The sequence below is a fragment of the Bradyrhizobium sp. 157 genome (assembly GCF_023073815.1).
Taxonomy (GTDB): domain Bacteria; phylum Pseudomonadota; class Alphaproteobacteria; order Rhizobiales; family Xanthobacteraceae; genus Bradyrhizobium.
Genome location: NZ_JADPKF010000105.1, coordinates 1 through 57,671 on the forward strand (window position 1 = coordinate 1; position 57,671 = coordinate 57,671).

44 protein-coding genes and 2 pseudogenes (1 of these 46 running past the window's edge) are annotated in these 57,671 nt (G+C 61.5%); 23 read left to right on the forward strand and 23 right to left on the reverse strand.

Annotated elements, in window-relative coordinates; translation table 11 throughout:
* Positions 1-616: 616 nt before the first annotated feature.
* Positions 617-1,399 carry an aldolase/citrate lyase family protein gene (locus IVA95_RS32790; protein ID WP_247514263.1) on the reverse strand — a complete coding sequence of 261 codons (783 nt, stop codon included), beginning with the start codon at positions 1,397-1,399 and terminating at the stop codon, positions 617-619.
* 169 nt (positions 1,400-1,568) lie between these two features.
* Positions 1,569-3,020, reverse strand: coding sequence for a methylamine utilization protein MauJ (gene mauJ / locus IVA95_RS32795; RefSeq protein WP_247514264.1), 1,452 nt, complete (start codon positions 3,018-3,020; stop codon positions 1,569-1,571).
* A gap of 204 nt (positions 3,021-3,224) precedes the next feature.
* Here mauJ and IVA95_RS32800 point away from each other — a divergent pair, with 204 nt between their 5' ends.
* Complete coding sequence (locus IVA95_RS32800) at positions 3,225-3,407, forward strand: hypothetical protein (protein WP_247514265.1); 183 nt, start codon at positions 3,225-3,227, stop codon at positions 3,405-3,407.
* Entirely contained in the window at positions 3,404-4,483 is a 1,080-nt protein-coding gene (locus IVA95_RS32805) for an MFS transporter (RefSeq protein WP_247514266.1), read from the forward strand. The genes IVA95_RS32800 and IVA95_RS32805 overlap by 4 nt, the downstream gene beginning before the upstream one ends.
* Before the next feature lie 692 nt (positions 4,484-5,175).
* Here the strand turns inward: IVA95_RS32805 and IVA95_RS32810 are convergent.
* The 5 genes and pseudogenes from IVA95_RS32810 to IVA95_RS32830 form a co-directional block, all read right to left on the reverse strand.
* Positions 5,176-6,639: an FAD-binding protein gene (locus IVA95_RS32810; protein ID WP_247514267.1), complete on the reverse strand. Its 1,464-nt coding sequence runs from the start codon at positions 6,637-6,639 to the stop codon at positions 5,176-5,178.
* A 155-nt stretch (positions 6,640-6,794) separates the two neighbouring features.
* On the reverse strand, positions 6,795-10,112 hold the full coding sequence (locus tag IVA95_RS32815; protein ID WP_247514268.1) for an adenylate/guanylate cyclase domain-containing protein: 3,318 nt from the start codon (positions 10,110-10,112) through the stop codon (positions 6,795-6,797).
* A gap of 1,024 nt (positions 10,113-11,136) precedes the next feature.
* Entirely contained in the window at positions 11,137-11,289 is a 153-nt protein-coding gene (locus IVA95_RS32820) for a hypothetical protein (RefSeq protein WP_247514269.1), read from the reverse strand.
* Positions 11,290-11,423: 134 nt separating this feature from the next.
* Positions 11,424-11,594: a hypothetical protein gene (locus tag IVA95_RS32825; protein WP_247514270.1), complete on the reverse strand. Its 171-nt coding sequence runs from the start codon at positions 11,592-11,594 to the stop codon at positions 11,424-11,426.
* A gap of 1,362 nt (positions 11,595-12,956) precedes the next feature.
* A pseudogene (locus tag IVA95_RS32830) lies at positions 12,957-13,397 on the reverse strand (helix-turn-helix domain-containing protein); the annotation flags it as partial.
* A 369-nt stretch (positions 13,398-13,766) separates the two neighbouring features.
* Between IVA95_RS32830 and IVA95_RS32835 the strand changes: the two are divergent.
* Genes IVA95_RS32835 through IVA95_RS32865 form a run of 7 tightly spaced genes read left to right on the forward strand, consistent with a single transcriptional unit; the run spans position 13,767 to position 20,425 of the window.
* On the forward strand, positions 13,767-15,026 hold the full coding sequence (locus IVA95_RS32835) for an aromatic ring-hydroxylating dioxygenase subunit alpha (protein ID WP_247514271.1): 1,260 nt from the start codon (positions 13,767-13,769) through the stop codon (positions 15,024-15,026).
* Positions 15,026-15,520 (forward strand): aromatic-ring-hydroxylating dioxygenase subunit beta, encoded by a 495-nt coding sequence (locus tag IVA95_RS32840; protein WP_247514272.1) that lies wholly within the window; start codon positions 15,026-15,028, stop codon positions 15,518-15,520. Before IVA95_RS32835 ends, IVA95_RS32840 begins: the two co-directional genes overlap by 1 nt.
* Before the next feature lie 18 nt (positions 15,521-15,538).
* Complete coding sequence (locus IVA95_RS32845) at positions 15,539-16,333, forward strand: enoyl-CoA hydratase-related protein (RefSeq protein ID WP_247514273.1); 795 nt, start codon at positions 15,539-15,541, stop codon at positions 16,331-16,333.
* Between the two features lie 3 nt (positions 16,334-16,336).
* Entirely contained in the window at positions 16,337-17,095 is a 759-nt protein-coding gene (locus IVA95_RS32850) for an SDR family oxidoreductase (protein ID WP_247514274.1), read from the forward strand.
* On the forward strand, positions 17,092-18,027 hold the full coding sequence (locus IVA95_RS32855) for an alpha/beta hydrolase (protein ID WP_247514275.1): 936 nt from the start codon (positions 17,092-17,094) through the stop codon (positions 18,025-18,027). Before IVA95_RS32850 ends, IVA95_RS32855 begins: the two co-directional genes overlap by 4 nt.
* Complete coding sequence (locus IVA95_RS32860) at positions 18,024-19,217, forward strand: acyl-CoA dehydrogenase family protein (protein ID WP_247514276.1); 1,194 nt, start codon at positions 18,024-18,026, stop codon at positions 19,215-19,217. Before IVA95_RS32855 ends, IVA95_RS32860 begins: the two co-directional genes overlap by 4 nt.
* 17 nt (positions 19,218-19,234) lie before the next feature.
* The gene (locus IVA95_RS32865; RefSeq protein ID WP_247514277.1) at positions 19,235-20,425 is read left to right on the forward strand and encodes an enoyl-CoA hydratase-related protein; all 1,191 of its coding nucleotides are present in this window, start codon (positions 19,235-19,237) and stop codon (positions 20,423-20,425) included.
* A gap of 51 nt (positions 20,426-20,476) precedes the next feature.
* Here IVA95_RS32865 and IVA95_RS32870 read toward each other — a convergent pair whose 3' ends face one another.
* From IVA95_RS32870 to IVA95_RS32900, 7 genes are read right to left on the reverse strand one after another with little or no spacing between them, the layout of a single operon-like run.
* Positions 20,477-21,634: an ABC transporter substrate-binding protein gene (locus tag IVA95_RS32870; protein WP_247514278.1), complete on the reverse strand. Its 1,158-nt coding sequence runs from the start codon at positions 21,632-21,634 to the stop codon at positions 20,477-20,479.
* Positions 21,635-21,662: 28 nt separating this feature from the next.
* Positions 21,663-22,709 carry a branched-chain amino acid ABC transporter permease gene (locus tag IVA95_RS32875; RefSeq protein ID WP_247514279.1) on the reverse strand — a complete coding sequence of 349 codons (1,047 nt, stop codon included), beginning with the start codon at positions 22,707-22,709 and terminating at the stop codon, positions 21,663-21,665.
* Positions 22,710-22,712: 3 nt separating this feature from the next.
* Positions 22,713-23,585 (reverse strand): branched-chain amino acid ABC transporter permease, encoded by an 873-nt coding sequence (locus IVA95_RS32880; RefSeq protein ID WP_247514280.1) that lies wholly within the window; start codon positions 23,583-23,585, stop codon positions 22,713-22,715.
* Positions 23,585-25,519: an AMP-binding protein gene (locus IVA95_RS32885; RefSeq protein WP_247514281.1), complete on the reverse strand. Its 1,935-nt coding sequence runs from the start codon at positions 25,517-25,519 to the stop codon at positions 23,585-23,587. Before IVA95_RS32885 ends, IVA95_RS32880 begins: the two co-directional genes overlap by 1 nt.
* Entirely contained in the window at positions 25,519-26,313 is a 795-nt protein-coding gene (locus IVA95_RS32890) for an ABC transporter ATP-binding protein (RefSeq protein WP_247514282.1), read from the reverse strand. The genes IVA95_RS32885 and IVA95_RS32890 overlap by 1 nt, the downstream gene beginning before the upstream one ends.
* Positions 26,310-27,158 (reverse strand): ABC transporter ATP-binding protein, encoded by an 849-nt coding sequence (locus IVA95_RS32895; protein WP_247514283.1) that lies wholly within the window; start codon positions 27,156-27,158, stop codon positions 26,310-26,312. The genes IVA95_RS32890 and IVA95_RS32895 overlap by 4 nt, the downstream gene beginning before the upstream one ends.
* A 10-nt stretch (positions 27,159-27,168) precedes the next feature.
* The gene (locus tag IVA95_RS32900) at positions 27,169-28,476 is read right to left on the reverse strand and encodes an FAD-dependent oxidoreductase (RefSeq protein ID WP_247514284.1); all 1,308 of its coding nucleotides are present in this window, start codon (positions 28,474-28,476) and stop codon (positions 27,169-27,171) included.
* Positions 28,477-28,725: 249 nt separating this feature from the next.
* Here IVA95_RS32900 and IVA95_RS32905 point away from each other — a divergent pair, with 249 nt between their 5' ends.
* The 9 genes and pseudogenes from IVA95_RS32905 to IVA95_RS32945 all read left to right on the forward strand — a co-directional run bounded on the left by IVA95_RS32905 (position 28,726) and on the right by IVA95_RS32945 (position 43,062).
* Positions 28,726-29,355, forward strand: coding sequence for a TetR/AcrR family transcriptional regulator (locus IVA95_RS32905; RefSeq protein WP_247514285.1), 630 nt, complete (start codon positions 28,726-28,728; stop codon positions 29,353-29,355).
* 675 nt (positions 29,356-30,030) lie between these two features.
* Positions 30,031-31,228 (forward strand): annotated as a pseudogene (locus IVA95_RS32910) (adenylate/guanylate cyclase domain-containing protein).
* 230 nt (positions 31,229-31,458) lie between these two features.
* Positions 31,459-32,706 carry a DNA polymerase IV gene (gene dinB, locus IVA95_RS32915; protein WP_247514286.1) on the forward strand — a complete coding sequence of 416 codons (1,248 nt, stop codon included), beginning with the start codon at positions 31,459-31,461 and terminating at the stop codon, positions 32,704-32,706.
* Positions 32,707-32,996: 290 nt separating this feature from the next.
* On the forward strand, positions 32,997-35,297 hold the full coding sequence (locus IVA95_RS32920; protein WP_247514287.1) for an MHYT domain-containing protein: 2,301 nt from the start codon (positions 32,997-32,999) through the stop codon (positions 35,295-35,297).
* Positions 35,298-35,874: 577 nt separating this feature from the next.
* Positions 35,875-36,483, forward strand: a complete 609-nt coding sequence (locus IVA95_RS32925) for a hypothetical protein (protein WP_213249316.1) — start codon at positions 35,875-35,877, stop codon at positions 36,481-36,483.
* Between the two features lie 27 nt (positions 36,484-36,510).
* Entirely contained in the window at positions 36,511-37,104 is a 594-nt protein-coding gene (locus IVA95_RS32930) for a hypothetical protein (RefSeq protein WP_247514288.1), read from the forward strand.
* Positions 37,105-37,244: 140 nt separating this feature from the next.
* A complete protein-coding gene (locus IVA95_RS32935) occupies positions 37,245-38,516 on the forward strand; it encodes a peroxidase (RefSeq protein ID WP_247514289.1) in 1,272 nt (423 codons plus the stop codon).
* Positions 38,517-38,818: 302 nt separating this feature from the next.
* Entirely contained in the window at positions 38,819-39,847 is a 1,029-nt protein-coding gene (locus IVA95_RS32940; protein WP_247514290.1) for a hypothetical protein, read from the forward strand.
* Between the two features lie 44 nt (positions 39,848-39,891).
* Positions 39,892-43,062: an adenylate/guanylate cyclase domain-containing protein gene (locus IVA95_RS32945; protein WP_247514353.1), complete on the forward strand. Its 3,171-nt coding sequence runs from the start codon at positions 39,892-39,894 to the stop codon at positions 43,060-43,062.
* Positions 43,063-43,100: 38 nt separating this feature from the next.
* Here the strand turns inward: IVA95_RS32945 and IVA95_RS32950 are convergent, their stop codons facing one another.
* The 3 genes from IVA95_RS32950 to IVA95_RS32960 are packed head-to-tail and all read right to left on the reverse strand — an operon-like array spanning position 43,101 to position 47,824.
* Positions 43,101-46,211 (reverse strand): efflux RND transporter permease subunit, encoded by a 3,111-nt coding sequence (locus tag IVA95_RS32950; protein WP_247514291.1) that lies wholly within the window; start codon positions 46,209-46,211, stop codon positions 43,101-43,103.
* Entirely contained in the window at positions 46,208-47,386 is a 1,179-nt protein-coding gene (locus IVA95_RS32955) for an efflux RND transporter periplasmic adaptor subunit (RefSeq protein ID WP_247514292.1), read from the reverse strand. Before IVA95_RS32955 ends, IVA95_RS32950 begins: the two co-directional genes overlap by 4 nt.
* A 27-nt stretch (positions 47,387-47,413) precedes the next feature.
* Positions 47,414-47,824 carry a hypothetical protein gene (locus tag IVA95_RS32960; protein ID WP_247514293.1) on the reverse strand — a complete coding sequence of 137 codons (411 nt, stop codon included), beginning with the start codon at positions 47,822-47,824 and terminating at the stop codon, positions 47,414-47,416.
* On the opposite strand from IVA95_RS32960, the gene IVA95_RS32965 reads away from it, so the two are divergent.
* Complete coding sequence (locus IVA95_RS32965) at positions 47,790-48,356, forward strand: hypothetical protein (RefSeq protein WP_247514294.1); 567 nt, start codon at positions 47,790-47,792, stop codon at positions 48,354-48,356. The genes IVA95_RS32960 and IVA95_RS32965 overlap by 35 nt on opposite strands.
* Here the strand turns inward: IVA95_RS32965 and IVA95_RS32970 are convergent.
* Together IVA95_RS32970 and IVA95_RS32975 are read right to left on the reverse strand one after the other, a co-directional pair.
* Positions 48,326-48,754 carry a hypothetical protein gene (locus tag IVA95_RS32970; RefSeq protein WP_247514358.1) on the reverse strand — a complete coding sequence of 143 codons (429 nt, stop codon included), beginning with the start codon at positions 48,752-48,754 and terminating at the stop codon, positions 48,326-48,328. The genes IVA95_RS32965 and IVA95_RS32970 overlap by 31 nt on opposite strands.
* 257 nt (positions 48,755-49,011) lie before the next feature.
* A complete protein-coding gene (locus tag IVA95_RS32975) occupies positions 49,012-49,239 on the reverse strand; it encodes a hypothetical protein (RefSeq protein ID WP_247514295.1) in 228 nt (75 codons plus the stop codon).
* A 428-nt stretch (positions 49,240-49,667) separates the two neighbouring features.
* Between IVA95_RS32975 and IVA95_RS32980 the strand changes: the two genes are divergently transcribed.
* A complete protein-coding gene (locus IVA95_RS32980) occupies positions 49,668-50,345 on the forward strand; it encodes a response regulator transcription factor (RefSeq protein ID WP_247514296.1) in 678 nt (225 codons plus the stop codon).
* 78 nt (positions 50,346-50,423) lie between these two features.
* The gene (locus IVA95_RS32985) at positions 50,424-51,788 is read left to right on the forward strand and encodes an ATP-binding protein (protein ID WP_247514297.1); all 1,365 of its coding nucleotides are present in this window, start codon (positions 50,424-50,426) and stop codon (positions 51,786-51,788) included.
* Positions 51,789-51,805: 17 nt separating this feature from the next.
* On the opposite strand, the gene IVA95_RS32990 is transcribed toward IVA95_RS32985, so the two are convergent.
* Positions 51,806-52,099: a hypothetical protein gene (locus tag IVA95_RS32990; protein WP_213249336.1), complete on the reverse strand. Its 294-nt coding sequence runs from the start codon at positions 52,097-52,099 to the stop codon at positions 51,806-51,808.
* A 430-nt stretch (positions 52,100-52,529) separates the two neighbouring features.
* Here IVA95_RS32990 and IVA95_RS32995 point away from each other — a divergent pair, with 430 nt between their 5' ends.
* The gene (locus IVA95_RS32995; RefSeq protein ID WP_346658086.1) at positions 52,530-53,435 is read left to right on the forward strand and encodes an RNA polymerase factor sigma-32; all 906 of its coding nucleotides are present in this window, start codon (positions 52,530-52,532) and stop codon (positions 53,433-53,435) included.
* A gap of 57 nt (positions 53,436-53,492) precedes the next feature.
* On the opposite strand, the gene IVA95_RS33000 is transcribed toward IVA95_RS32995, so the two are convergent.
* From IVA95_RS33000 to IVA95_RS33010, 3 genes are all read right to left on the reverse strand, one after another.
* Complete coding sequence (locus tag IVA95_RS33000; protein ID WP_247514298.1) at positions 53,493-54,728, reverse strand: Nramp family divalent metal transporter; 1,236 nt, start codon at positions 54,726-54,728, stop codon at positions 53,493-53,495.
* Between the two features lie 139 nt (positions 54,729-54,867).
* Complete coding sequence (locus IVA95_RS33005; RefSeq protein ID WP_247514299.1) at positions 54,868-56,064, reverse strand: acetyl-CoA C-acyltransferase; 1,197 nt, start codon at positions 56,062-56,064, stop codon at positions 54,868-54,870.
* A 479-nt stretch (positions 56,065-56,543) separates the two neighbouring features.
* A complete protein-coding gene (locus IVA95_RS33010) occupies positions 56,544-57,368 on the reverse strand; it encodes a response regulator transcription factor (protein WP_247514300.1) in 825 nt (274 codons plus the stop codon).
* A 221-nt stretch (positions 57,369-57,589) separates the two neighbouring features.
* On the opposite strand from IVA95_RS33010, the gene IVA95_RS33015 reads away from it, so the two are divergent.
* Positions 57,590-57,671: the 5' portion of a hypothetical protein gene (locus IVA95_RS33015; RefSeq protein WP_346658087.1), read on the forward strand. 638 nt of this gene lie beyond the right edge of the window; only the first 82 of its 720 coding nucleotides appear in the window; the start codon lies at positions 57,590-57,592; the stop codon falls past the right edge of the window.

Here is a 57,671-nt window from a genome sequence, read left to right on the forward strand (position 1 = left end):
CGCCGTCGGCCAGCGGTCGCTGAGCCTGCCACTCGTCGGATCCTGTTGCCAGGGAGCCGTGCACTAACACCACGGGCACGCCCGCCCCCCATGATTCTACGAACAGGTCGCTCATTGTTGGACTCCTCCTTTGGCCAGCCGGTGGTTGAACTCAGCTCGCTTCATGGCATCCGTTTACGATGGAACGCCCCACCGTTGTCCGCAATGGGGTCGGGTAGTGACCTTCTCTACGTCGAGAGCGGCTGTCAGGAGTTGGCACAAAGCGGACGTACCTGCGGCTGAGATCGATGTCTGCTTATGCAACGATTGTGTTGCAAAAGTCGAAAGTTGCAGGGCTCAAGATTTTTCGCGAAAACACTAAGCAGCGAGCGAGCGTTGATTCGTATGACCTCAATCGCGCTACGAAAGTCGCCTGTGAATTTTGCGCGAGGCCGTGAGGTCCCTCACATCTTGTACACGAAAGTCGCGCCCACGGCCCGCAGAATTTTGGTCATCGGCGAAAATCGACTTTTGCAACACAATCGCAACTGAAACGGACAACCTCGGCCTTCATTGCTAAGCAAATTCCATAACGCCTATTTTGCGAATCTGCCGGTTCTCTCACGCTCGCGTCGCCCTAATTCGTCACGGTCCCCTGCAATAGCTTGATGCCATGTGCGAGCGCGTTCTGCATCAACAGCGTGTCGACGCCGTAAGCGATCATGCGAAAACCCTTGGCGCGAAAACTGCGCGCCCACTGCTCGTTTCCGGCGAGAAAGCCAGGCGTTTTGCCGTGCTTCTTGCACGCCTCGACCAGGCTATCGACGGCCGCATGGAATTTTGGATTGTCGAACTCCCCGGGGATGCCGATGAAGTTCGTCAGATCGTAGTGACCAAGCCAGACCACGTCGACACCGTCGACCGCCGCAATCGCATCGACATTCGCGATGCCTTTTGCGGTTTCCACCAGCGCGATGACCATCGTGCGTGCGTTCGCTTGGGCGATCTTATCGGTCTCGCGCCCACTCGAATAGTCATCGTGGGCCGCTACATTGAAAGCCGCGCCGCGCCGCCCTGCCGGCGGATACCTGGTGCAGACGACGACCGCCTTTGCCTGCTCGGGTGTTTCGACCATCGGCACCATGATGCCCATCGCACCAATGTCGAGCGCACGCGCAATGTGGTGATAGTGATCCGACGGAACGCGCACGAGAGGCACTAGATCAAGTCCACGGCAGAATGCGAACTGGGCCTTCATCGTCTCGAAGCCGACGCCTGAGTGCTCCATATCGTAAAGGATGAACTCAGCGCCTGCTTCTCGGCAAATCGTCGGGTAGCCGGGCGTGAAGAATTCGAACGCCATCGTTCCGAACGCACAGCCGCCGGCCGCCAGGCGGGGTTTCAATGGATTTGGGCGCAACGCATTTTCTCCGAAGTGGTGATCACCGGAGTATGGCGAAGATGGTGACGAGCGTCTTTGAGGCAAACATACGTAGACCCCTAGTTTTGATCAATCCCGCTCTACAGGATGGAGAGGAACAGCGGACCGATGCCCGGAAGGCCGCAACTGACGATGTTCGGGAGTTTGTTCATTGGCATCGAGATATCGCCGATTCCGGCCCGACTGGAAGCTGATTTGATGCGCAAAGCCGCGAATTCGGGAGGCACTGTGGTGACGGACAGCCCTGGTGGCAGCGGAGCAGCGCGGCCAAAGCTTTTCCAGCCCCTGACAATCGAAACCTCACCCTGAAAACCGGCTTGTTGTGCTGCCGATGGTCCATTGTCGCTGCGGCCACCGGCCACACGTTACCACATAGGGCCAGGAACCGGCCTACATCGTCGTTCTGCTTTGATGCGTCGCGTAACACCTCGAAATTCGTGAGAAACCATTTACGTGCCGCTTCCTTGCCGTGGTTACGGATTTCGATGATCTTGTAGTAGTTCAGCACGGCATAGCTGATGAAGCCGTTCCGCTGGGCGTTACGCGCCTCGCGGTAGAGGGCGAGGGCGCGTCGTGCCTCCTCGGCCTCTGGTATCCTCCGGTCAAAGATGTATTCGTGGGCCGCGGTGAGCGCGAGGTCGCGCTTCGAGGCCGGAACCGGAACCGCGTTTCCCGACCAGCCATATTGCGCAATCGCAAAGTTATCGTCGCACCAGGCCATCACGCTCAGAAAGCGGTTGATGACCGTCATGGCGGTGCGTTCGTCGACGTGGTTCGCCACCAAGTCGATGTGGATCGACTGCACGTTATCTTTAGTCTTGGGCATGAGGACCAGCTGATACTGGTCGAACCGGACAAGCCGCTCCTCCTTCGGCCACGTAACCTGGTTGTCAACGCCAACATAGAGGAAGCGCGACCCGTTGCGTACGCCAAGCTTTTGGTAGCGCGCCCGCTCGGCATCCTCCGGATCGTATTCGGAACCATCTCCTTCGGGCGGCGTGGGGAAGCGCTCAGCGAGATCCCATTCCCGCGCCAGCCGCCGAAAGAATTCTCTGGTGAATGAGAGTTCGCGCAGCGTCGGCGCATCCATCCGGTCGCGGTCCGGATCGAAGCCGACGTCGCGCCCCGGGCAAAGCAACGAAACCGCCTCCTTCGGGACAAAAAAAGCGCGCCGCTTCTCTCCATCGCGCAGGAACACGACCTCTGCGCCGCCATGACTGTTGACGCCGGTTTCCCCGACGGTCAGAGTCATGCGAATGAAGCTCTTTCGGGCTTCTTCATTTGTTAGGAGCGTGGCGATGATGTGGCTGATCGTCTCGGCCTCGAAGAAAGACGCGCCGGGGCCTCCCACGGGCCGTAGCCCGTCGAGGACGATTGCCACATGTCCCGCCCAGGCGGGATGCGTCGGGACAAGCCCAAACACCGCAGCGGCAATATGGTCGTGAGTGAGCTTCTCCTCACGTCGCTCCCGTCCACGTGGGAGCTGGCCGCACCGACGCAGCGAATCGAAGCGTTGATCGAATTCCTGAGGCGTGCTGTGTGAGACATCGCTGTTCTGGCACAGTAGCCCAAGAATGCGACTAAGGTTCTTTGCGTACATCGCGTCTCTCTTTCCGCAACTCGTCCTCGTCTAGTCGTACGCCATTCGATAGTCCCGGAGCACAGGATTGGACCCAACCCGCGTAAGTCCCTCTCGGGAGATTGGTAAATCGAGCGCGGTCAGCAGATAGCAAAGCGATTCCATCGCCCGCGTTGATTTCGAGAAGGCGCGGAATTGGGCGTCGCTTTACGGATTGAAGTGACCATGGGCACTCTTGCCGCGAAAGTTGATTGCGCGCTTGAGATGCTCGACGGCCTCATCGGGCAAAATCCCTTTGCCGAACTTGCCTTCGACCGTGCCGACGAGGCGATTGAATTGCTGTTCGGCCGTTTCCGCCCTGATCCACGGACGGCGCCGGCGACCCGATCGCCAATCGTGGCGTCATGACCGAGCTCTTGCGCTTTTGCGGCCGCTGCGGAGGCGATGGCGTCGACATCTCCGGGAGAGAGGATCGGCTGCGCTTTCGCGATAGGGATGTCCTCAAGCCAGCGGCAGGCGTTCAGCAGCCGCTCCGAGGACACCATATTCTTCAGGCCGAAGCTTGTCGTCATCAGCGCGTTGGGGCGCCGCCAGACCGCGGCTCGGTTCATCCATGCTGCAAGGCATTCCCGGAACGAAGCGAGTTCCCCATCATCCCAGCATTGTTTGAGCTGCTCGCGATTGTCTCGGCCGGATGCGCTCTTATCATCTATCTTGTCGTCCCAGAGGTGCCGGCAGCTATGTCGGGCACGGGCGCACCAAGCTCTAATAGTCTAAGGACGGTTTATGCCGACCCACGCTTCTGGCGCCTGGCTCCACTTTCGGCCACCTGCATCGGAACGGCATGGGCGCTGCAGGGACTGTGGGCGGCGCCATGGCTCAGCGATGTCGAGGACCTCGACCGGCCGGGACTACTCTGGCATTTGCTCATCATGGCAATCGCATTGAGTTTGGGCGGGCTACTGTGGGGCGTTGCGGTCGATCGGGCGCGCCGACGTGGGATTGGACCGCGGCCGCTATTGGGCCTTGTCGCCACGATGTTCATCGCGGCTCAATTGGCATTGATCCTCCGATTGCCACTCCCGTCGTACGTGCCTTGGATCATCGTGGCGGCAGTCGGTGCCGGAACTGTCCTCAGTTACGCGATCCTGGCCGAGTATTTCCCAAAGGAACTGGCGGGTAGGGCCAATGCAGCGCTGAACGTCTTCCACATCGGTACCGCGTTTGTCGTGCAATATATGACGGGGTTAGTGGTTCAGGTCTGGGCTCCTATCGATGGGCACTACCCTGAAGTCGCTTACCAGACCGCGTTTGCTTTCAACGTAGGGCTTCAGATCGTGGCTGGGGTTTGGTTTGCGCTAACTTGGATTGTGACGCGACGAGGCGAGGGGAACGAACTTGGTGCATTCTCCCTCAAGCCGCTACACGCACTCGAAGTTGGGGGTAGGCGGCTTTTTCTGCAGGATCGCGAGAGCACGCGATAAGAGAACGGCGCCGCCGATCAGTCTGAGCCGCATAAACGTAGCGGTTGCCTATGACGTGCCAGGAACGACGGGAATGCTAGGACTGATGTGCTTCAGACATGGCGGGGACGTCCTGAGCATGTCCGTTCTTAAGAGGATTGTGTTGCAAAAGTCGATTTTCGCCGATGACCAAAATTCTGCGGGCCGTGGGCGCGACTTTCGTGTACAAGATGTGAGGGGACCTCACGGCCTCGCGCAAAATTCACAGGCGACTTTCGTAGCGCGATTGAGGTCATACGAATCAACGCTCGCTCGCTGCTTAGTGTTTTCGCGAAAAATCTTGAGCCCTGCAACTTTCGACTTTTGCAACACAATCAAGAGTAAAGCAGATTTCGCCTATTTGGCCGTCGATGTCGCCTTCTGACCGATTGTGTTGCAAAAGTCGTTTTGCCGAAGGTGTCAAAAATTCTGGGGGCCGCAGGCGCGATTTTCGTGTAGAGATCTGAGGGACCTCATCGCCTCATGCTAAACTAATAGGCGACTTCGGTAACGCGATTGAGGTTATCCGAATCGTCGATCGCCTCGCGTTTTAAGTTTTCAGCAAAAATTGGACTGATGCAACTTTCGACTTTTGCAACAGTATCGACCCGGAGCGGAAGTCGACGGCAAGAGCGGCGGACGCAAATGATGATTTGGCAAGCCCGAGCGTTCCTTCATTCCATGAATGAAAGAACTAAGACCCTTTTGGCACGATTGAACCGTGCGGCAGACGTGATCCTCTGCAGCGGTCTGATGTTCTGATTCACGCAGAAGAAATTCGTCGGGTCATCCTTGGCTTTCAAGGCAACAAGGCGATCATAGTTGTCGCCATAGGTAGCCCTGAGCCTGCTCTCGTCTCCATCGTCCATCATGAAATTCACATAGCCTCCGTCAGCCGAGTAAGGATGCACGGCCTCCCAATAGCCTTTGGTCCAGCGGGTGATTTCGCCCGCCTTTTGCGGATTGGGATCGATGCCGGCGATGACCATCGACCAGGTCGCGTCGCGCGTATTCCAGGCGGTGTCGCTCTTGCCGATGCGACGGACGGCGCCGTCGATCGGATAAAGATGCATGAGCGAGAGCGAGCTCGGCAGTTTCTGTGCTTGGGCGATATGGGCGTCAATCGCTTCGTCAGTCAGTTCTTTCACAAAATCGCCGCGCCAGTACCATTGCAGGCCTTTCGGGAAGAACGGATCGAACATGGACTGGAGGGCTGGATAGGGCATTTCGCCCATCCAGCTGAAGAGCGGCGGGGGTAGCGTTCCAAGCAACTTGGCCATGACCGCCTGGCCGTCTTCTGTCGGACCATTGTAGCAGGCGATGATGGCGCAGGCGCGCTTACCCTGATGCTCAGCCGGGAACGGGTCTACCGGCGGAACGGTCTTCAACCCGACAAAGGCCCCAAGCTCTTCAGGAGCACCAGGCAGGAAATCCCTGTACGTCTGCATGACAGTCCGGGCATCTTTGAGATCCCAGAAGATTGGACCGGCATAGACCATGTTCACCGGATGAGCCTGGAACAGGAAGCTCGTAACAATGCCGAAATTGCCGCCGCCTCCGCGCAGGCCCCAGTAGAGGTCAGCGTTCTCAGATTTATTGGCGGTGACAATGCGATCATCGGCGAGCACGACATCCGCCTCGAGCAGATTGTCGCTGGTGAGGCCATACTTGCGGGTGAGGTATCCGGTGCCGCCGCCGAGCGTGAGGCCGGCAATACCGGTCGTCGAAACGATGCCGGCCGGCACAGCGAGCCCATAGACATGCGTGGCGTGGTCTACATCGCCCTGCGTGCAGCCGGGACCAACGCGGACGGTGCGAGCGGTGGGATCGACCCGCACGCCTTTCATCAGCGACATGTCGATCATCAGCCCGTCGTCGACACTACCAAGGCCGGGCCCGTTGTGCCCGCCTCCGCGGATCGCCACCTGGAGATCGTTCTGCCTTGCAAAGTTGACCGCAGTGACAACGTCAGCGACGTCGGTGCATCGCGCAATCATCACGGGTCTCTTATCGATCATTCCGTTGTAGAGGCTGCGCACACCGTCATAATCGGCATCCGTTTGCCTGATGACCGGGCCGCGCATATTGCCGATAAAGGTTTCAGTGGCCATGGCTTGCATGATCTCCTCCTGTTCCACGCAATGATCGGCCAGTTGGGCCTGAGGTTACTCCCATTGTTGGGCTCCCGGCGGTTGCTCAGTAAAACGGCAGGGAGCCAGCGAACGTCATCGCAGAAATGGCGTCCCTTGATGCGGAGCGGATCTCCGCTAAAAAAACTCCGTCTACATTCACATCACGCTTCTTGCTGCCGAGGGGGGCTGGTGCGGTAGCGCAACTGCCCAAGCGCCGGACCGATGCCGAGACGCTCGGCCTCGGCCAACAGGTCGCCAAGCTTGCATGGCGTCTCTTGTCCAAGCCGGCACCGACCATATGCAGCAACGTCGCGGCCATAGCGGACGAAGAAGTTGGCCCAGGGTAACGGTTCTGGCCGCGTAAAATCCTCGAGGGCCGCGCTATAGCGCTCCGCGCCGTCCCAATCTTGAGAGTCCAGCGCGGCATCGATCGCGTACCGCAAGAACCACAAATGACTGTGGCTCACCGCGCCTTCCCGGAGGATCTCCTCGCCTTCCGTCAGCGCCGCTTGACGTTCAATTGGATCCTCAGTCGCGGCCGCAAGGCTGCCGAGGATCCACGGGCCCACAAAGCTGACCCCGGTCTCGCGGCTGATCGCCAAGGCACGGTACATCAGGTCCATCGCCTCCGAGCTACTCACCTCTGCGCGAGCGACCATGGCCAGATCAAGGAGGCTGGTCGCCTCGAACCTTTTGGCGCCGAGCTGCCGAGCGAGGATCAGCGCCCGCTCGGCATGCACCTTCGCACGCGCAAACTCGCCGGTCGTGCGAAACACGTTGCACGCCGCGTTGTGAGCAATGATTTCCGCCCGTTGATGCCCGACCCGTGCCGCCAACTCGACTGCCATCTGAGTGGTCGCGAGCGCATCGGAGAAGTCGTTGAGGTACACCTGGGTATGCGCGACCATGCTGAGATTGGCGACTTCGATGCGCCCGGCGCCGGCCGCGCGCGACAGCTCCGCGCACCGGCTGAAGTGCCGATGGGCGCTGGCCATCCGACCGCGCGCGTATTCGGCATCGCCCAAGCCGCCAAGCGCACGCGCCTGCAGCTCTGGCGAACGAGCTATTCTGGCGCAGTCGAGCGCCCGCTCATGCTCCTGCAGACACTCGACGAGCCTTCCGAGCGGGAAGTAGAGATTGCCACGCAGGTGGTGGATCCGCGCGCGCTCCGCCGCGAGGTCGTCGGTAGCCGCCGCGGTCGCGGCCTTGTCCAACAATGCAAAGGCCTCGTCGAAACGATCCGTCACGCGCAGGCCGGCAGCGAGCCCAAGCCAGGCTCGACACCGCTCGACGTCAACATCGGCGACTGCCAAGGCCTGCTCAAAAGCAGCAATCGATTCTGAGATTGAACCAAGGTCGTGCAGGATCTCACCCCGGAGCAGGGATAGCGCACTCACATCGGCCCGCTTCCTGGCCAAGGCAACCCCGCGCTCGACGAGACGCAGGGCCCGTTCGGTCCGGTACTCCGCTGCTTGCGCGCGTGCCGCTTCCAGGTAGGCCCGGGGAGCGCCATCGTCATCGCCTCGATCGAGATGCTGTGCGCACAACGTTAGATCACGGCTCCTGAACCAATCGGCCGCCCGCCGGTGCAACTCGCGGCGCCGGCTCCTGAGCAGCGTGTCGTAGACGCCCTCCAGAATCAGCGCGTGGGCGAAGAGGAAGTTATCGCCCTGCGGGCGCACTAGGCGATGCCGCACCAGGTCGGCACAATTCCACCAGGGCTGGTCGAGCAGGGCTGCCAGTGCTTCGGCAGTAAAGCGCTGCCCGAGAACTGACGCTGCTTGCAGCGCCCGTTTGTCGGGCAATGCGAGCCGATCCAAGCGTGCCTGTACTAAACTCCGGATCGACCCCGGGATGCTGCCCTCGGCGCTCTCCTCGGCATGACGCAGCAATTGCTCCAGAAACAGCGGATTGCCGGCAGCCCGTTCGATGCAACGCTGCGCGCGCTCGCCAAGTGCATCGAAATAGGCCTCGGCGAGCCGGTTGGCTTCGCTCGGCTGAAGCGGGCCAAGGTCGATCGTCACGATCGGCTGGCCGGCAACTCCATCGAGCGGCTCGCGCTCGATCCGCGAAGTCATGACCAGAACCGCTGGACACCCAAGAACCGTCTCGGCAAGGTTCGCTGCATGATCGAGAGTCGGCTGGTCAGCCCAGTGCAGGTCCTCAATCGCCAGCAGCCGAGGACGACGGCCGCTCGCGCGGGTGACGAGTTCGGCGACGGTCGCCCGCTTGCCGCGGTTGCGGGCGGCGTTGTCCATCGCATCATAGAGTGTACGGAGCTCGGTCGATTGCGGCACGTCCAGAAGGTCGTTCAGATACACCCGCCGCTCGTCGGCCAGCATGCCATCGGCGATGGTCTTCTCAGCAGCAGCCGCGATCTCTTCCTGGCTGCTCTCGCCCGACAGACCGAGCAGGCTGCGGACGAGCGAGCGGATCGCGTCCTGGCCGGAGCCCATTCCGAAGTCCAGCACGAGCCCGCTGTGACAGGCGAAGTTCTCCCCTTCGGCCCTCTCTTGCAACTGCTCGAGCAGGCGGGTTTTGCCGATGCCGGCCTCCCCGCGGATATAGATGGTGCGGCCGCGTCTTGTGTCCCGGCACTGCGCCAGCGCTGCTTCGAGTTGCCGCAGCTCGCGGTGCCGTCCAACAAAGCCTTGGCGGTCCGAGCGGGCCGGCTCACGAAAGGCGCTCAGTCGCCACGCCTTGACCGGCTTTGCGAGCCCTTTGATGGCCAGTTCGCCGACCTCGGAGCAGTCGACCCGTTCGGCGAGCGCACGGTGGACTGAATCCGAAATGAGTATCTCGCCCGTGGCCGCCTTATCCGTCAGGCGTGAGGCGAGATTCACGGACTCGCCGGTGACCGTGTACTCAACGTGGCGCGAGCTGCCGGTGCCGCTCGCCATAACCTCGCCACTGGCAATGCCGATGTGCACGCCAATAGGGCGGCCGAGCTCGGCCGCGAGCATGGGCATGCGGCGCCCGATGTCGAGGGCAGCCCGCACGCATCGCTCGGGGTCGTTGCCATATGCCATCGGGGCACCGAAGACCGCCATCACGCAATCGCCGATGTGCTTGTCGACAGTCCCGCCGTGATCGGCGACGCTTGCATCGGCAAGGTCGAAGAAGCTTCCCAGGATGGCGTGGACTTCCTCAGCGTCGAGTTCGTCGGCGAGCTTCGTGTAGCCGGCGAGATCGGCGAACAGCACCGTTACCTGCCGCCGTTCAGCCTCCGGCAGAGATGAAGCCATCCGCGATATCGAGGCCGGTGCGCCTGAGACAGAAAGGGGCGTCGGCGCCGTTCCATCACGCAAGGCCGCGATCGCGGCAAGCAGTTTGCGGCGGTGGCCGACCGAGGTGACGCCAATCCCGATCAGATCGTCGCCGGTTAGCTGGGCAAGGACGTCGGCGTCAATGTCATTCTCGCGGAACGCTTGCTCATATTGCCCCAGCCCCAAACCGTGCAGCCAAGCCGCAATGTTCATGGGTGCCTCCTGGTCGGTTGCTCCGCAGAACACCAGATCCTTCAGCCTACTCCAAAATTTCACAATAGGCGCTGTGAAATGTCAGCGCACCCGAGGCCGTGGTGTAGCCGATGGCATCTAAGACTAGAGGGCGATGTCGCCGCGCGCTGAAAGACCAGGCGCTATTCAGCAATTCGGGCGAAAGCGTTTCGAGTGCAGACTGAGTCCTGCGCGTCTGGGTTAACATTTATCGAATATTTGTGACCATCCCGACAGCCAATGCTCCAGCTATCGATCCCGGATTCGGTGCCGCCTTGATACACGGTCCTAACAACAACACCGCAAGCCTGCTTTTTGTTTTTCAGAACGGAGGTCCAGAAAGCGAGATGCCTGGCCTGATCCAGTGCAAGTATCCTCGTCGTCGTTTGGTTGGCCGCGCAGGCCTTTTAGAAGGCTCGGGAGCTAATACCCTGGATGGTACGGCTGTTGATGCAGTGGCATCCGCCTTTTTGGAATGCAGATCAGCACCCAGAACAAAAAGGCAGCAAGCCATATGACGACGAAGCTCGCGACAAGCACCAGAAAAAAAATGGGCGGACGCCTCATCATGTCCCTCCCTCCCGGAGATCGAGACATTGGCGGACATCGCGGCGTCGCGAGGTCCGCAGAAACCTAACGAATTATGGCACTTCGCGAACAACGCCGATCGCTGCGACCGCCTACGTGCGAGGCCTTAAACTTCGACGAGCAGTACTCAGGGGGTGCCGCACCAACGGCGGCGGGTTCAAGCAGCGGCGCTGATGTGTCGTGGAAAAGATGGAAGGTGGGGGCTGACTGATGCCTTTTGGAACCGTGTCAACTCGGCTCGAACCGTCGCGTGTCATTGCGTTGCCGAGCAGCGAAACAAGTCGCATAACGGCGAGATGCGAAACGTGGCATCCATTGGCTGGATGTCGAATTCGGCCACACGCGACCTTATCGATCGGCGGCAGGATGATCCTGTCAAGGGCAAACACAACTCACGAATTATGAACGCGTGGAGGTTTCAAAAAATCGCTGGGGCTATCGTATGGCAGCCGCGAGCGTCCATGTCCTTTCCGGTTAGATCTGCTCTCTTAAGTTCATCACGCGTGATGCCCTGCGCATGCGCGGCACCAATCAGCATTGCAAGAGACGATGCGAGAAAGAGCCTTTTCATGAACGCCTCCCTATGGAAACCACTTCAAAAGCAATCACATTAGCACGGCATTGAGTTTAGACGGACCGACTGCGGAGGCAAGATATAAACGCCGACGAAAAGCCGCTAAAGCACGCATGCATGGTCGGGGCACATTATTTCTTCTTAACTTCGGATTTGAATGAGACGCCCAACCGCATTGCAACTTTGCGAATGCGCTCAGGGGTGCGCTTCATGATACGAGCGGCTTCCTCTAAAGACTTCGACGCTTTGGCAAGTTCGATAAGGCGACGATCATCTGCAAAAGACCAAGACTTGCCAGCCATCGGTGAAGCGCTCCGTACAAAAGACAAAGCCGCCGAGCGGAGTATGTTCGCTGACGGCTTTGCTTGGGGACCGGACGAGGGCAATTGCCCGGCGGTTCTATCGATAGCTCAACTTCTCGATAGAGCAACGCATGTTGCGCGTTAAGCTAACTGCTCAACCTTACCGATGCAGATATTCAAGCGGCGGTTGCACGACTTCCGTATTTTTACGGTGCCGGATGGTCAGTGATGGAGTTCACTATTCGGTTCTCCTTCTGACAAACATCGCGCTTTTCATCCGACGTCAGGATCACCGCCATAGCCCTCTAAATCTTAAGCTGTTGAAAAGCACCGTGATGGCTCGACGTTGACCACGGTGACCTTTACGTCGGTCGATAGGGCTCTTCCCAACCCGCGAGGAAGCTAACCGACCATGACGCGATTGACGTTCACCAGTGCAGCGATTAGCGCCACGCTGGCGCTGACCCTTGTCAGCAACCAAGGTGCTCAAGCCCAGACCTTTATGGGGGCTGGCGGCTTCCCTTGCGGGAAGTTCGTTGCTTCCGCTAGCGACTGACCCGAAGCGCACCTAGCGCGGTTGCCCCGAGATGCTGCTTGCGACATGACGCGATCATCGGACTCCTTCACCGCATCAAACAGGCGCTATTATTCACGCGCGCTAGGACGCATGGGACTAAGCTCGGCCGCATCGGGTCAAGCCCGCTGTAGAGGCGAGAATTATCGAACTGCGGGCCAGCCGAGATGGCATCCCAGGATTGGTGAGCAACTCGGCATCGATACCACCATGGTGTAGCCGGTTCTCAAGTAGGAGCTGTGGCTTGCCCACCAGAAGGGTCGCTTAGACATCGCTATAGACACGCTGTGTTTCAAACATTGTTTCAAACACTCACCTTCACCAAACTACGGCTGAGAGTCGAAAAGCGAACCGACACTTGAGGCCCATTGGTATCTAGATGGTACGCAATGAGGGTTGCGGGACGCGGCCGTGTTGGAAGTGTTGATTACCAGGCGAGGCCCGACCAAGTGGGAATGGCGGGTCTGTGACCGCTACGGGGCCACCATTATAGGCGGGTTTGAAAGCACCCGACCAGCGGCCAACTACCGGGGGAATCGGGCTCTATTTCTCCTGTTGTCTACCCGCTGGATTCGGTGATCGCGCAAGCCCGACCGGCATTAGGAGGCAGAACACGGACGTACAACAATCAATGCGCTTCCGCCGTTCTCTTGGAACGGGAGTCGTTGCCAATGGATAATTGCCAAATCATCCCGCTTCCGCTGAATGAAGCCATGCGGAGCAAGGGCGATAGTCGTTCTTCCGGGGATCGCGGCATGTGGAGCCTACTCGGGAGGCGATGCATCGTTTCACGAAGAACGATCTTGGATTCCTATTCGGCCAAAAACGGAATGTAGATCGCCGGAGTTTTGGTTGCCGGAGCGGACTGACTGCGAGGCTTCGTTGTATCCAGCGGAAAAAATCTGGTGATATTGGCAGCTCATGACCTTGTAGCACTCACATGCCGCTCCTTCGAGCCGCGGTCTGTCAATCTCGACCAAGCCCCGCCGGCCAGATCGTACAGCACCCGACGCCCGTAGTTTGCGCATAACCAGCGTCACTGTCGTTCGTCGTACTCCAAGCAACTCTGAAAGCGTTTCCTGCGTTAGCAATACAGCATCAGCGTCGATCCTATCGTGGATGTGGAGCAACCATCGGGCCATGCGGGCTTCGACAGGATGCAGCGCATTGCAGGCGGCCACATGCTGAAGCTGCATCAATACTGCCCTTGTGTGGGTCTGGACTATTGATTTCTAACGAAATCATACGCCTCTTAATCAGCGGGTTCCAGGTTCGAGTCCTGGTGCCTCCACCAACTAAATCAAGACCTTAGCAAGAGAAACCGTTTGAGAAGACCGAACTAAAACGGCTTTTCAAACGCTGATTTTTTGTGAGCGACCGACAACCCGCTCGCAAGAAAGGCAGCGGCCCAGCACAGCATTACTGTGGTCCGGATTGCAGCGACAGTCCCGAGACGAGCGGCATCCTGCTTCTCGATTGGGCTTGAAAGCGGCAATAGGCGGTGCTAATAGTTAAACGGTCGTTCGGATTATTTATGCCCAGCCGTCGACCCGTTTAGAGGACGGCGGCGGCCCGATCTGCCTGTGGGAGGAGTAGCGATGAACGTGATGCCGCGCGCGTCGCAGTGGAAGGAGTTGATCCGCGCCGATCGGGTGCACGGCTCGCTCTACAGCGATCCGGCGATCTTCGAGGCCGAACTGCAGAACATCTGGTACCGCACCTGGGTCTATGTCGGGCACGAGAGCGAGGTCCCGAACGCCAACGACTACGTCGTCAAGTCGATCGGCCCGCAATCTGTCATCATGACCCGCGACGAGCGGGGCAAGGTCAACCTGCTGCTCAACCGATGCTCGCATCGCGGCAATCAGGTCTGCTCCTACGACCGTGGCAACGCGCGTTCCTTCACCTGCCCATTCCACTCCTGGACTTTTGCCAATGACGGCCGGCTGGTCGGCTATGCATTTCCCGATGGCTATGGGGGCCAGGACAAGTCGCAGCTTGCGCTCGGCCGCGTCACCCGCGTGGAATCCTATCGCGGCTTTGTGTTCGGATCCTTTGCCGCGGAAGGGCCGACATTGAAGGAACATCTCGGAGGCGCCGCGGAGACGATCGATCGCTTGGTGCGCACGTCGCCGGAGGGGGAAGTCGAGATCACGGCAGGTTTTCTCAAGCATCGCGTGAAAGCCAACTGGAAATTCATCCTTGAGAACGAGTGCGATGGTTATCATCCGGCTTTCGTGCACTCGTCGATCTTCGGCGTTGCCGACAGCGCGATCGGAAAACTCTATGGCGGCGCGTCCACCGCGCTGACGCGCGACTATGGTGGCGGCCACACCGAAATCGACCTGCGCCCCGAGTTTCGCAAGCGCGATGCGCCCATGAGCTGGTTCGGCACAACGGCCGAGCGGTTGCCGGACTATGCCGCGCGCATGAATGCGGCCTATGGCGACAAGGCAGCGCGCGAGATCATGATCGACGGCACGCCTCATGTCATGATCTTCCCGAACCTGTTCATCGCCGAAATCCAGATGTTCGTGATCCAGCCGCTCGCCGTCGACGACAGCGTGCAGCACGTCACCGCGCTGCAGTTCAAGGGCGCTCCCGACCTGAACCGCCGCCTGCGGCAGCAGACCATGGGCTCGGTCGGCCCCGCCGGTTTCCTGCTGGCCGACGATTCCGAAATGTACGAGCGCTGCCACCGCGGCGTACTGGCGCGCAACCCGGAATGGATCTATCTCGGCCGCGGCGAGAAGCGCGAGCGCACCGACGAGCTCGGCTACAAGATCGGCCATGTCACCGACGAGATTCCCTCGCGCGGAATCTGGCGTCACTATTGCGAATTGATGGAGGCGCGCTGATGCTGTCGCGCGAGAGCGACGCCACGCTGTTGAATGCCGTCACCGCCTTCATCTACAGGGAGGCGCGTTTTCAGGACGAGCACCAATATGAGGCCTGGGAAGCGCTGTGGACCGACGACGGGGTCTACTGGGTGCCGGCCAACGGCGTTGACATCGATCCGGAAAAGGAAATGTCGATCATCTACGACAATCGCTCGCGCATCGCCTTGCGCGTCAGGCAGTTGATGACGGGCAAGCATCATACCCAATCGCCGCAATCGCGGCTGCGGAGGCTCGTCTCCAACATCGAACTTCTGGACCGGCAGCCGGGCGGCGACATATCGGTCGCCAGCAACAGCATGATCTTCGAGTCAAGCCTGCGTGACGACACAGTGTGGGCCGCACGTAACGAGTATCGTCTGCGCCATGTCGATGGCGAGCTGCGGATGGCCTACAAGAAGGTGGTGCTGGTCAACAACGAGAAAGCGCTGTTCACGCTTTCCTTCCTGATCTGATCTCGGGAGAAGCCCGCGATGACCGACAAGGCTCCGGTTCTGCTCGATATCAGCGACGGCATCGCTAGGTTGCGGCTTAACCGGCCGGATGTGGCGAACGGCATGAGCGCCGAATTGTTGAGCGCGCTGTGCGACGCCATCATGACCTGCCATGGCCACCCGGATCTGCGCGTGGTGCTGCTGTCGGGTGAAGGCGCCAATTTCTGCGCGGGCGGAGACGTTCGCGCCTTTGCGTCCAAAGGCGACAAGCTGCCGGATTATATTCGTCAGGCGACGGCCTATCTGCAGAACGCGGTGACGGGCCTGCTGCGGCTGGAGGCGCCGGTGATCGCTTCCGTGCAGGGGTTTGCGGCGGGCGGCGGCGGTTTTGGGCTGGTCTGCGCCTCCGACATCGTGATCGCCGCGGAGTCGGCAAAATTTCTTGCCGGCGCGACGCGCGTGGCCATGGCGCCGGATGCCGGCGTGTCGGTGACGCTGTCGCGGCTGGTCGGCCTGCGCCGGGCAATGTCGGTGCTCTTGACCAATCCCGTGATCTCGGCGGCGGAAGCTCTGGAAATGGGAATCGTCACGAAGGTCGTGCCCGATGGCGAGCTTGCCGATGCTTCGCTGACGTTGGCCAAAGAGCTGGCCGCCGGCGCGCCAAAGGCGCTGGCCGCGACCAAGCGCCTGGTCTGGGCCGGGACCGGCACAAGCGTCGAACAATGCCTTTCGGAGGAAGCGCGCACGGTCGCCGAGCTTTCGGGCACGGCCGATGCCCGCGAAGGCCTTGCCGCCGTGATCGAGCGGCGCAAGCCAAAATTTACCGGACGCTAGCAAGTGGCAGCCAAGGGCACATTGCCTTTCGGACGGCTGGATGGCCGCCGCGCTTTTGTGTCCGGCGGCGCAAACGGCATCGGCGCGGCGATTGTGCGGAGTTTTGCGGAAGCGGGAGCCAAGGTCGTAATTGGCGATCTAGATTCGGCGAGCGCCACCGCGCTGGCCGGGCAGGTGGGGGCCGTCGCGGCGAAGCTCGACGTCAGTGATGCTGCCGCGGTGGGTGCGATGATGTCGCAACACGGCCCGTTCGATATCGTCGTCAACAATGCCGGCGCCGACCAGCATGCCTTCTTCACCGACACCACGCCGCAAGACTGGGCAAGGCTGATCGGTATCAATCTCGTCTCGGCCTTCGCGTGCACGCATGCCGCCTTGCCGGCGATGCAGGCGGCTGGTTTCGGCCGCATCATCAATATCACTTCGGAGGCCGCCCGGCTGGGCTCGAGGGGTGGCGCGGTCTATTCCGCGGCGAAGGGGGGCGTCATCGCGTTCACCAAAAGCATCGCGCGCGAGAATGCGCGCTTTTGTATCAGCGCGAATGCGATCGCGCCGGGGCCGATCCGCACGCCGATGCTGGAGCAGGCGGTGGCCAAAGGCGGCGACAAATTGCTTCGCGCGATGACGGAAGCGACGCTGCTACACCGGTTCGGCGAGCCCGAGGAGGTTGCCGCGGCTGCACTGTTCCTCGCCTCCGATCAGGCCGCCTACATCACCGGCGAGACGATCGGCGTTTCCGGCGGCATGGGGCTAAGTGCATGATCCGCGCCAGCGAACAGATCGTGATAAACCCGGTCGACCAGGCGATCGCGCGCATCCGCACGGTGTATCGGAGCTGGAACCGCGATACGCCGGTCGCGCAGATGCGCCGGGATTGGGACGCTGCCTTCGCTGGCAATGTGACCGGCGTACATTGCGAGGCTGTCTCCATCGGCGGCATTTCCGGTGAATGGATTGTTCCGGCGCATGCGCCGTCAGCCAAGGCGGTGCTGTATTTCCACGGCGGCGGTTTTCGCATCGGATCGGTGGCGTCGCATCGCGGCCTGCTAGCGCAAATTGCCGAGGCGAGCGGCTGTCGCGTACTGGCGACCGATTATCGGCTCGCGCCAGAGCATCGGTTTCCGGCCGCGTTGGAGGACGCTCTGAGCGCTTGGCACTGGTTGCTCGACCATGGCCTGAAGCCGGCCGATATCGCCCTTGCCGGCGATTCTGCCGGCGGCAATCTCGTGCTCGCCGTTATGTGCAGCCTCCGCGACCGTGGTTTGCCGCTGCCGGCTGCATCCGCCCTGATGTCGCCATGGACCGATCTCACCGCAACCGGCGCCAGTTACGAAAACCGCGCCGAGGTCGATCCGATCCATCAGCGGGCGATGATCCTGGCGCTCGCGAAGAACTATCTGGGCCAGCAGAGCGATCCGCGCGATCCGCTGGCCTCGCCTCTGTACGCCGATCTCTCCGGGCTGCCGCCGCTGCTTGTTCAGGTTGGCGACCGCGAAACGGTGCGCGATGATTCCACCATGCTGGCGGACAGAGCGAAGGCCGCCGGCGTCGATGTCGAGCTTGAAGTCTGGGACGGCATGATCCACGTCTTCCAGATGTTTTCCGAGATCCCGCAGGCGCAGCAGGCTATCGGGTCGAGCGCAAAATTCCTGCGCCGGCACCTTCAACTCACGGCCGAGAGGACAGCACAATGAACGTCAGGGCCTCCGATCCCCGCCAATCGAACGAAGCCGAATTTCATTTCTCGGAGCTGCCCCAACTTTCCGACGAATTGCGGATGCTGCGCGAGCAGGTGCGCCGCTTTGTCGAGAGGGAAGTGGTGCCGCATGGCGAGCAATGGGAGCGCGATGGCAAGATTCCGCGCGAGATCTTTCACCGCATGGGCGCGCTCGGCTTCCTCGGCATGCGTCACGCCGCCGAGTATGGCGGTACCGATATGGGCCCGCTGGCCTCGATGGTGTTCGCCGAAGAGCTCGGCCGCTCCAGCTTCGGCGGTTTTACCTCGTCGACCCTGGTCCACACCGACATGTCGGCGGTCCACATCACGCTGCGCGGCACGCCGGAGCAGAAGCAGAAATACCTGCCGGCGATCATCCGCGGCGAGACGATCTGTTCGATCGCCGTGACCGAGCCCGATGCGGGATCGGACGTGGCGGGCCTTAAGACGCGCGCCCGGCGCGAAGGCGAGCATTGGGTGATCAACGGCTCAAAGATGTTTATCACCAATGCCGTCTATGGCGACCTCATGATCGTCGCTGCTCGCACCGATCCGAACGCCAAGGGCAGCCGCGGCATTTCGCTGTTCATCGTCGAGCGCAACACGCCGGGCATCTCGGTGACTAAGCTCGACAAGCATGGCTGGCTTTGCTCGGACACCGCCGAGATCGCCTTTCAGAACGTCCGTATCCCCCTTGAGAATCTGCTCGGGGAGGAGAACCGCGGTTTCTACGGCATCATGGAGACGTTCCAGAACGAGCGCATCTGCATCGGCGGCATCTGCGCTGGCGAATGCGCCAAGGCGATCGAGCTGACGGCAAATTACGTAAAGGTCCGGCAGGCCTTTGGCGGTCCGTTGTGGAACCAGCAGGGTGTGCGCCTGAAGCTGGCGTCGCTCGCCGCCAAGGCAGCCGCGGCGCGGGCGCTGGCCTATCACGCTGCCGAACTGGCCGAGGCCGGAAAGCCGTGCGAGCGCGAAGTCTCGATGGTGAAGGCGCTGTCGCCCGAGGTGCTGCACGAGGTCGTGCATGGCTGCCTGCAACTGCATGGCGGCACCGGTTTCATGCGGGGTACGCCGATCGAGCGCATGGTGCGCGATGCCCGCGTGCTGACCATCGGCGGCGGCGCCACCGAGGTGATGCTCGAAGAGGTTGCCAAGCGGATATAGCGCCGGAGGATTTTTCCATGATGGAAAGCAGTAAGCCTGCCGATCTCGCGCGCACGCTTTACGCGGCGCTTGCTGCCGGCGACCGCGATCAACTCGACCGGCTGCTTCACCCGTCGTTCGTCGGCCGCACGGCCGAGGGTATGCCCTTTGGCATCGGCGGCCAGCACGACGGGCCGGCCGCGATGCGCCGCAACGGCTGGGGCGCGATCGCCCGCCACTTTGAAGCCCGCGCCGAACCGGAACAGTTTTGTGATCTCGCCGACGGCCGCTTGCTGGTGACCGGCCGCTATCGCGGCCGCGGCAAGCAAAATGGCGCGGCTCTCGATGCGGCGTTCGCGCACCTGATCACGGTGGAAGAAGGCAAGATTCGGGCGCTCGAGCAGTTCACCGATACCGCGCGCTGGCGCGACGCCGCCGCACCGTTGCGCACCGTGCTGCTCGACATTGCCGATGGCGTCGCCACCTTGCGTCTGAACCGGCCCGATCAGGGCAATGCGATCAACCCTGATATGGCCGCGGATCTCCTAGAAGCGGCGACACAGATTGCCGAAAATTCCGGTGTTCGCGCGGTCCTGATCGCCGGCAATGGGCCGAATTTTACCGTCGGCGGCGATCTTGCCGTATTCGCAGGCACGGAGCGAGCCGATCTGCCGAATCGGCTGCGTCGGATGATCGATGCCTATCATCTGGCGATCGAGCGCTTGACCGGGATCGATGCGCCGGTCGTAGCGGCCGTGCGCGGCGGCGCGGGCGGTGGTGGTCTCGGCCTGCTCTACGCCGCCGACATCGTCGTGGCGGCGGACGATGCGCGCTTTGCGCTGGGCTACGGAGCTCTCGGCTTGACGGCGGATGGCGGTAACACATGGTTCCTGCCGCGCATGGTCGGAATGCGGCGGGCGCAAGAACTCTTCCTGCTCAATCGTCGTTTGACCGCGCAGGAAGCGCTCGAATGCGGGCTGGTGTCGCGTCTTGTTGCCAGCGACGCGGTCGAAGCGGAAGCAGCCGCCGTTGCGGAAAAACTGGCCGCCGGCCCGACGCTGGCCCATGGCGCCGTGCGCCGCATGCTGCGCCAGTCCTTTGAGACCGGCCTTTCGGACCAGCTCGATGCGGAAAAGGAATCGATTGTCGCGGCGAGCCGCAGCGACGATGCCGGCGAGGGAATCACCGCCTTCATGGCAAAACGCCGGCCGCAATTTCAGGGCCGATAGTCAGGATCAGCAGAGCCCCGACGAAAGAAGCGCCGGGGCTCTGCCGGTAAGCTAGTTCACCGGCTTGAAGCTGAGCGTCGAAAAATCCGCCTGCATGATCTGCAGCTTCTGGTTCGAAAAGCGCACGCCAGGACCAAAACTGATCGGCGCCATGACGCCGGTTTCGACGTTCTTGGTCTTCTCGAGCTCGGCGATGGTGCAAGCCCAGGTCGGCTGCTTGCCGCAACGCTCGATCGCCGCGATCAGCACCTTTGCGGCGGCATAGCCGGTCATGGTGTAGCGGTTAACGCCTTTGAACTCGGCTTCCGACACCAGCGATTTTGCCTTGTCCAGGAACGCCTTGCCTGCCTCGCCGGCAAACGGCTCGACATAGTCGACGGCGTAGAGGCCGTCGCCGGCGGGGCCCATCAGCTTGAGCACGGGTTCGACGCGGCCGGGCCAGAAGATGCCGGTCACCGGTTTGACGTTGAGTTTCTCCAGCTCCTTCATCATCGCGATATTTTCCGCAATAATGCCGCCGGCGAGGAAGACCTCGGCGCCGGAATCCTTCAGCTGCAGCATGTCGGACGAAAAATCCTGCTGGCCCTTCTTGTAGTTGCCGCTGTAGACGACCTTCAACTTCTTGTCCTTCACGACGGTGTCAAAACCGTCGCGCACGGTGATGCCGTAATCGTCGTCCTGCGTGATCAGACCCCACTTTTTGTTCGGATTCTTGTCGGCAAGATACTTGACGAGGTGGATGATGCCTTCCTCGTACGACTGGCCGACCACGAACACGTTCTTGCGCGGCGGCTCCCACAGGAATTTCACTGGGGCAACGTCGATCACAGTCGGAATGCCGGCTTTCTCGAGCACCGGCATAACGGCAATGGACTGCCCGGATCCGGAGATGCCGAGCAGGGCAAAGGCCTTGTCGACGTCGATGACCTTCTTCACGCCCTGGATGGTGCGCGCGGTGACGTAGCCGTCGTCTTCCAGCACATATTTGATCTTGCGGCCGTTGATGCCGCCGGCGTTGTTGGCTTCCGCGATCGCGATCTTGTGGCCGATAGAGGCGGCCACGCCCAACAGCGCCGGCGGTCCGGTGAGAGGCTCGACGTCGCCGATCACGATCTCGGTGTCGGTGATGCCCTGTTGTGCGAGCGCCGGTCCACCGGCAAACAGGATGCCAGCGAACAACAGCGAAGCGGTCGTCAAATATTTTTTCATTCCCTTCCTCCCTTGTTTGTTGTCTCGGTCAGTAGCGCAGCGGCCAGTGCACCCACGTCCGCCGGATGTCGTGCCACGCGCCGACCAGGCCGCGCGGCTGAAAGCGCAGGAACAGGATGATGGCGAGGCCATAGAGCATGCTCTTGAGCTCCTGGGCGCCGGTCGAGAACATCGCGTCCATCTGGGTGCTGAACAGGCTGAAGATGAAGCGAGTGGCTTCCGGCAACAGCACGATCAGGACGGTGCCGAGTACGGCGCCGAGCGCGGAGCCAAGACCGCCGACGATCAGGATCGCCAGCGCCTCGATCGAGAGCAGGAACGGAAAGCCTTCGACGCTGACGAAGGAGAGATAGATCCCATACAGCGCGCCGGCGATGCCGGTGATGAAGGCGGAGGTGACGAAAGCGAGCAGCTTGTAGGCATGCAGATTGATGCCCATGACGCGGGCGGCGGTATCATTGTCTCGGATCGCAACAAAGGCGCGCCCGACCCGGCTCCGGCGGATATTGAGCGTGGCGAAGAGGGTTACAATGGCAAAGACGAGGCAGAGATGGGTGAAGGCCGCGTCGCTGTCAAAGCTGATGCCGAACAGTTCCGGGCGCTGCACGGCGATGCCGCGCGCGCCGTTGGTGAGCCAGCGCGCCTCCAGGATCACTGTGCTGATAATGAACGAGAACGCCAACGTGGTGATGGCGAGATAGAGCCCCTTCAGGCGCAGCGACGGCGCGCCGACAATGAGGCTGGCGATGGCAGGAACGAGACCCGCGCCGAGAAAGCCGACCAATGGCGGCATCTGATACTTTGAGACGAGGATGGCATAGGCGTAGGCGCCGGTGACGAGAAAGCCGACATGGCCGAGTGAAATCAGCCCGGTATAGCCGGTGAGGATGTTCAGCCCGAGCGCGCCGACGACGGTGATCAGGATGATCGTCACAAAGGAGAGGGCGTAGGAATTCAACGCGTAGGGCGCAACGACGAGGGCCACGACCAGCACCACCGACCACAGCCAGACCGGCGGTGAATCGATCAGCGCGACCAGTTCGCCATAGGTTTGCTTGTAATCGCCGGTGCGCATCGCCTAGACCCTTTCGATGTCGCGTTCGCCAAAAATGCCGAACGGGCGGATCATCAACACCACGATGATCATGACGAAACCCGCAACCTCCTTCATGCCGGAGCCGAGATAGCCGCCGGCGAGATTTTCCGTGATGCCGATCAGGAGGCCGCCGATGCCGGAGCCGAGCACGGCATCGAGTCCGCCAAGGATGGTGGCGGGGAACGCCTTCAGACCGAGCTGGAACATCGCGGGCGAAAGATCATAGGAGATGGCGAAGAACACGCCGGCGATCCCTGCGATGACCGACGACGCGGCCCACGCCGCCGCATGCACCCGCGGGGCGCTGATGCCCATCAAGAGCGCCGTGCGGTCATCGGCCGCCACCGCGCGCATGGCGACGCCGAACTTGCTGTAGCGGAAGAACGCCCAGATTGCGACCAGTAGCAGGAGCAATGTCGTGATGACCGCGATCTGCCCGGTGCGGACGCCGATGTTACCGATGCGGACGATGTCCCGGCCGAAGCCGACATCGAGGCCGTGCGGATAGGCGTCCCAGATGAAATTGATCGAGGAGCGCAGGATCACCGCGAGGCCGATCGTCACCATCACGGTGGCGAATACCGGCTCGCCCAGCATCGGCCGCATCACCACGCGCTCGATGACCAGTCCGAGCACGATCGCAGCGATGATCGCGCCGATGGAAACCAGCAAGAGATTGCCGCCGACCGTGGTCGAGATGGTCCAGGCGACATAGGCGATGATCATGGTCATCTCGCCCTGCGCGAAATTGACCAGACCCGTGGACTTGTAGATGACAGCAAATCCCATCGCGATCAGGCCGTAGATGGCGCCGATGGCAAGGCCGGAGATCAGGAGCTGGGTAAGGTACTGCATCAGCCCTCCGCCGGATAAATGATGGCAAGCTCGCGCGCGAATTTTTTCTCGATCATGGCGCGGCGGACCTTCTGGGTGGCCGTGAGCTCGCCGTCATCGTGGTCAAGCTCTTTCTCGAGGATGGCGAAGCGGCGGATGCTTTCGACCCGCGCAAAACGCTTGTTAGTGTCGTTTACGATACGCTCGACCAGCTCGTGCACTTCGGGGAGCTGCGAGAGCGATTTGTAGTTGGTATAGGGCAGGGACCTGTCGCGCGCCCAGCGGCCGACATTGTCGTAGTCGATCTGGACGATGGCGCCGAGATATTTTTTCGCCTCGCCGACCACGATGGCTTCCTTGATGAACTCGCTGTCCTTCAGCGCGTTCTCGATCTCGGATGGCGCGATGTTCTTGCCGCCGGCGGTGATGATGATCGCCTTCTTGCGGTCGACCACCGCGATCTCGCCATTGTCGAGGACATCGATGATGTCGCCGGTGCGGAGCCAGCCGCCGGGCTCCAGCGAAGCGGTGGAAGCCTTTTCGTCGAGGAAGTAGCCTTTAAACACGCCGGGATTTTTCAGCAGGATCTCACCGTCGCTGTCCTGCTTCCATTCGGTGTGCGGCAGCGGCAGGCCGCAGCCGCCGAGCCGGTGATGGTTTTCCGTCTGAATGAAGGCGACGCCGCCGGATTCGGTGAGGCCATAGCCTTGCGACACCGGGCGTCCGATAATGTCGAAGAACCGCAGCGTTTCCGGCGAGATCGACGCGCCCGCACACAGCCGGTGCCGGCTGCGGGCCAGCCCGAGATGACGCTGGATGTTGCGAAACATCAGGAGATAAAGCGCCACATAGGCCATGCGGTGGAGCCAGTTTTCCGTTCCGTCCTGCCGGTGGTCCGACAGTGTGCGGCCCCAGGCAAGGCAGGCATTGGTAAAACGCTGGCGCAGCTTGCCGCTCTCGCCGAGCCGGAACAGAAAGCCCTGCTGCAGTTTCTCGTAGATGCGCGGCACACCGACGAAGAAGGTCGGCGCGATCTCGCGAATGTTGAGCGCCACCGTGTCGATCGATTCGGCAAAACTGACGGTGCCGCCGAGCACGAGCTGCGTCACCGCGCCATAGCAGCGCTCGGCGACGTGGCAGAGCGGCAGATAGCTCACCGCCTCGAACGGCTTGTCCGCAATGCCGACGGTCTCGGCATAGACATAGGCCGCGTAGATCAGATTGCGGTGGGTGAGCATCGCGCCCTTCGGCGGACCCGTCGTGCCCGAAGTGTAGACGAGGATGCAGACGTCGTCGGGTGCGCCTTGCGTGATCAACCGGTCCAGCGTCGCATCGGCATCGGGGTTTTCGCGCGCAAAAGTCCGGCCGCGCTCGCAGAGTTTTTCGAACGACATCAGTTGCGATTGCCGGTAGTTGCGCAGGCCCTTGGTGTCGATGCAGACAATGGCTTCGAGCGCGGGCAGGCCGCCCTGGTTGACCAGCGCGTCGAGCACCTTGTCGGTCTGCTCCTGATCGCCGGTGATGACGACGCGCGAGCCGGAATGGCGGACGATATATTGCAGCTCGACCCAGGGATTGGTCGGGTAGATGCCGACCGCAACGGCGCCGATCATCTGGATGCCGAGATCGGCATAGAACCATTCAGGGGTATTTTCGCCGGCGATCGCCACGCGGTCGCCGGGCTTAATGCCGAGCGACATCAGCCCGACCGCCACCTCCCGCGCGGTCTCGTAATAATGACTCCACGAATAGGGATTCCAGATGCCGTATTCCTTCTCGCGCAGCGCCAGCCTGTCGCCGTGCAGGGCGGCGCGCTGGCGCAGGAGCTGCGGAATGGTGATGGCGGCGTCCCTTAACGCGCTGCGCAGCTGCCCGGAATCCGACGATCGCGCGACCGGCTTGGTCGCTTCGGTTATCGACGGGTGTACGGTTCGCATGGTGTCCAGCGTCGACATCAGGCGTTCACCCTGGCCTGCGTCTCGGGGCGGTGACCGCCGAGATAGGCTTCCGCGACAGCCGGGCTCTGCCGCACTTCGGCAGGCGTGCCCTCAGCGATCTTGCTGCCGAAATTGAGCACGTGAACGCGGTCGGAGATGTCCATCACGATGCGCATCTCATGCTCGATCATCAGCACGGTGATGTCGAGTTCGTCGCGGATATCGAGCACGAAGCGCGCAATGTCCTCGGTTTCCTCCTGGTTCATGCCGGAGACCATTTCATCGAGCAGCAGCAGTCTTGGCTCGCAGGCCAGAGCCCGGGCAAGCTCGACGCGTTTCTGCTGACCGTAGGAGAGTGTTCCCACCACCGCGTCGCGAATGTGCTCGATCTCGAGGAATTCGATGATGTGCTCCACCTTGCGCCGCGCCTCGATCTCCTCGCGCCGGGTGCGGCCGAAATGCAGCACGACGTCGAGCACATTGGAGCGCAGATGGGTGTGGCGGCCGGTCAGGATGTTCTCGACAACGGTGCCGTGCTTGAACAGCGCAAGATTCTGAAACGTGCGGCCGATGCCGATCGCGGCGAAGCGCCAGGGCGAGATGGTCGAAAGGTCGATGCCGTCGAATACGATGCGGCCGCCGCTCGGCCGCAGCACGCCGGATATCATGTTGAACAGCGTAGTCTTGCCGGCACCGTTAGGGCCGATCACGCTGCAGATCTCGCCGGCAGCGACATCAAGGCTGACATCGGCGACGGCCTGCAGCCCGCCAAAGCGCTTGCTGAGATTTTCGGCCCTGAGCAGCGGGGTCACGACAGCCACCTCTTGCGCCGCTTGTAGTGCTTGACATCACGCAGGCTCTTGCGGCCGGAGGAGGAAACGCCGAGATAGAATTCGCGGACGTCCTCGTTGGCGGAAAGCTTTTGCGCCGTGCCGTCAAGCACGACGCGCCCGGTTTCCAGGATGTAGGCGTAGTCTGCGATGTCGAGCGCGCGCTGGGCGTTCTGCTCGACCAGCAGCACCGTCATCTTCATCTCGTCGCGCAGCCGCACGATCACTTCATAGATGCGCTCGATCATCAGCGGTGCGAGGCCCAGCGACGGCTCGTCCAGCGCCAGCAGCACCGGATCGGTCATCAGGGCGCGGCCGATCGCCAGCATCTGCTGCTCGCCGCCAGACATGTAGCCCGCGATCTGTTCGCGGCGTTCGAACAGCCGGGGAAACAGCGCAAAAACCTTGTCGCGCCGCTCGCGCGCCTCGGCCTTGCTCCTTGTATAGCCGCCCATCTGCAGGTTTTCCTCGATGGTCAGCGCCGGGAAGACGCGGCGGCCCTCGGGCACCTGCACGATGCCGCGCCGCACCAGCTCGTCGGGGGCGAGGCGGTGCACCTCGTCGTTGCGGAAGCGGATCGCGCCGTTCTCGATCGCGCCTTCCTCGGTGTAGAGAATGCCCGACATCGCCTTCAGCAGCGTCGATTTCCCGGCGCCATTGGAGCCGAGCAGGGCGACAATGCCGCCCTCGGGGACGGCAATCGACACATCGCGGATCGCCTCGATCGCGTTGTCATAGACGATGCGGATGTTGCGGAATTCGAGCAGCGCGGGCCTCTCGGGTGCCGTTTCCTCTCCCATCGCGCCGGTCTGGGTTGTCATGGTCATCGCAGCGCTCTCAGCCGGCCAGCGGCACGCGCGGCCGCCGGGCGAGGATCGCATCGGTGACCAGCTTGGCCGTTTCCGCGCACGCCTGCGTACCGCCATTGCCATATTGCTTGACGGCATCGCCGACGCACCACAGGCCGTCGATCCCGGTCTCACGTGGAAGATCGTAACCGGCGCAGCTTCGTTGCGCCGGCCAATCGTCGCGCATCACGCGGATTGACAGGATTTTTGCTCGGGCAAAGTTGGGGACCTGCTCGCGCAGATCCTGCAACGCGAGGGCGGTTTCGGCCTCCGAGTCGAAATCTCCGAGCGCGGGGACAGGTACGGCATAAGCGACATTAAGATGCCAGCCGGCCGGCGCCAGCTCAGGGCAGGTCGCGGTGAGGTTCGCCATGTTGCAGAGCCGGCGCGTCTTGCCGAAGGTGACGATGCCGGGATGCGAGATCAGCGGCTCGCGGCTTGCGATATTGATAACGATGTTGGCGGCCGGGCGCAGATCCTTACGCACCCGCTCGATATAGTCCGGTGGAAAGGCTGCTTCGCCGCCGAGCGCGACGGTTGCCTTGGGGCCGGCATTGCTGATGACGAGGTCGGTATCGATCCGAACCTCGCCGCCATCCCGCATCACGCTGACACCCTCGACGCGGCCGCCGCTGCTGTGGATCTTCACTGCCGGCGTCGCGAGCCAGATGTCGCCCTTGCGCTTGATCACCGAGGCCAGCGAATTCCAGACGCCGATCGTCCCTTGCGGGCAAAAGCCGAAGCGCTTGAACGCACCCTTGCTGGTGAAATAGGTGAGGAAGGCGCGCGCCGGCAGTTCGGCGGCGTTGCAGGCGAAGATAGCCGCGCAAAGATTGCGGAAGAGGGCGTGCACGGTGGCGTTGCCGGTGTAGCCGTTCAGCCAGTCTTCGGTCGATTGCCTCCCGTCCGGCAGGTTGCCGGAGCGCGCGTCGGCGAACTTATCCAGGATGCGCGAGGCCTGCTTGGTGAGTTGCCCGAGCAGCAGCGACCAGCCGCCGCGGCCGACATCGATCAGCTTGCCGTCGATAAGGAACGAACTGGCGGGTTCGGGCGCGCGGATGTCGAGGGGGGCGCCGACCGCGTGAAAGGTCTCCTCGAACACGCCGCCGAATTCGATGGCGATCGCGCCGATATTGACCTTGAAGCCGTCGATCTCTTCAGTTGAGGCGCGCCCGCCAATCCGGTCCTTGTCGTCGACCACAAGCGTGTGTAGCCCGGCATGAGCCAGCCGGGCCGCGGCACAAAGCCCACCGGCGCCGGCACCGATCACCACAACATCCACCCGTTGCTGGGTCACAGCCAATCCTCCCCGAGAGCCGCGGCCGCCAGTTCCCTGACGTGTCCGGCTTGTCTTATGGGAAGGAAGCATATTATAATCCGACTGTCCGTTCAATCAATTTTTTGATAGGTCAGTATGGTCGAGCCGACCCTTCTGGGTTGCGGTGGATTGAGCGTAGGGCGGCAAGCCTTTGCTAGGTCGTTGGTGTAGGAAAAGAAGTGCGGTGCATCGGACGGTGCCGGTGGCCGGAACAATTGAGAGTTTAGGATGGCCCGGACGCGCTCGGAGAATTACGACGACATTCAGCGCGGCATCCTGACGGCTGCCTGCGATCTGTTTGCCAAGCAGGGATACATGCGTGCCTCGATCGCCGAACTGGCTGACGCCTGCAAGCTGTCACGGGGCGCGCTCTATCACTATTTCGAGTCCAAGGAAGCGATCCTGTTCGCGATCCTGGATGCGCATGTCCGCCAGATGATCGCCGATGTCGAAGCGGCGATGGCCCGCCAATCCACGACGCTGGACCGCTTCCGCGCGGCTATCCGCGCCATCGTCGAGCTCAACGCGCGCTCGTCGAACGAGCAGCGCCTGATCCTGAACGATCTATCTTTCCTTGCGGAAGCCGAACAGCAGGCCATAAAGACGCTGGAGCGCCAGCTGGTCGACACCATCTCGGATCTGCTGATCCGACTCGATACGGAGGGCAAGATCGTCAAGCGGTCGAAGAAGGTCTACACCATGATGTTGTTCGGCATGCTCAACTTCAGCCACACCTGGTACGATCCCAAAGGCGACATCGAGCCGCAGGAATTCGCCGACATGGTGGTGGACCTGTTCCTACACGGTTTTACAGCGCCGGCCGCGAAAGGGGCGCCCGCTCGCAGGCAACATGCCTGAACTCAACGTTTTGCCATCAGCGCGAAATAGCTCGGTTTCGTCTCTTAAGCTGCACGAAGATACGAAAACAGTGCCTCCGCAGTAGTAGGTTTCGCGATGTAGCGGACCAGCGACTCGACCCCCGATCGCATGGCGGCACATACATTCTGCAGACACGGCACAACGATCGGACAGTTGTGAGCAGTAGGAATTGGGGGCTCCCAACCTGGCCCGCTGGAGAATCCTCTGAACGAGATCGGGCGCCTGCTGCCTGGGCCCATCGGCGTCGCGAAACAACTGACGGAAAGGGTCGAGGCTCAGCTCACGTACGGAAGTTCCGACTGAAACTTTGAGGACCGATTTCGTCTCGCAGGCTCCCTGTTCATTTGGAAACGACCGCCAAGTTATTGATCTTGCTGAGGCGAAATTCTGCGCTTTTTTCCAAACGCGCACTGAAATCGTTGAATAATCAAACTGATTTTGATTCCGCCATTCGGAGGTTCGATCCCTCCCGCCCCAGCCAGGGCACAAAGCGCCAGTCCGGCACAGCCGCGGCGTCCTCTCGGGTCGGATACGCGGCAACTCGCCGGCAACCCGATGCGCACAAGCAGATTGCGGCGGACTCCGTTGACGACGTCGCGCGGGAGCACGACATATCCTGTGCCGTCGATCCAGGTCACTGCTCAGGAGCAAGATATGAACGCGCCGCCAAAAATCGATCCCGTTACCGCGCGCTCTGACGGGGACATCTTGCATTGGCTGACAAACGACACGCGCGATGAGCGCTTCATTGACAACATTTTCGCTGAGCTGTGTATCCGGCTTCAGCGAGCAGGCATTCCCGTCAAGCGGGCGTCGCTTCATATCCTGATCCACCATCCGCAATGGCTTGGCGCCCGGATCATGTGGGCCGACGGGATGCGCGAGGCGGAGATTGCGAGGGTCGACTATGATGTCAGGGAGCGATCCGAGTACATCGATAGTCCTGCCAACGAAATCCATGACGGTGCCACCGAGGTGCGCGAGAATCTCGAACGGGAGGCGTCACTGGGCCGCAAGCACGCCGTCTTTGACGAGCTGCGGGCGAAAGGCCTGACCGACTATGTGGCGTGGCCGCTGTACCATACGCTCGGCAGGCATATCGTGACCTTTGCAACCGACCGGCCAGGAGGTTTCGACGAGGCGCATATCGCCAGCCTGTTAAAGCTGTTGCCGGTTCTGGCGCTGGTCAGCGAAATTCGTGTCAAGAACCGGCTGGCGCGAACGCTGCTCGAAACCTATGTCGGGTCGCATGCCAGCGAGCTCATTCTAGCCGGCGCCACCAGGCGCGGCAGCGGAACGACGGTACGCGCCGCCATCATGATCTGCGATCTGCGTGATTTCACCAGGATCTCCGACAACTGGCCGCGCGATGACGTCATTGATCTTCTGAACGGCTATTTCGATGCGATGTCGGAGCCGATTGCGCGACATGGCGGGGAAATACTGAAATTCATCGGCGACGGTCTGCTTGCCATTTTTCCGCTCAGCCAGCCGTCGGCCTGCGCAAATCTGCTGCATGCCGTGGCTGAAGCCCGTCAGGCTATGCTTGCCCTCAATGAGAAAAACAGCGAGACCGGTCGTGCGCCGCTGAATTACGGCATCGGCGTCCACGTCGGAGACGTCATGTACGGCAATATCGGGTCGCGCAGCCGGCTCGATTTCACGGTCATCGGTCCTGCGGTCAATATGGCTTCGCGTCTCGAAGCCCTCACCAAAACAATTAGGAAGAACGGTGCTGCTGTCCCGCGCGTTCGCCGACTTCGTCGAAAGCGATTTCGATCTCGAACGCGTCGGCGAATACCCGGTGCGCGGCTTCAACGACCCAATCGAGCTGTTTACGTATCATGGCTGAACGACGATCAATCGCGAGGTGCCGGGCCGCGCCTAAGGGGCGCGAACTCGTCAAACGGCACTATCAGCTAGTCTCCGCAACAACGCTCAGACACTGACGTGACAGGTGGAGGCTTTCTGTCAGGACTGGTGTCGCGATTCTTCACCGATCGCTTGACGCTCCTCCTATTTGTTCTCATTATGTTCTTATCGTCGAGAACCTCTTCGTAACGTCATAGGCGAACGGTCGGGATGGCAACGACAGCCACCATCCTCCATGCGGACCTGGATGCTTTCTATGCCTCGGTAGAGCAGCTCCTTGACCCTTCGTTGCGCGGCAAACCCGTCGCCGTAGGTGGTGGAGTTGTGCTTGCCGCTTCTTACGAAGCCAAGGCCTTCGGGGTCCGCGGCGGCATGCCGGGACGGCAAGCGCGCGAACTCTGTCCGCAACTCACCTTTGTCAGCGGTCATTTCAGCGAATACCAACGGCTAGGTGACGCCGCCATCAAGGTGATTGGGGATTTCACGCCCCTCGTCGAGCGGATTTCCATCGACGAGGCCTTTGCCGACGTTGCGGGCTGCACCCATCTCTTCGGTTCGCCCGCCGAAATTGCAAGGACGATCCGCCGACGCGTGCGGGCGGAGCTTGGCCTTCCGATCTCAGTCGGCGTAGCCCGCACCAAGCATCTGGCAAAAATTGCCTCGCAAGTGGCCAAGCCCGACGGGCTGGTGGTTGTCGATCCCGACACCGAGCTGCAATTCCTTCACCACCTGCCGGTTGAGCTGATGTGGGGAGTAGGCCCGGTCACGAAGGTGCGGCTGGCCGAGATCGGCGTGCTCACGATCGGGCAGCTGGCAAAGACGCCGGGATGGTCGCTCGAGCGGTTGCTCGGTCCCGCCGCGGGAGAGAAACTCGCAGCGCTGGCTTGGAATCGCGATCCGCGAGAAATCAAGTCGCACCGACGAGCTCGATCCGCGGGAGCCCAGTCGGCGATTGGCAGGAAGCCTGCCGAAGAGCGGGTTTTTCGGCCCACCTTGTTTCATCTTGCAGACCGGATTGGCACCCGGCTCCGCGCAAAGTCCAGGCCTGGCCGAACCGTGACGGTGCGCGTTCGCTTCGCCAATCTGAACTCAGCCACCCGCTCGGTGACGCTCGACGCGCCAATCTCAGCAACCGTAATCCTTGCCGAGCTTGCCGAGGAGCTGGTGCGCGCGGTCCTTGCAGATCACCCGGACGAGAAGATCATCTCGCTCCTGGCGATCTCGGTATCGCATCTCGAGGAGCACTGGGATCTGGAACTGGAGCTTCCGCTTGGACTTCAAGACGAATCCCGCCGCCCCGGCACCAAAACAGGCATGGCACGTTGGGCGGCCGACCGTGCCGTCGATCTGATTCGCGGTCGCTTCGGATGGGATGCTATTGGGTACGGTTCGGTGGTGCTCGGCATCTCTCGTTCCGTTCCCGACGCGTTTCGCGAACTTGCCCAGAAGGAGCTGTGATCGTTGCATCAGGTCTTCGGGACTGATCCTCCCTGTGTGGGCTACTTCTTTATTTGGAAACGACTGCCAAGCTATTGAAAATGCCAGAGGCATTTTCTGACATTTGCCCAAATGCGCCTTGAAACCGTTGAATAATCAAGCTGATTTTGATTCCGCCATTCGGACGTTCAATCCCGCCCGCCCCAGCTAGGCTTTCCGCCGAACTTGGCCTCTTCAACTATTCGGCACCGGAACAATGCACTGTTGGAAAAACGGTGCTATTCAGATGCTTCCCTTGCATCGTCGACGGAATGCATCACCATCCAGGCAACCACGACCCCGTTCTTGTCGCGCTGTCAGTCCTGATCGCCGCGCTTTCTTCCTACACGGCGCTGGATCTCGCGACTCGCATGCGGGCTGCTTCCGGCTCCGCCAGCCTGGGCTGGCTTGGGGCTGCGGCGGTGGCCATGGGTGGCGGCATCTGGTCCATGCATTTCGTCGCCATGCTGGCGTTCAGCCTGCCCAGCGTCGAAATTTCCTACGATCCGCTCCTGACGCTGCTCTCGCTCGCCCTTCCCATTTTGGTCGCTGCAGCCGCGTTCGTCGTCGTAAGTCAGCGGGCGAACGCGCTCGTCGTTTCCGGCATTGGAATGGGACTCGCGATCTCCGGCATGCACTACACCGGCATGAGCGCGATGCGGATGGCGGCTTCCATTCACTATGATCCCGTCTGGGTCGTGCTTTCCATCGCGATCGCGATCGGCGCGTCCATCATCGCGCTGTGGCTCGCCTTTCGCACGACGAGCGTGCTGGAGCGCATATCGGCCGGCGCCGTCATGGGCCTGGCGATCTCCGGGATGCACTACGCCGCCATGCAGGGCTCCTCCTTTGTTGCCACCGATGCCTTCCTTGGCCGCGCAGCCCATGGCGCCGTGGGGCAGGCGCCGCTCGCGTTCCTGGTCGCCGGCACCACGATCGTCGTCCTCGTCATCGGGCTCGCCGCGGCCGTGTACGACCGCGCCTCGGCAGAACGTGCCGATCGCGAAGCCGAGGCACTCAGGCGAAGCGAGGAGAAATTCCGCCTGCTGGTGGAGGGTGTGGCCGATCATGCCATCTTCATGCTCGACCCCGAAGGGCGGGTGGCGAACTGGAATCTCGGCGCTCGCCGGCTGATCGGCTATGGCGACGAGATCGTCGGGACGCATTACGCCATCCTTTACACCGAGGAGGACCGCGGCTCCGGGATTCCCGACGCCGTGCTTCTGGAAGCAAAGCAGGAAGGCAAGTCGGCAAGCGAAGGCTGGCGCGTTCGCAAGGATGATAGCCGCTTCTGGGCCGAGGCGACGATACGCGCGGTGCGAAACGAGCGTGGCGAGGCCATCGGCTTCGCCAACATCGTGCGGGACGTGACGGAACGCCGCCGGGCCCAGGAAGCGCTGGAGCGTACGCGCGATGCGCTCGTGATATCGCAGAAGATGGAGACTGTCGGACAGCTTACCGGCGGCGTAGCCCACGACTTCAACAACATACTCGCCGTGATCCTGGGCAGCCTCGAACTGGCAAAGAAGCGCCTCCAGCCGGAAGATCCCAGGATTCACCGGCTGCTTGATAACGCGATTCAGGGTGCGCTGCGCGGCGCCTCGCTGACCCAGCGCATGCTGGCGTTCGCGCGCAAGCAGGACCTCAAGCCCATCGTCGTGGATGTCCCGGAGCTGGTGCGCGGAATGGCAGCTCTCCTGAAGTTTGATCCAGCCATCCGGGTCGAGACCCGTTTTCCGATCGAGCTTTCGAAGGTGAAGGTCGATGCCAACCAGCTCGAGCTCGCGATCCTCAACCTCGCCGTCAATGCGCGCGACGCGATCGCGGCAAGTGGCGGGGTCATCAGCATCGCCGCACGCGAAGAGCAGGCCATCGATGGCCTTACCGAGGGACGATACGTCGCGCTCTCGGTGAGCGACACCGGATGTGGCATGGACGAGGAGACGCTCAAGCATGCGCAGGAGCCGTTCTTTACGACCAAGGGCGTCGGCAAGGGAACCGGTCTCGGCCTCTCGATGGTGAAAGGGTTGGCCGAACAGTCCGGAGGCGTGCTGCGGCTGAAGAGCCGCATCGGCGAGGGGACCACGGCCGAGATCTGGCTGCCTGCCGCTCAGGACGAAAAGGTGGAGGCGCCCGATGCGGCAGAGCCGTCATGCTCCGCGCCCCGCAGCAGCCGACCTCTTTCGGTGCTGGTCGTCGATGATGACCTTCTCGTCCTCGACAGCATCGCTGCGATGCTCGATGATCTCGGCCACGCCGTGATCGAGGCGCGCTCCGGCGAGGAGGCCGTCCAGCTGCTGCGCCGAATGCCGAAGATTGATATCGTGGTGACCGACTACGCCATGCCGGGGATGAACGGGTTGCTGCTTGCCGAGGCAGTGGCCGCCGAGCGTCCGGGTACGCCCGTGGTGCTCTGCACAGGATATGCCGAACTGCTGGGCTCGACGCAGCCTCACCTGCCTCGCATTTCCAAGCCGTTCGACCAGGCGGCGCTCCTGGCCGCCATTGATGAGGTGATGCGCGCACAGGCCGCTTCGCGCTCGGTCTTGACCTTGCACCCGAAGAGAGCCTGACAGTTGATGAGTCTCCTGAGGCCTCGGGAGCCGAGGGAATTCCCATTACGTGAGTGCCGCATGCGCAGTCACATCCGTCCGTCCGTCAAACTATGCTTTCCGGCTGCCGCATAATTCGTGCCGCCTCAGTGCCGCGGTTGTTCAAAAAGTTTTGCCGTGTCGTTTGCCGCTAGCTCATCCTCTTGCTGTGGCCTAGAGGATCAGGTGTTCAATGCCCATCGAGATCATGGCGCTATCTGTGATGTACTTCACAGACACCGCAGGCCCAGGTTTGCTAAGACGCCGCGCGGCCCGTCTCAGCGGCGGACCAAACAGGGCATCCGGAAGAATAATCCCTGCGCAAAGCGGACATCGTAAAATGTCAGCTCTAAATGCCGAAATCGTTACAAAATCTAATGTCGAAGGAAGCCCGAAGGCGTTTGCCGCGCGGTCGCTTGGATTGTGCTGTGAAGGCTTTGCAGTGGGTGAGCGATCTCCCATACTGACGCAATATACCTAGCGAATTAGAGAATTATAGTAAGGGTGTTGGGGCGAGCGGCGTTGCGCTTCATTCACCCCTCATTGCGAGGAGGTTTTTATGGCCGATCGTGCGCGCAATAAGGACGGACTTGGCAAAGCCGTTACCTTCAACGTGATCACCCCGATGAATCGCTTCGGCACCTACTATGTCCGTCTGTTGCTTTGGATATTCGATAATGTGAAAAGAACTCAGAACACGGCCAAGGCGCTGGCGTTTTTGCCCTTCGTCCATTGGGTCGTAGTCAAGCGTGATTGTTTTCCGCGGGTTGACGACGGTCAGCCGGCGGAAAAACTTAATTACGATTATTTGTTCTTCCTGAGCACGTTCAACGGCCCGTGGGGGCCTTACATCGAGGCCTTCGCCGACGTCCTCTATGTGCCGCTCGACGCCGTATGGTTCGCGAGCATTCGCTATCCCATGGCGAGGCCTGTTGGGCCACTGAAGACGTACATTAGGCGCAATCAGGTCGAGTCGGATCACTCGTATAGTGCTTACCCTGGCGCTTCGGTGCGCGACGTTCGCGCGGGCCTCGAAGTGCACCGCGAACTCGAACAGTTTGCGAAAAATTCACTCGATCTAGCGCCCGATAAGTTTGCGACGGAATTCAACCGCCTGCTCATGAGTGTGCAGAACAAGTTAGGTACGTTCGGTCCCATCCCGGAGTAGCGGGCCTATCGAGCGGAGTACGCGCGTATGGCAAATCAAAACGGAAAAAAATACGGCTTTACCGGTCTGTTTCCAATCAAGGTTGGGCAAACAGCCGAGCTGCGCACATTCCTGCGTACGCTGGACGACAGCTTGGAATATCCGCGCGGTTCGCCCTTGAGTGAGGTGCCGATCGTCCACATGGCCCGCTTTGTCGTGATCGACAGACTTGCCTATCAGGGTACGCCGGCGAAAGTCGATACACTCAAGTCAGCGTATCTGCTGTTCGCCTGCGACTTCGACGGTTTCAGCATCGACGTCCTGATCCGTGCAATGGTCAAGTATATTCCGTGTGAGTTAGAGGCCATTTGGCGGCACTGCCGCGGCTTTCCCGGCATCGAGAGCTGTGACGATCTCGCTGCATATTTCGAGCAATGCCAAATTACGACCAATTTGCTATTGGCCGACCGACCCAACGCGACCGTGAACGACATTCTGAAGGGACTGATGTATCGGCGCCGGCTGGCGGAGTTCATCAAACACGTTCAGGACGCGCAGCCAAATCCGGCAGACCTCAAAGCCGATTTCGAGAGGATGTGGCAAAGCCTGCAAGAGGTCAGGCCGCACGCAGGGGATTTGTAAGGGCATAGCGATTGATAGTGAGGGCTGCGATGTTTGATTTCTCCAGTATTCAAGGCAATATTCTCCGTGGCTACGCCTCCTTTCAGCATGCACGTTTCATCTATTTGGCGATTGGTGATGTGGGCGCTGCCAGGCGGTTGATGCAGAAACTGCTGGACGCGGGCTACGTCACTCCCGGCCAGTGGCAGGAAAAGCCGGACGCGACGCTCAATCTCGCCCTGACCTTCGACGGACTGCGCGCCCTCGACGTTCCCGAAGAAAGTCTCGCGACTTTCCCGGCTGAGTTTCGCGAGGGCATGAAGGTGCGTGCAGAGGTGCTCGGCGATGTCGGCCTGAGTTCGCCGGAAAATTGGGATGAACCCTGGAAGACGCGCCGTGTGCATATTTTGGTTATGATCTACGGCCGGACGGCGGATGCGCTCGAAGAACGTTGCCGAACGCTCAGGCAGTTGTTGCAGGCCGGCGTAGAGGAGTTAGCTCCCGATCAACCCGCCGAGTCTTTCAGCATCGGTGACGGGGCGGCGCGCCGTGAGCATTTTGGCTTCGCCGACGGGCTGAGCAATCCCGACGTTGAGGGCGTACCGCGCGAGGCCGGCAAGGATATCGGCAATCCCGATCACAGCGGACGGTTTAGAAAAATTCCGCTGGGAGAGTTCATTCTCGGTTACCCCGGTGAAGGTGGCGATCTCGCGCCTATGCCGCTGCCGAACCTGCTAGCGCACAACGCAACCTATATGGTGTTCCGCAAGCTCGAACAGAATGTGCCGGCGTTTCGAGACTACATCAAGGCGCAAGCAGACAAGTTTGCCCGGACGATCCCCGGCGGCCTGCCGGACGATGTCAGCGCGGAAGAATTTCTGGCGGCCAAGATGATGGGACGCTGGCAAGACGGATCTTCACTGATCGAGTATCCGCATAGGCCGGGCAAGTCTCTCGCCAATGCATTCGCCTATGCCGGCGATCCCGCGGGCGCGCGATGTCCATTGGGAGCACATGTGCGACGCACCAATCCGCGCGACGCGCTCGGGTTCGGCGGCAAGACGATGAGCAGGCACCGTCTGATCCGGCGCGGGATAACCTATGGCAAGTTTCTGCCGCCCGGCAAGGAGGATAATGAGAGGCGCGGCATTATCTTCATCGCCTTCAATTCCGGCTTCGATCAGTTCGAGTTCGTGCAGCGGTTCTGGGTCAATTTTGGCGACGATTTCGAACAGGGCAACGACGCCGATCCGATTGTCGGCGTTGGCCGACGCGGCCAAATGGTGATTCCGGGCGATGAGGCCGCGGGGCGGCGGCCATTTATCTGTTTCGACATTCCGCGCTTTGTCGAAACCAAGGGCGGCGATTATTTCTTCGTCCCGAGTCTTGCCGCACTCAGGCTGCTGGCCTCCGGCAGAGTTCACGCGTCATGACGCGGCCCGATACTCGGCGGTTCGACGGTCGCGCAAGCGGGAAGAGGCTCATGGACCGCCTCTTCAGCCTCGGCTTTCGCGCACTACGCCGTCTGGCTGAATTCGGGCAGGCGCTGCCTGAATTCGGGCAGGTGCTGCTCGCGATGGTGCGCCCGGCGCAAACGGGCGACGCGCGGAGATCGTCCGCGACCCCGGCGCGATATCGGGAGCTTGTGAACGCGCTGGAGCCGCCGCCGGACCGGCCAATGCCGTTGCATGAACTTGAGCGCGCCGTGCCCGGCGAGGCAACCATGATCCGACAAATGGCGCGCATTGCCGCAGAAGCAGTGGTTACCAACTACTGCGAGATGAAGGTTTCGGATTGCTCCACTCCTGCGATGCGCGATCAGCATGCCAAAACGCATGGGTGCGTGAGCGCGGAATTTATTGTTCGCGACGATCTTCCTGCCGAGTTTACGACAGATCTGTTTCGTCCAGGCGCCCGCTATCCGGCCACGCTTCGCTTTTCCAACGGCCGCGGCACGGCGGGCAGCGACCGGAGGATCGACGCGCGTGGCTTGTCCATCAAGCTTCACAAGGTCGGAACGGACACTGTTCTTCGTATGCTGGCGCCCGACAAGGCGTCCGCCGGCGAACATGATTTTGCGCTCAGCAGTTTTCCGATCTTCTTCTGTAAGAATGTGATCGACTATACGCTGTTGATGAATGCGGTGAGTGCACCACATGCAACCTGGCGCGAAAAACTCGGCCGGGGCCTGCGAGGGCTCGAGTTCATTGTTCGGTGTCCACGCCAGTCTTACCTGTTCGCGCGAACTGCGGTGGAAGGGCTGCTTACTATCCGCAATCCGCTGACCGCAACCTATCACAGCATGTCGCCGTTCTTGTTCGGCGAGCACAAGGTCGTGCGTTATTTGGTCGGTCCTCGCGACGGCCAGGATGAGGGCGCCAGATGGCGCACGTTTGTGCCTTGGACCAAGCCGGAAAACTTTCTCCGGGACGCGCTTGTGAGGGACCTGGACCCGCATCAACCCGGCGCTGACGTCGTGCTCGATTTCTCCATACGGGTACGGCATGCGGCAACGCCGGATGACGTCGAGGACGCCTCGCGATGGTGGAGCCGCCCTCAAGACGAAGTCGTGCGACTGGGTAGCATTGCCATTCCAAGGCAGAGCCTGCTGGCGCAAAATCAACTGTACGACTGCGAGCACATGGTGTTCAATCCCTGGAATTGTCTGCCCGAGCACAGGCCGCTCGGCAGCGTCAACCGGATGCGGCTGGCGGTCTATCTTGCCTCGCGGCAGGTACGGCGGAAACTGAACATGGTGGCGTAATGAGTAGCCAGCCGAGGCCCGATCGGTCGGACGGACTTCAGCAGATGCAGGCGCCGCCGCATGTCGAGAACGAAGCGCTGCACGCCGAACGGCGGCAGCTTACCGTTGTATTTATCGACATCGTCGGCTCGACACCCCTGAGCGAGCGGATTGATCCCGAAGAGTTCTTCGCGGTTATCAGAACTTACCGCGATATCTGCGACGAGCAGATTCGCCGCTACGGCGGTCACATCGCCAGAATGATTGGCGACGGATTGCTGGCATATTTTGGCGTGCCGCAAGCCCATGAAAATGATCCTGAACGCGCGGTCCGCGCCTCGCTGGCGGTGGCCGCGGCGATCAAGGAGCAGAAGTTTCTGCTGTCGGATGGCAGCTTCGTTCGCCTGGGTGTGCGCATCGGGGTTAATACCGGGCTGGTCGTCGTCGGCAGCGTGCCCGGCGAACCGCCCGATCGGCGGGAAGTGTTTGGCAGCTCGGCTCATGTCGCGGCCCGCCTGCAAGGGCTCGCCGGTGAGAATGATGTCGTGGTCGGTTCGAGCACTTACGAGCTGACCCGCGGAACGTTCAGCTACGCGCCGCTTGGCAGACGACCGCTCAAGGGCGTGGAAGAGTCGGTCGAAGCCTGGCGTGCGGAGGCTCTTGCGTCCAACGAAAGCAGGTTCGAGAGGGCGCGGAGGTCGCCTCTTGCCCCGATGATCAACCGAACCAGCGACATCGCACTGCTTGCCGAGATGTGGCGGCAGAGCGTGGCGGGCTCGGGACAGGTCGGCGTCGTTTCCGGCGAACCCGGCATCGGCAAGTCGCGCCTGATCCGCCAGTTCCGCAGTTCCCTTGATGCGTCTCCGCGTGAGGTTCTATCGCTGCAATGCTCGCCGTTTCACATCAACACGCCGCTTGCTCCGGAAATCGAGCGGCTCACGCGCGCGACCGGCATCCAGGAGGCCGACAACGCCGAACTCGCATTGGCAAAATTGCGTTCGCTTTTGGCAAGAGCCGTCACCAACGTCGAGCACACACTTCGTTACTACGGAGCGGTCCTGTCGATACCCGCCTGCTCGGGATACGAGCCTGCGGATCTCGGATCTCCCTTCGAGCGCGAGCGCGCTCTTCAGGTGTTCGTCGATGCTCTCATTGCGGCCTCGCGCAGGCTGCCGATCCTCATGATTGTCGAGGACGTCCAGTGGATCGATCCGACTAGCATCGAGCTGCTGGTACGCGCGATAGCTCACTGTTCTGGCGAGCGGATCATGATCCTGATCACGCATCGCGATGACTACCGGGCCGACTGGTTGTCGGGCTCGGCGGTTCGACGGATTACTCTGCAGAAACTGGCAGTGTACGAATGCGAGCAAATGGTCGCGGCTGTGGCAGGTAGCGATTTCGTACCGCGCCGGATTACCAGCCAGATCGTGGAAAGAACCGACGGTGTGCCACTCTTTGTCGAGGAGTTTACGCGGGCTGTCGTTGATTCCGGAGCGGTCCCACGCGCCGTCGACGGCCCTGTGCCGAGCGGAAAATTGCCGGAACCTCTGGTGCCGGCAAGTATTCACGATTCACTGATGGAACGCCTTGATCGTCTCGGTCCGGCCAAGCGCGTCGCCCAGATCGCCTCCGTCTTCGGAAGGCAATTCAATTATGAAGGTATTTTCAACGTATTTCCAGGTAAAGGCCAAACGCTGAAACACGCGTTGTGGGCACTGGAGAGCGCCGGGATCGTGTATCGCATCGAGGGACCTCAAGGCGCCATCTTCACGTTCAAGCACGCGATGATACAAGAAGCGGCCTATTCCTCGTTGCTCAAGGAGGAAAGGCGCGAGCTCCATGCGCGCGTTGCATCGTGGCTGCTTCAGGAGGCCGCAATCGGAGAGAGCAGCCAGCCCGCCGTGCTCGGCTATCACTACGCGCGCGCAGGTAACGTTCCGGAAGCCATCGAGGCCTGGCTTCAGGCGGGCAAATCTGCGCTCCGCCGCTCGGCCACCAAGGAGGCCGTGGCCCATCTTCGCGAAGGCCTCTCGCTGATACCCAAGATGCCTGCCTCACCACGGCGCTTCGAAGCTGAAATCGCACTGCAATCCAACTTGGCGATGGCGTACACCGCCAACGCGGGGTGGTCCGATCCGAACGTCTATGGCCCCTACAGTCGCGCACTCAAGCTTTGCGCGAACCACGGCACCATTCGTGAGAAGGCGACCGTGCTTTGGGGAAGTACGATCGCCAAGCTCGTCAATTGCGAGCTCAACAAGGGCCTCGAACACGCCGAAGATTTCGTTCGCCGGGCAGAGGAGTGGCGCGACGACGAGGCTGCTCTCATGGCGTATGCCGCTGCCGTGATCGCCAATTTCTTTCTCGGCCGCCTTGAGCAGGCGAGCGAGCTCGCGGCTTTGATCAGCGCCCGCTACAATCCTCGTGAGCACGGCAAGCTGGTCCAGATTTATCAGCATGATCCATTGATTGTATCGCTCGTCTATTCCGGACACATCGAATGGTTACTGGGTCGGCCAGGCCGGGCCAGAGAATGCTGTGAGACGGCACGGCAGCTCGCGAATGAGATCGGCCATCCGTTCATGCTGGCATTTGCCTCCATTCTGGGCGTTTCCGATCACTGGTATGAAGGCGACCTTGCGGCCAACCTGGCCAGTGTCGAGCGCGGCATGAAGGTCGCTGATGAGTATGGCTATCCAATGTACCGGGTCATCGGTCCGTTGTGGGCGACCGCCGCGTTGGCGGAACGTGGTCCTGCGCCGAAAGTGCTCGAACTACTATGCGGCTTGCTCGGCAAGCTACCCGCCCGGTGCATTCAGCTTCCGCTCTATCGAATCCTGCTCGCCACGGAATTCGGACGGGTCGGGCAGATAGAAAGGGCTCGAAGCTTCGCCGCTTCGGCCGAATCCCTGATGAAGCAAACCGGCGAGCGCTGGGCTGCTCCCGAGATTTATCGGATCTACGGCTCCCTGCTATGTCGCGAACCGCTGCGAGACGACCGGGCAGCCATGCGCCTGTTCAAACGTTCGCTTGCCTCTGCCAGGAAGCTCGGGGCGGTCGGTTGGGAATTGCGTACGGCGATCAGCATCGCGCACCTCGTCACGGCCGGCGAGAGCGCATCCGGACGCGTCGAGGCACGAGATCTGTTGATATCGACCAGGGCGAAATTTGCGTCCGCGGAAACTTCCCGCGACCTACGTGAGGCTGATGATCTGGCAAGAGCGTTGGCCTAGTAAGTCAACGCAGATCGGATATGTCCGTTCGATTTCTCTCATTCGGCCGGCGTCAGCTTGCTGCTCCCGTCGATCGCCGGCTTCTTCTTGCCGAACAGCCAGGTTTGCAGCCGGTCGAGGTAGATGTAGACCACCGGCGTCGTATACAGCGTGAGAAGCTGCGACACGGCCAATCCTCCGACGATGGCGTAGCCCAGCGGCTGACGTATCTCGGAGCCCGCGCCGGTGCCGAGCATCATGGGAACGCCAGCAAGCATGGCCGCCATCGTGGTCATGAGGATCGGCCGGAAACGCATGACGCAGGCGCGATAAATGGCGTCTTCCGCCGACAATCGCTCCTGCTGGCCGACATGCAGGGCGAAATCGACCAGCATGATGCCGTTCTTCTTGACGATACCGATCAGCAGGATGATGCCGACGATCGCGATCACGCTGAGATCAAGGTGAACTGCCATCAACAACAACAGTGCCCCGAGCCCAGCCGACGGCAGCGTCGAGATGATGGTGATGGGGTGGATCAGGCTCTCATACAAGACGCCGAGGATGAGATAGATCACGAACAGCGCCGCCACGATCAGGATCGGCGTTGTCGACAACGAATCGCCGAACGCCTGCGCGTTGCCCTGGAAGCTGGTCTGCAGCGAAAGCGGCTTGCCGAGCTGCTTCTCGATGTTCTGGATGGTGCTGGTCGCCTGGCCGATCGCCGTGCCCGGCAAAAGGTTGAAGGAGATCGTCACCGACGGAAACTGTCCCTGGTGGTTGACCACGAGCGGGGCGACCTTGACGACGCTGTCGACCAGCGTCGATAGCGGCACTTCCTGGCCGGTTGAGGATTTGACATAGATTCCGGTCAATGCCTCGGGCGAGTACTGGAATTTCGGATTGACCTCCATGATCACGTGGTACTGGTTCAAGGTGGTGTACATTGTCGAAACGATGCGCTGGCCAAAGGCGTCATCGAGCGTGTTGTCGATGGTGAACGGCAGGATGCCGTAGCTCGAAGCCACCTCGCGCTTGATCGAGATGTCGAGCAGGGGACCGGAATTGAGCTGGTCGGTCGCGACGTCGGTGATGCCGGGGACCTTTTTGATCCTGTCGAGGAACAGCGCGGCCCAGTGGTTCAGCTCGCCGGGATCGGCGTCGCCCAGCGTGTACTGATACTGGGTTTTCGAGACGCGGCCGCCGATGGTGATGTCCTGCGCGGCCTGCATATAGAGCGTGATGCCCTGGATCTTGGCCAGGTTGGTCCGCAGGCGGGCAAGCACCGTTTCCATGCTGTCGCGTTGCTTGTAGGGCTTGAGCGCAATATAGATGCGGCCATTGTTGACCGTGGTGTTGCCGCCGCCTGCGCCGATCGCCGAGCCGATGGATGCGACGGCCGGATCCCGCATGATGGCATTGAGCAGCGCCTGCTGGCGCTCGGTCATCGCAGAATAGGAAATATCCTGCGCCGCTTCGGACAGGCCGATGATCAGCCCGGTGTCCTGCTGCGGAAAGAAGCCTTTGGGAATGACGATGTAGAGATAGCCGGTCAGCCCGATGGTGACAAACATCGTCAACAGGGTGATGAAACGGTGACGAAGCACGATCTTGAGCCCGGCCTCGTAGACTCCCAGTAGTGAATCGAAGCCACTTTCGAGGATGCGGAACAGCCGCCCGTGCGTCCTGTTTTCGGGCTTGAGCAGTCGCGCGCACATCATCGGCGTCAAGGTCAGCGAGATCAGGAGCGACAGCACCAGGGCTACGCTGACGGTAACGGCAAATTCGCGGAACAGCAGCCCGACATATCCGCCCATCAGGAACAGTGGAATGAACACGGCGATCAGCGACAGCGTGATCGACATGATGGTGAATCCGATTTCGCCGGCGCCTTTCAGGGCCGCTTCGAATGGCGTCGCGCCTCCCTCCATGTGCCGCACGATGTTCTCGATCACGACGACGGCATCGTCGACCACGAAGCCCACGGCGATCGACAGGGCCATCAGCGACAGGTTGTCGAGGCTGTAACCCAATTCGTAGAGGACAGCCAAGGTGCCGATCAGCGACAATGGAACAGTGACTGCCGGGATAACGGTCGCCCAGAAATTCCTCAGGAAGATGAAGATCACCATCACGACAAGCGCAACCGTCAGGATCAGCGTGAACTGAACATCGTGGATAGATGCGCGAACCGTATCGGTGCGATCGGAAATGACATTCACCTTGATGGCAGGCGGGATCGAAGCCTGCAGCACCGGCATTTCTGCCTTGATCCGCTCCACGGTGTCGATGACGTTTGCACCCGGCTGACGCTGGATCGCCATGATGACCGCGCGCCGGTTGTTGTACCAGCCGGCGATCAGGTCGTTTTCCGGCGCGCTGACCGCGCGGCCGACGTCGCGGATGCGAACCGGCGAGCCGTTTCGGTAGGCGATCACGAGATTGGCGTAGTCCTCTGCCTTCAGGAGCTGATCGTTGGTGTTCAGCGTAAAGGTCTGGCGCGGGCTGTTGAGCGTGCCCTTCGGCAGATCGACGTTGGCCTGACCGAGCGCCGTGCGGACGTCCTCGAGATTGATGCCGCGCGCGGCAAGCGCCTGCGGATCGAGTTGCACCCGCACGGCGGGCTTTTGCTGGCCGCCGAGGCCGACGAGGCCGACGCCCGGTATCTGCGAAATCTTCTGCAGCAGAATGTTTTCCGCGTAGGCGTCCACCGTGGTCAGCGGCAGGCTGTCCGAGGTCAGACCGAGCACCAGGATCGGCGTATCGGCCGGATTGACCTTGCGGATCGTCGGCGGATAGGGAATGCCGGGCGGCAGAAACGGACTGGCGGCATTGATCGCCGACAGCGTATCGCTGACCGTTCCGTCGATCTGGCGGTTCAGATCGAACTGCAGCGTGATCTGGGTGTAGCCAAGTGCGCTTGCCGACGTCATCTGGGTGAGACCCGGAATCTGGCCGAACTGGAGCTCGAGCGGCGTCGCCACCGATGCCGCCATGGTCTGTGGATCGGCGCCCGGCAGCTGCGCGGTGACCTGAAGTGTCGGATAGTTGACGTTCGGCAGCGCTGCGATCGGCAGTAGCGGGTAGGCGATCAGGCCGCCGACCAGAAGGCCGACCATCAGGAGCGCGGTCGCGATCGGTCGCTGAATGAAGGGTGCGGATATGTTCATGGGATTGTCGCCTGTTGTGCTTGTTGTGCCGCCGCTTCGTCAGCCGCTTCGCCGTGCAGGATCGTGACATGCGTTTCCGGCTGCAGCCGGTATTGTCCGTCGACGACGACCTGCTCGCCGGGCTTCAGGCCGGAATCGATCAGCGCCTCGCCGTCGGTGATCTGTGCGACCTTGATGGGGCGCATCGCTACTGTGCTGTCGGGCTTGATGACATAGGCATAGGCGCCGTTCGGTCCCTGCTGCACGACCGAAGCGGGGACGGTCAGCCCGTTATGTCGGGTCGTGACAAGCAGCCGCGCGTTCACCAATTCACCCGGCCACAGCTCGCGAGATTTGTTGGGGAAGGTTGCCTTGAGCTGGATCGAGCCGGTCGTCTGCAGGATCTCGTTGTTGACCAGCGCGAGCTCGCCCCGGCCCAGTTGGAGGGTGTCATCCTGGTTATAGGCAAGGACCGGAAGCGGCGTCTTGGTCGCCTGCTGTTGCCTTAGGATCTGCGGCAGCACGCCTTCCGGCAGCGTGAAGATCAGCGAGATGGGATCGAGCTGGGTCACGACGACGAGTCCGTTGGCCGTGGTCGGGCTGATGATGTTGCCGACGTCGATCTGGCGAATGCCGACCACGCCGTCGATCGGCGAGGTCAGCCGCGTGTAGCTGAGCTGCACCTTGGCCGCCTCGATCAGCGCCTGGTCGGTCTTGATCGCGGCCTCAAGCTGGCCGACCTGCGCCTTCTGGGTTTCGATCAGTTGCGGCGTGGCCCAGCCCTTGTCGCCAAGCTGGTTGTAACGCGCGAGATTGGCGCGGGCATTGGTGAGTTGGGCCTGGTCGCGCTCCAGATTTCCCTCGAACTGGTCGATCTGGGCCTGGTACGGACGAGGATCGATTTGCGCGAGCAGGTCGCCGGCATGGACGGTCTGGCCTTCGGTGAAATTGATGCTGATGAGCTGGCCCTGGATCTGGGCCCGCACGACATCGGTGTTGTACGCAATCACGGTGCCGACGCCGTTCTGGTAAATCGGCACGTCACGCTGCGCGACCACGCCGGCGACGACCGGAACCGGAGGTGGCGGCGCGGCCGCGACAGCGGCTCTGAACGCATCGGCCTGTGTGAAGTAGAGGAGGCCGCCGGCGGCGACGGCACCGAACACGACTGCAGGTATTGCGAATTTCTTTTTCATGGCTGCTTCTCGCGCGTGGGTTTCCGCTCAACGGAACATCGTGGCGGCGGTTGATAGGCCTGGTATCGTGTTCGGCGTTCCTGTGATGTTCGGTATCCCTGTGATGGGGTCGGTGGGCGCGGCGACGGCCGTCGTGTTCGGTGCCGGCAGCGTGACGGCGGGCACCGTCGGGATCGTCGGCGCGATGGTGCTGACGGTGGGGCCGACGGTGATGGTTGGCACCATCGCGGCGGAGCTGATCCCGAGATTGCCGAGCTCGGTCGAGCCCATCGGAATGCCGGTGCGCGGCACGCCGCCTGGCGTCTTGGGAGATGTCGGCGTCGATGACGCAGCAAGATTGCCCGAGCCGGCACCGCACATGCTTTGGGCACCCGACGTGTCGATCAGGGCCGATGTCGGCGGAATGCCCGACGACGACATCGCTGGTGTCGTCGTCATCCCCGGCATCGTCGACATCGTGCTCTGCGGTGTGACGCTCCCGACATCAACGCCGCCGCCGTCAAAGGTGGTCGCCGATCCGAACATCGTTGACGGTGCCGTACCGATCGTCGAGCACACGGTGCTGCCGATGGTCGACGAGTTCGGCGCCGGACTTACGCCGGGGGAAGCGATTTCCGTTGCGCCTAAGGGGATGCCGGTGCCACCGACCGGCGCACTTGGCACCATGCCGAGCGGCGACGTGGCCGAGAGCGAAGGTGTCGGCATCACCGCGGCCTGCTGCGCAAAGGCCGGGCCGCACAGCAAGGCAGAGGCTGCCGTGATCATCAGGAAACGTTTCATGTTGCTCTCCAGCACCGTTCGACCGGCACGACAACGCGTGGCGCGAAGTCCACGCGATATCATTCGGGCTATTGGGGGATCCGTCCGGAGGACGTTTAAAGAAAACAGCAAAACGTCCTCCGAACCGACAGCCTGCGCGCAGGGTCCCGCGCTGCGGGTTCAGCTGCAGCTCAGCGGCAAGGGGCTGTAAGGGTGCAGGTAGTACCAGTCGTAGCAATCGGGATAACCGTAGTACCCGTAGCCGTATCCCGGCCCGTACCTGTCGAAGCGATGCACGGCGTGCTGGTGGAGTCCGAAACCGTGCGTACCGATGTGGCCGCCGCCGATGTGGTCACCGCCGAGGCCTCCCACATGTTCGCCGACGCCTATGCCGCCGATATGCGCGCCGCCGCCAAAGCTTCCGATGTGGCCTCCGCCGCCAAAGCCGCCCATGTGGCCACCGCCACCGAAGCCACCGCCCATATGGCCGCCGCCACCAAAACCTCCGCCGTGGCCACCACCGCCACCGCCACCGCGGGCCTCGGCCGCGCCCACCACCAGACTCGAAGCGAGAAGAGCCGTTGCCAGTATCGTGATCATTCGTTTCATCGTGACACTCCTTTTCAGTCAGATTGCTCGGCGCCGTGGCGCGCGAACTTTAACGGGACGCGCGAACGAAACGTCGGATGAGTGACAGGTAGGTGCGATGCACAAGGCATCCATTAAATTCGGCGTTAGTCGCATTCACGAACTGGGACAGCGTACGCAGGCGAAGGCGGATGCTCCGGAGCGCGGCAAAGAAAGCGGGCTGGTGGGGAAATCCCGCCAGCCCGGCATATGTCGTTGTTACATGCAACGCGAGCGGATCAGTAACCGGTGTTCGGTTCGCAAGGCGCCGCGTTGGTCCACGGTGCCGTGGCATAGGCGCCGACGCGCGGAGCGCGAACGCAGCTATCGCCTTCGTCGCGATGCATCGTCGACATTACGCGGCCATTGGCATCGGTTACGACATGCCGCGTGTTGGCGGCCAGTACCGGAGTGGCGAAGGTGGCTGCGGTGAGCAACACAGCCGATAGAAGTTTGACTTTGTGCATGGGTGTTCTCCATAGGTGGGGAAGCCAGGCCGGCTTCTTCCTGTGACGTGCGGCTGGCCTGCCGTCGTCCAAAGCGAATATCGCTTCGCGCGCTCTCAACTCGGCGTGAAGGTGACGTGGGCCTCGATTCCTGCTCGAATTCGCGCCGGCTGGATCGGGCAGTGCAGGCCTGCCGATTTATTAAATTGCTATTTATTGGCGCTACAGGCCGCCGACGGCTAACTGTTTCGGGCGGGCCCGCCGTGCTCGTACCGAGGCGGCGGAATGGCCGCCTGGCTGATGGCGCGTGCGGGGTCCGGAAGGGCTCGCGACGCTGTCTGGCTCCCCCGAACCGTGAGACTCGTGCGCACCGCCATGGCTTTATCGGCTGCCCAGCGTATCATTGCCACTTGGCGAAACGGTATCTTGATGGCAATCGGACGGATCAGATGACGAAGGTTCTCCTGATAGAAGATGACGGCGAGACGGCGGGGGAAATCACGGCCGAACTGGCCGATCGTGGCTTCGAGGTGGAATGGTCGCCCGACGGGCTCGATGGCCTTGCCAAGGCGCGCGACCTGCGGCCGGACGCCATGATCGTCGACCGCCTGCTGCCGGGAATGGATGGCCTCACCGTCATCGAGTCCTTGCGGAAAGATCAGGTGCGCACGCCGGTGCTGGTGCTGAGCGCGCTTGGCGCCGTCGATGACCGCGTGCGCGGATTGCGGATGGGAGGCGACGACTATCTCACCAAGCCGTTTGCGATCGTCGAGCTCGTCGCCCGAATAGAAGCGTTGCTCCGCCGCCCGTCGGAAACGCGGGAAACCATCCTGCGGGTGGGTCAACTGGAGCTCGACCTGATCGAACGCACAGTCAAACGCGGCGAGCGCAAAATCGACCTCCTGCCGCGCGAGTTTCGCCTGCTCGAATACATGATGCGGCGGAGCGACCAGCTCTTGACGCGCGCGATGCTGCTCGAAGAGGTCTGGAATTACAAGTTCGTTCCGGCCACCAACCTGGTTGACGTGCATATGGGCCGCGTTCGGCACAAGGTCGACGGCCCGGGCGACGCCCCGATGATTCAAAATGTCCGCGGCGCCGGGTTCATTCTTCGTGCCGTGCCCTGACTTTTTTTGGCGACCTCGCCGGGCGCTCGCGCCGTCGGGCCGGCAAGGCAACCGGACGGCAGGATCGGGAAGCTTCAGTTGCAGTTCTTTCGCTCGAAGACGTTTCACTGGACCACGGTGCTGGCAGGCCTGTTCGCGATCTTCGTCACGGTTTTGTTCGGGTTCATCTACGTGAGGATCGACGATTACCTGATCGCGCGGTCCGATCGCATGATCACGACCCAGATCGGCTTCTTTGCCGGATTACCGCGCGAGCGTCTGCTCGGTGCGCTCAGTGACCACCTCGGGCAGGATTCCCGCGGCGTCCAGTTCGCCGGCGTGTTCGACCCGAAGGGGAATCGGCTGGCCGGCAACGTCGCAGCCCTGCCGGACGGGCTCGACATCGGGGCACCGGCGCGGAGCATGCCGCTCGTGCGCCTTGATGACAAGCAAGCCGGTGCGACTTCCGTCAGAACCGTCGCGCGGCGCCTCGAGAACGGCGACATATTGGTGGTCGGGCGAAATGTCGACGAAACGGCGGAAGTCTTCAGGGTTGTCGGAGCGGCGCTCGCGCTTGGCCTGTTGCCTGCGTTCTGTCTCTGGTTGCTGGCCGGCGCCTGGTTGAGTGCGCGCGCCCACAGGCGGGTCGAGGAGGTCAACCTGCGGGTCCAGCGCATCATCGCCGGAGATCTGCGCGAGCGGCTGCCGCATCGGAATGTCGATGAACCGTTCTCGCGGCTCGCTGCTATCGTCAACGGCATGCTCGATGAGCTGGAGACCACGATCAACGCGCTAGCCGGCGTCGGCAACGATATCGCCCACGATCTGCGAACGCCGCTGACGCGCGCGCGCCTGACGCTCGAGCGCGGCCGCACCAATGCGACGACCCTGGAGCAGCTCCAGGAGGTTGTCGACAAGGCCATTGCCGGCATCGACCAGTCGCTGTCGATCGTCACGGCGCTGTTGCGGCTTGCCGAGATCGAGAACAGCCGCCGGTCGTCGGCGTTCGGCGACGTTGCGCTCTGCGACATGCTGCGCGAGGTCTGCGACATGTACGAGCCGATCGCCGAAGACAAGCAGATCGCGCTGAGCGTGAACATAGCCGACAAGTTTTCCGTGCGCGGCGATCGCGACCTGCTGCTGGAGGCAGTGGCCAATCTCGTCGACAATGCCATCAAATTCACGCCCCCGAGCGGCAGGGTCGAGCTCGCGCTGCTGCGCGGTGAGGGCGAAACCATCCTGCGCGTGACCGATACGGGTCCGGGGATCAGCGCGCACGAACATGACGCTGTGTTGCGCCGGTTCTATCGCTCGGACAAGATTCGCAACACGCCGGGTGTCGGACTCGGATTGAACCTGGTTTCGGCAATCGTGAAGCTGCACGGCTTTCGCTTGATCATCCACGCCGGCCCGGGAGGCCGGGTGGAGATCGTTTGCCCCGATGAGCAAGGTGGCCGGACATAGGTCGCTATCCGCCGACGTCACCCGTGCCGGCGGTCATCATGCTCGGCGCGGGATGCGTGGTGTACACGCCGATGCTGCCAGACGCTGGGGCCGGCCATGCCGCTTTCCCTTTCGTTATAGGCCTGCATCACCGAGGGCGGCAGCCCTTCCATCCTGTAAGCCGGCGTGGGCGCACCGCCATTCAGGACGTCCAGATTCGGATAGAAAAATGCAAAATTACCCGGCTCCTGGATGGCTTCTTGCGCGAAGGCAGGCGCTGCGGCCATCATCGTCAGCAGTCCTGCGACAGCGATTGTCTTGATCGAGGTCATTGTCTTTCTCCATATCTTCGACGCGCAATTCGCCGGACGCGTAAGTGCGATCGCACGCCACAACGGGCGCGTGTTCTTCCGAATGCGAACTGCTCGCTTGAGGCTGCATCCAGGCAGCGGATGCATGACGGAGATGTAGGGCGGGCGCGATCTCGTCCCACTAAATTGGCTTTTACAGATCTCAACTGGTCTTGAGCCGTCTTTCAAAGCGTTTGCAGGGGAGGCGGTCGCTTGGAATTCGCACCAGCGCGCCGAAGCTCACCGCTCGACGTTTCGCGATCTTGCCTCGAACGAGATCATGATTTTGAAATCGAGACAAAGCGGCACGGACGCTAACAGCGAATTTAGATTCCTCAATTCCTATTTAATGGCTGCATCGCGGCGTCTTTCCTAGGGTCTCTCTGCCGGACCCGATGGATTGGAGCCACCCATGAACGCCCACAGCACGACCATACTGTCAGACAGGCGCGAGATGCTGACTGGTGACAGATCGCGAGATATCGTCGACGAATATGCCACGCTCATCAAGCGATACGATCTGCTCGAACCGACGCGCGAGCAGCAGCTTGCCCGGCGTTGGCAGCAGCATCGAGACCGAACCGCTACCGATGCGCTCGTCACCAGCCATCTCCGGCTCGCGGCCAAGGTCGCGCGCCGCTACCAGCGATACGACCTGCCGCTTGCCGATCTGATTGGCGAGGCCAATCTCGGCCTTGTCATCGCAGCCTCGCATTTCGAGCCGGGCCGTGGTGCCAGGTTCTCCACCTACGCATTGTGGTGGATCAAGGCCGCGATCCACGATTACATTCTGCGGTCGCGCTCGCTGGTCAAGATCGGGACGACGGCCGCGCAGCGGAAGCTGTTCTTCGGCCTCAGGCGCGCCATGCGCAAGTTCGGAGGCGACAGGACGGGCCTTACGCCGGAGGTGGCCGAGGCCGTCGCGCGGGAACTCGCGGTCCCCGTTCGCGAAGTCATCGAGATGAGCAGCCGTCTGACGGGCGACCTTTCCCTGAATGCTTCCGTCGATGATGACGGGCCTACCGAATGGGAAGCGAGGCTGGTCGACCCTTCGCCGAACGCCGAGGCGATGATCGCCGAACAGGATGAAGGCGGGCAACGGACGAAAGCGCTCCATTCGGCCCTTGATGTGCTGACCCCGCGGGAGCGCCGCGTGTTCGAGGCCCGGCGGCTACGCGAGGATCCGCCGAGCCTGGAGGAGCTCGGGCGTGAACTGTCGATTTCCGGGGAGCGCGTGCGGCAGATCGAAGCTTTGGCCTTCGAAAAGGTCAGGCGTGCGGCGACAAGGCGTTTAAAGCGTGCCACCCTGGCGGCTTGAGGGGACGCATGAGCATCACACGCTGCATGCACTATCCCCGGCTGAGCACGAACTCGTTCACAAGAACCAGGACACGACCAGGCCTGCACTTGCCGAGAAGATCGCCGCCACTGTCGCCCAACCCAGCAGATTCATCCAGGCGCTATTGGTTTTGTCGCCCATGACCGCGCGGCTGGTCGTCATCAGCATGATCAACAGCAGCAGTGGCGGCGTCGAAAAGCCTTGCACGATGCCGGAATAAACAAGTGCCTTCATTGGATTGAAGCCGAGGAAATTCATGACGACCGCGACCACCGTAAAGGAAACGATCAGTGCATAGAATTTCCCTGCCTCTTTCGGCTTGGCGTGAAGGCTGCTCTTCCACCCCAACACCTGGCAGAGATCATACGCGGCGCCGGTCGTCATGATGGGTACCGCAAGAAACCCGACAGCGATGATTCCAACAGTGAAAAGCAGCCCCGCTGCGTCTCCTGCCAGGGGGCGCAACGCTTCGGCCGCCTGGGCGGCCGTCTCGATATTTTTTTCTCCCGCTTTGTGAAGCGTTGCGCCCGTCGAGAGAATGATGAAGTACATGATCAGGTTGGAGAACAGCATTCCGACCACGATATCGATGCGGGATTGGCGCAGCTCGTCGGATGAAGCGCCCTCGCGCTGCTTCAGCTTCGTGCGCCCTTGAGCGATTTCTTCTTCGACCTCGACGTTGGATTGCCAGGTGTAGAGGTAAGCGGAAAGCGTGGTGCCGATAATCGCAACCAGAATGGACAGGTACTCGCGTGAAAATTCGATCGTGGGAACGAAGGTGCCGCGCAACACTTCCTGGAGATCGGGCTTGGCGAGAATGGCCGACCCGACATATGCAAATAACACGAGAGCCAGCCACCGGAAGATGTTGCGAATGAGCTGGTAGGAACCCCAGATCTGCACGGCGAGAATGGTCGCGGCCACTCCAATGACGATCCAGGGGATGGGCAGCGGTATCAACAGATTCAGCGCGGCGGCCATGCCGCCGAGGTCTGCGGCGGCCTCGATGGTGTTGCCGATCAGCACGGCGATCAAGGCGGGCCATAGGATCCAGCCGGGGTAGTGTTCCCTGATGACGTGGAAGAGACCGCGTCCCGTCACCTGCCCAAGTTTGGAGGACAGATACACGACAGCGAACATCATCGGAAAGGTGACGGGTGCGGTCCAAAGCAGCGCGGGGCCGAATTGAGCGCCCGCGCTTGCGTAAGTGCCGATGGCCGAGCAATCGTCATCGGCGGCTCCGGTGACGACGCCGAGGCCTATCGCGCGCATGAAGCCGCGGCGCTTGCCATCTTTCCGAGGTTGGTGAGGCGCCCTCGCCGCGGTCTCAGGCACAGCCGTCAATATCCCTTCGCAGCCACCCACTTGTTCAATAGTGGTTGCGATGGTTGGTTCCTAAGCGCGGCTGCGGTCAGCGCACGGCGCGCTCGACGGCGATCGCGGTCGCTTCACCGCCGCCGATACAGAGCGCAGCGACACCGCGCTTTAAGTTCCGCGCTTCCAGCGCATGCAGCAGCGTCACGATCAATCGCGCGCCGGTGGCGCCGATCGGGTGGCCGAGCGCGCAGGCGCCGCCATTGACGTTCAGTTTTTCTCCGGGAATGCCGAGATCCTTCTGCGCCGCCATCGCCACCACCGCGAACGCTTCGTTGATCTCGAACAGGTCGACGTCGGAGACAGTCCATCCGACCTTGTCGAGCAGCTTGCGGATTGCCGGGATCGGTGCGGTGGTGAACCATTGCGGCTCCTGGCTGTGGGTGGCATGGCCCTTGATCTCGGCGAGCACCGGCAGCCCGTCGCGATCGGCGAGCGAGCGCTTGGCCAGAATCAGCGCGGCAGCGCCATCGGCATTCGCGGACGAGGCGGCCGGCGTGATGGTGCCGCTAGCGCGGAATGCGGGCTTCAATCCGGGAATCTTGGCCGGATCCACCTTGAGCGGATGCTCGTCATTGGCGATGACGCGCGGACCCGCCTTCTCGGACAATGTGATCGGCGCGATCTCGGCCCTGAACCCGCCGCCCTCGACCGCTTTGCGGGCGCGCGTCAAGGTCTCCATCGCGTAAGCGTCCTGATCCTTGCGGGTGAACTGATAGGCTTCCGCGGTGGCCTCGCCAAAGTCGCCCATCGAGCGGCCGGTCTCGTAAGCATCTTCCAGCCCATCCATCATCATGTGATCGATGATCCGGTCATGCCCGGCGCGATAGCCGCCGCGCGCCTTGGCCAGCAAATAGGGCGCGTTCGACATGCTCTCCATGCCGCCGGAAAGCACGATCGAAGCTGAACCGGCATTGATGATGTCGTGCGCCAGCATCGTTGCCTTCATGCCGGAGCCGCACACCTTGTTGACCGTGGTGGCGCCGGTGGCGTCAGGCAGTCCGGCGCCGCGCGCAGCCTGGCGCGCCGGCGCCTGGCCCTGTCCGGCCGGCAGCACGTTGCCCATGAACACCTCCTCGATCCGCTCCGGCGCGAGCTTCGCCCGTTCCAGCGCCGCGCCGATCACGTGAGCGCCGAGCTTGTGCGCGCTGAAGGGCGACAACTCGCCCATGAACCGGCCAAGCGGCGTGCGGGCGGCGGAAAGGATGACGACGGGATCGGGGCTCGCGGCCATTGGGGTACTCCTGTTCGATCGCTGTTATATGACGATAATCATATACTACGACATTGCAATGGGATACCGCCGCTTTCCGCAACGAGGCGCTGGCTGACAGATCGCCGGAGGAATTGCCGCGAGTTCCGGCAGGAGCAATGACAGGGAACCGATGAATAGGGAACCGATGATAGGGAACGAGGGGAGGGCGAAGGTCTCGCCAGCACCTATCTTTCGTGCCCTATATCGTAAGGATTATCACCAATGATCCGTTAACTGCTCCAACGGGCTCATTGTGGCAGCGACCGGGTCCTGTTTCATTTCCGTGTGGGACGATGCAACCATTCCGAAAACTGAACTTCGATGAGCGCCCATGGCCCCACATCCGAAGTCAGCCCGGGCGCAGTTTCCCTTTTACTGGTGACTTCTTACGTGCGAATCGCAGAAGCGCCGATCCAGGATGGCCCAATGGCAACCGGTGCAATGCCGAAAATCCATCGCTAGTGAGATATGGATGACCTGACCGTCATGGGTGAATCCGGAGTAATCAGTTCGACGGGACCGTCCAAGCAGACGCGCGCCGCGGCGATCGCGACTTGGGTCCGGTTGCTCACGCCCAGTTTGCGCATGATTTCGCGGACATGGACTTTCACGGTCGTTTCGGTCATGCCGAGCTTACGACCGATCACCTTGTTGGGATCGCCTTGGCAGAGGCAAGCCAGCACCGCGTACTGCCGCTCGGTAAACTGCCGCGCGCCGTTTACGCCATGGTCGCGCTGCACGCTTACTGCCTTACCGTCGAAAAGGGACCCTTGCTGATCGTAAGGACCGTCATCCGGCCCGAGAGGGGGCGCCTGCGTCTGTTCTTCAAGCCCCGGAAGCGCTTGCTCCTGGGATATATTCGGTTGTCTGTATTCGACAGGCGCCGGCGGACTGAAGGTCCGGCTGGCCAGGATGGCGGCCGGCGGAAAGTAAGTGCCGCCATGGAGGACGAATGAAAGGGCGTGCAACGCAAGGTCGGGCGCCATGGAGTTGCTGAAGTAGCCCCGGGCTCCGCAACGGATCGCGGCGAGAACGGTGGCGGGATGCTCATCGTCGGAGATGATGGCGAGTGCCGCCTCCCGGCGAAGGGTATGCAACACCTGTATCTCGGTGAAGACCTCATGGGGAGAGGGGGCGCCGACGCTGTAAATCAGCATCTCGCATTCGGTGCGCTCGATAAGCCTTGTGTGCGCCTCATCAGGATCGAGCGAAATCAGCTCGACCTGTTCGTTGCTGGCCCAGGGACTTAAGAAGCTCTCCGCTCGAGCTCGTCGAAAGGCCATTGCGTCTACAACAAATACAGTCTTTTTGCGTGGGACTGACATAACGCGCCCCCGGATAATTATTACCGATGCTATCGATAGATTCTTTCGGAACCGCACTTGGTCGCTATGAATTAGTTCACTCTGCATCTTAATTGTTCAAAAAAACTTTACCCTCGTTAAAGGGGAATGCCAAGCAGGCCAAATGTGACCGGACGTCGTCAAAAATTGGTCATTAAAACGTGCCTTTTCATTCCTCATTGCAGAAAACGGCACCCGCAACCTTCCCTGATATATCTTTCGATATGTACGCCTGCCGTGACG

Coding starts and splice junctions, on each gene's coding strand:
- IVA95_RS32960 (WP_247514293.1), bottom strand. CDS start 47,824: ATGACGACGACACCAGCGATGTCGTCGTCGGGCATTCCGCCGACATCG.
- IVA95_RS32905 (WP_247514285.1), top strand. CDS start 28,726: ATGGCCCGGACGCGCTCGGAGAATTACGACGACATTCAGCGCGGCATC.
- IVA95_RS33010 (WP_247514300.1), bottom strand. CDS start 57,368: ATGGCCTTTCGACGAGCTCGAGCGGAGAGCTTCTTAAGTCCCTGGGCC.
- IVA95_RS32935 (WP_247514289.1), top strand. CDS start 37,245: ATGCAGAAACTGCTGGACGCGGGCTACGTCACTCCCGGCCAGTGGCAG.
- IVA95_RS32920 (WP_247514287.1), top strand. CDS start 32,997: ATGCATCACCATCCAGGCAACCACGACCCCGTTCTTGTCGCGCTGTCA.
- IVA95_RS32865 (WP_247514277.1), top strand. CDS start 19,235: ATGATGGAAAGCAGTAAGCCTGCCGATCTCGCGCGCACGCTTTACGCG.
- IVA95_RS32925 (WP_213249316.1), top strand. CDS start 35,875: ATGGCCGATCGTGCGCGCAATAAGGACGGACTTGGCAAAGCCGTTACC.
- IVA95_RS32875 (WP_247514279.1), bottom strand. CDS start 22,709: ATGCGCACCGGCGATTACAAGCAAACCTATGGCGAACTGGTCGCGCTG.
- IVA95_RS32800 (WP_247514265.1), top strand. CDS start 3,225: ATGGGCACTCTTGCCGCGAAAGTTGATTGCGCGCTTGAGATGCTCGAC.
- IVA95_RS32965 (WP_247514294.1), top strand. CDS start 47,790: ATGCCCGACGACGACATCGCTGGTGTCGTCGTCATCCCCGGCATCGTC.
- IVA95_RS32820 (WP_247514269.1), bottom strand. CDS start 11,289: ATGAAAAGGCTCTTTCTCGCATCGTCTCTTGCAATGCTGATTGGTGCC.
- IVA95_RS32945 (WP_247514353.1), top strand. CDS start 39,892: ATGCAGGCGCCGCCGCATGTCGAGAACGAAGCGCTGCACGCCGAACGG.
- IVA95_RS32950 (WP_247514291.1), bottom strand. CDS start 46,211: ATGAACATATCCGCACCCTTCATTCAGCGACCGATCGCGACCGCGCTC.
- IVA95_RS32955 (WP_247514292.1), bottom strand. CDS start 47,386: ATGAAAAAGAAATTCGCAATACCTGCAGTCGTGTTCGGTGCCGTCGCC.
- IVA95_RS32885 (WP_247514281.1), bottom strand. CDS start 25,519: ATGTCGACGCTGGACACCATGCGAACCGTACACCCGTCGATAACCGAA.
- IVA95_RS32970 (WP_247514358.1), bottom strand. CDS start 48,754: ATGAAACGAATGATCACGATACTGGCAACGGCTCTTCTCGCTTCGAGT.
- IVA95_RS32990 (WP_213249336.1), bottom strand. CDS start 52,099: ATGACCTCGATCAAGACAATCGCTGTCGCAGGACTGCTGACGATGATG.
- IVA95_RS32825 (WP_247514270.1), bottom strand. CDS start 11,594: ATGGCTGGCAAGTCTTGGTCTTTTGCAGATGATCGTCGCCTTATCGAA.
- IVA95_RS32870 (WP_247514278.1), bottom strand. CDS start 21,634: ATGAAAAAATATTTGACGACCGCTTCGCTGTTGTTCGCTGGCATCCTG.
- IVA95_RS32840 (WP_247514272.1), top strand. CDS start 15,026: ATGCTGTCGCGCGAGAGCGACGCCACGCTGTTGAATGCCGTCACCGCC.
- IVA95_RS32940 (WP_247514290.1), top strand. CDS start 38,819: ATGGCGCGCATTGCCGCAGAAGCAGTGGTTACCAACTACTGCGAGATG.
- IVA95_RS32975 (WP_247514295.1), bottom strand. CDS start 49,239: ATGCACAAAGTCAAACTTCTATCGGCTGTGTTGCTCACCGCAGCCACC.
- IVA95_RS32835 (WP_247514271.1), top strand. CDS start 13,767: ATGAACGTGATGCCGCGCGCGTCGCAGTGGAAGGAGTTGATCCGCGCC.
- IVA95_RS32995 (WP_346658086.1), top strand. CDS start 52,530: ATGAACGCCCACAGCACGACCATACTGTCAGACAGGCGCGAGATGCTG.
- dinB (WP_247514286.1), top strand. CDS start 31,459: ATGGCAACGACAGCCACCATCCTCCATGCGGACCTGGATGCTTTCTAT.
- IVA95_RS32930 (WP_247514288.1), top strand. CDS start 36,511: ATGGCAAATCAAAACGGAAAAAAATACGGCTTTACCGGTCTGTTTCCA.
- IVA95_RS32880 (WP_247514280.1), bottom strand. CDS start 23,585: ATGCAGTACCTTACCCAGCTCCTGATCTCCGGCCTTGCCATCGGCGCC.
- IVA95_RS33005 (WP_247514299.1), bottom strand. CDS start 56,064: ATGGCCGCGAGCCCCGATCCCGTCGTCATCCTTTCCGCCGCCCGCACG.
- mauJ (WP_247514264.1), bottom strand. CDS start 3,020: ATGTACGCAAAGAACCTTAGTCGCATTCTTGGGCTACTGTGCCAGAAC.
- IVA95_RS32815 (WP_247514268.1), bottom strand. CDS start 10,112: ATGAACATTGCGGCTTGGCTGCACGGTTTGGGGCTGGGGCAATATGAG.
- IVA95_RS32860 (WP_247514276.1), top strand. CDS start 18,024: ATGAACGTCAGGGCCTCCGATCCCCGCCAATCGAACGAAGCCGAATTT.
- IVA95_RS32980 (WP_247514296.1), top strand. CDS start 49,668: ATGACGAAGGTTCTCCTGATAGAAGATGACGGCGAGACGGCGGGGGAA.
- IVA95_RS32855 (WP_247514275.1), top strand. CDS start 17,092: ATGATCCGCGCCAGCGAACAGATCGTGATAAACCCGGTCGACCAGGCG.
- IVA95_RS32805 (WP_247514266.1), top strand. CDS start 3,404: ATGACCGAGCTCTTGCGCTTTTGCGGCCGCTGCGGAGGCGATGGCGTC.
- IVA95_RS33000 (WP_247514298.1), bottom strand. CDS start 54,728: ATGCGCGCGATAGGCCTCGGCGTCGTCACCGGAGCCGCCGATGACGAT.
- IVA95_RS32845 (WP_247514273.1), top strand. CDS start 15,539: ATGACCGACAAGGCTCCGGTTCTGCTCGATATCAGCGACGGCATCGCT.
- IVA95_RS32895 (WP_247514283.1), bottom strand. CDS start 27,158: ATGACCATGACAACCCAGACCGGCGCGATGGGAGAGGAAACGGCACCC.